The sequence below is a fragment of the Hydrogenophaga sp. genome (assembly GCF_048549895.1).
Classification (GTDB): Bacteria; Pseudomonadota; Gammaproteobacteria; order Burkholderiales; family Burkholderiaceae_C; genus Hydrogenophaga.
The window spans coordinates 1-55669 of the sequence record NZ_JBLYYB010000076.1; the positions used below are offsets into that span (position 1 = coordinate 1).

54 protein-coding genes and 1 riboswitch (1 of these 55 cut by a window edge) are annotated in these 55669 nt (G+C 66.1%); of the genes, 16 read left to right on the forward strand and 38 right to left on the reverse strand.

Going from position 1 to position 55669, the window contains the following annotated elements:
* The 3 genes from boxB to ACN4F8_RS07235 all read right to left on the reverse strand — a co-directional run.
* Window positions 1–1420, reverse strand: a 1420-nt coding sequence (boxB, locus tag ACN4F8_RS07225; protein ID WP_419472932.1) for a benzoyl-CoA 2,3-epoxidase subunit BoxB, incomplete at its 3' end; no start/stop codon positions are given.
* Window positions 1421–1562: 142 nt separating this feature from the next.
* Window positions 1563–3269 (reverse strand): 2,3-epoxybenzoyl-CoA dihydrolase, encoded by a 1707-nt coding sequence (gene boxC / locus ACN4F8_RS07230; RefSeq protein WP_419472933.1) that lies wholly within the window; start codon window positions 3267–3269, stop codon window positions 1563–1565.
* 119 nt (window positions 3270–3388) lie between these two features.
* Entirely contained in the window at window positions 3389–4318 is a 930-nt protein-coding gene (locus tag ACN4F8_RS07235; protein ID WP_419473007.1) for a helix-turn-helix transcriptional regulator, read from the reverse strand.
* 200 nt (window positions 4319–4518) lie between these two features.
* Here ACN4F8_RS07235 and ACN4F8_RS07240 point away from each other — a divergent pair, with 200 nt between their 5' ends.
* Both ACN4F8_RS07240 and ACN4F8_RS07245 read left to right on the forward strand, forming a co-directional pair.
* Complete coding sequence (locus ACN4F8_RS07240) at window positions 4519–6096, forward strand: 3,4-dehydroadipyl-CoA semialdehyde dehydrogenase (protein WP_419472934.1); 1578 nt, start codon at window positions 4519–4521, stop codon at window positions 6094–6096.
* 141 nt (window positions 6097–6237) lie between these two features.
* On the forward strand, window positions 6238–7803 hold the full coding sequence (locus ACN4F8_RS07245) for a benzoate-CoA ligase family protein (protein WP_419472935.1): 1566 nt from the start codon (window positions 6238–6240) through the stop codon (window positions 7801–7803).
* Between the two features lie 15 nt (window positions 7804–7818).
* Here ACN4F8_RS07245 and ACN4F8_RS07250 read toward each other — a convergent pair whose 3' ends face one another.
* Together ACN4F8_RS07250 and apbC are read right to left on the reverse strand one after the other, a co-directional pair.
* On the reverse strand, window positions 7819–8643 hold the full coding sequence (locus ACN4F8_RS07250) for a GNAT family N-acetyltransferase (protein WP_419472936.1): 825 nt from the start codon (window positions 8641–8643) through the stop codon (window positions 7819–7821).
* 172 nt (window positions 8644–8815) lie between these two features.
* A complete protein-coding gene (gene apbC, locus ACN4F8_RS07255; RefSeq protein ID WP_419472937.1) occupies window positions 8816–9907 on the reverse strand; it encodes an iron-sulfur cluster carrier protein ApbC in 1092 nt (363 codons plus the stop codon).
* 157 nt (window positions 9908–10064) lie between these two features.
* Between apbC and metG the strand changes: the two genes are divergently transcribed.
* A complete protein-coding gene (gene metG, locus ACN4F8_RS07260) occupies window positions 10065–12119 on the forward strand; it encodes a methionine--tRNA ligase (RefSeq protein ID WP_419472938.1) in 2055 nt (684 codons plus the stop codon).
* On the opposite strand, the gene bamE is transcribed toward metG, so the two are convergent.
* A complete protein-coding gene (bamE, locus tag ACN4F8_RS07265; protein WP_419472939.1) occupies window positions 12120–12638 on the reverse strand; it encodes an outer membrane protein assembly factor BamE domain-containing protein in 519 nt (172 codons plus the stop codon).
* Between the two features lie 101 nt (window positions 12639–12739).
* Here bamE and ACN4F8_RS07270 point away from each other — a divergent pair, with 101 nt between their 5' ends.
* The 4 genes from ACN4F8_RS07270 to nadB all read left to right on the forward strand — a co-directional run bounded on the left by ACN4F8_RS07270 (window position 12740) and on the right by nadB (window position 17163).
* Window positions 12740–14383, forward strand: coding sequence for a SulP family inorganic anion transporter (locus tag ACN4F8_RS07270; protein ID WP_419472940.1), 1644 nt, complete (start codon window positions 12740–12742; stop codon window positions 14381–14383).
* Window positions 14384–14454: 71 nt separating this feature from the next.
* Window positions 14455–14667, forward strand: coding sequence for a DUF3460 family protein (locus ACN4F8_RS07275; protein WP_419472941.1), 213 nt, complete (start codon window positions 14455–14457; stop codon window positions 14665–14667).
* Between the two features lie 26 nt (window positions 14668–14693).
* Window positions 14694–15545 (forward strand): segregation and condensation protein A, encoded by an 852-nt coding sequence (locus tag ACN4F8_RS07280; protein ID WP_419472942.1) that lies wholly within the window; start codon window positions 14694–14696, stop codon window positions 15543–15545.
* Between the two features lie 10 nt (window positions 15546–15555).
* Window positions 15556–17163, forward strand: a complete 1608-nt coding sequence (nadB, locus tag ACN4F8_RS07285) for an L-aspartate oxidase (protein ID WP_419472943.1) — start codon at window positions 15556–15558, stop codon at window positions 17161–17163.
* A gap of 87 nt (window positions 17164–17250) precedes the next feature.
* On the opposite strand, the gene nadA is transcribed toward nadB, so the two are convergent.
* Window positions 17251–18357, reverse strand: a complete 1107-nt coding sequence (gene nadA, locus ACN4F8_RS07290) for a quinolinate synthase NadA (RefSeq protein WP_419472944.1) — start codon at window positions 18355–18357, stop codon at window positions 17251–17253.
* A 19-nt stretch (window positions 18358–18376) separates the two neighbouring features.
* The gene (nadC, locus tag ACN4F8_RS07295; RefSeq protein WP_419472945.1) at window positions 18377–19240 is read right to left on the reverse strand and encodes a carboxylating nicotinate-nucleotide diphosphorylase; all 864 of its coding nucleotides are present in this window, start codon (window positions 19238–19240) and stop codon (window positions 18377–18379) included.
* Between the two features lie 72 nt (window positions 19241–19312).
* On the opposite strand from nadC, the gene panB reads away from it, so the two are divergent.
* The 3 genes from panB to ACN4F8_RS07310 are packed head-to-tail and all read left to right on the forward strand — an operon-like array spanning window position 19313 to window position 21315.
* The gene (gene panB / locus ACN4F8_RS07300) at window positions 19313–20200 is read left to right on the forward strand and encodes a 3-methyl-2-oxobutanoate hydroxymethyltransferase (protein ID WP_419472946.1); all 888 of its coding nucleotides are present in this window, start codon (window positions 19313–19315) and stop codon (window positions 20198–20200) included.
* A 2-nt stretch (window positions 20201–20202) separates the two neighbouring features.
* Window positions 20203–21054: a pantoate--beta-alanine ligase gene (gene panC / locus ACN4F8_RS07305; protein ID WP_419472947.1), complete on the forward strand. Its 852-nt coding sequence runs from the start codon at window positions 20203–20205 to the stop codon at window positions 21052–21054.
* A gap of 15 nt (window positions 21055–21069) precedes the next feature.
* Complete coding sequence (locus tag ACN4F8_RS07310; protein ID WP_419472948.1) at window positions 21070–21315, forward strand: DUF1272 domain-containing protein; 246 nt, start codon at window positions 21070–21072, stop codon at window positions 21313–21315.
* On the opposite strand, the gene ACN4F8_RS07315 is transcribed toward ACN4F8_RS07310, so the two are convergent.
* The 4 genes from ACN4F8_RS07315 to ACN4F8_RS07330 all read right to left on the reverse strand — a co-directional run bounded on the left by ACN4F8_RS07315 (window position 21316) and on the right by ACN4F8_RS07330 (window position 23627).
* Window positions 21316–22332 (reverse strand): NAD(P)H-dependent glycerol-3-phosphate dehydrogenase, encoded by a 1017-nt coding sequence (locus tag ACN4F8_RS07315; RefSeq protein WP_419472949.1) that lies wholly within the window; start codon window positions 22330–22332, stop codon window positions 21316–21318.
* A gap of 22 nt (window positions 22333–22354) precedes the next feature.
* Window positions 22355–22813: a protein-export chaperone SecB gene (gene secB, locus ACN4F8_RS07320; protein ID WP_322272480.1), complete on the reverse strand. Its 459-nt coding sequence runs from the start codon at window positions 22811–22813 to the stop codon at window positions 22355–22357.
* A 104-nt stretch (window positions 22814–22917) separates the two neighbouring features.
* The gene (gene grxC, locus ACN4F8_RS07325; RefSeq protein ID WP_300652888.1) at window positions 22918–23175 is read right to left on the reverse strand and encodes a glutaredoxin 3; all 258 of its coding nucleotides are present in this window, start codon (window positions 23173–23175) and stop codon (window positions 22918–22920) included.
* A 41-nt stretch (window positions 23176–23216) separates the two neighbouring features.
* On the reverse strand, window positions 23217–23627 hold the full coding sequence (locus ACN4F8_RS07330) for a rhodanese-like domain-containing protein (RefSeq protein WP_419472950.1): 411 nt from the start codon (window positions 23625–23627) through the stop codon (window positions 23217–23219).
* Window positions 23628–23744: 117 nt separating this feature from the next.
* On the opposite strand from ACN4F8_RS07330, the gene gpmA reads away from it, so the two are divergent.
* The 3 genes from gpmA to ACN4F8_RS07345 all read left to right on the forward strand — a co-directional run bounded on the left by gpmA (window position 23745) and on the right by ACN4F8_RS07345 (window position 26879).
* Window positions 23745–24488, forward strand: a complete 744-nt coding sequence (gene gpmA / locus ACN4F8_RS07335) for a 2,3-diphosphoglycerate-dependent phosphoglycerate mutase (protein WP_419472951.1) — start codon at window positions 23745–23747, stop codon at window positions 24486–24488.
* A gap of 122 nt (window positions 24489–24610) precedes the next feature.
* Window positions 24611–26092, forward strand: a complete 1482-nt coding sequence (locus ACN4F8_RS07340; protein WP_419472952.1) for a S41 family peptidase — start codon at window positions 24611–24613, stop codon at window positions 26090–26092.
* 34 nt (window positions 26093–26126) lie between these two features.
* A complete protein-coding gene (locus ACN4F8_RS07345; protein WP_419473008.1) occupies window positions 26127–26879 on the forward strand; it encodes a HesA/MoeB/ThiF family protein in 753 nt (250 codons plus the stop codon).
* A gap of 15 nt (window positions 26880–26894) precedes the next feature.
* On the opposite strand, the gene ACN4F8_RS07350 is transcribed toward ACN4F8_RS07345, so the two are convergent.
* The 26 genes from ACN4F8_RS07350 to ACN4F8_RS07475 form a co-directional block, all read right to left on the reverse strand.
* Complete coding sequence (locus ACN4F8_RS07350; RefSeq protein ID WP_419472953.1) at window positions 26895–27410, reverse strand: thermonuclease family protein; 516 nt, start codon at window positions 27408–27410, stop codon at window positions 26895–26897.
* Window positions 27407–29824 (reverse strand): ligase-associated DNA damage response DEXH box helicase, encoded by a 2418-nt coding sequence (locus ACN4F8_RS07355; RefSeq protein WP_419472954.1) that lies wholly within the window; start codon window positions 29822–29824, stop codon window positions 27407–27409. The genes ACN4F8_RS07350 and ACN4F8_RS07355 overlap by 4 nt, the downstream gene beginning before the upstream one ends.
* Window positions 29825–29895: 71 nt before the next feature.
* Window positions 29896–30117 carry a hypothetical protein gene (locus ACN4F8_RS07360; RefSeq protein ID WP_419472955.1) on the reverse strand — a complete coding sequence of 74 codons (222 nt, stop codon included), beginning with the start codon at window positions 30115–30117 and terminating at the stop codon, window positions 29896–29898.
* Between the two features lie 96 nt (window positions 30118–30213).
* Window positions 30214–30720, reverse strand: a complete 507-nt coding sequence (locus tag ACN4F8_RS07365; RefSeq protein ID WP_419472956.1) for a DM13 domain-containing protein — start codon at window positions 30718–30720, stop codon at window positions 30214–30216.
* A 69-nt stretch (window positions 30721–30789) separates the two neighbouring features.
* Window positions 30790–31287 carry a 6,7-dimethyl-8-ribityllumazine synthase gene (locus tag ACN4F8_RS07370; protein ID WP_419472957.1) on the reverse strand — a complete coding sequence of 166 codons (498 nt, stop codon included), beginning with the start codon at window positions 31285–31287 and terminating at the stop codon, window positions 30790–30792.
* A gap of 84 nt (window positions 31288–31371) precedes the next feature.
* Window positions 31372–31541: riboswitch (FMN riboswitch) on the reverse strand.
* Window positions 31542–31621: 80 nt separating this feature from the next.
* Window positions 31622–32467, reverse strand: a complete 846-nt coding sequence (locus ACN4F8_RS07375) for a DUF429 domain-containing protein (RefSeq protein WP_419472958.1) — start codon at window positions 32465–32467, stop codon at window positions 31622–31624.
* A gap of 7 nt (window positions 32468–32474) precedes the next feature.
* The gene (locus tag ACN4F8_RS07380) at window positions 32475–33356 is read right to left on the reverse strand and encodes an EamA family transporter (RefSeq protein WP_419472959.1); all 882 of its coding nucleotides are present in this window, start codon (window positions 33354–33356) and stop codon (window positions 32475–32477) included.
* Window positions 33357–33489: 133 nt separating this feature from the next.
* Window positions 33490–33915: a BLUF domain-containing protein gene (locus tag ACN4F8_RS07385; protein ID WP_419472960.1), complete on the reverse strand. Its 426-nt coding sequence runs from the start codon at window positions 33913–33915 to the stop codon at window positions 33490–33492.
* Window positions 33916–33944: 29 nt separating this feature from the next.
* The gene (gene folE / locus ACN4F8_RS07390) at window positions 33945–34670 is read right to left on the reverse strand and encodes a GTP cyclohydrolase I (RefSeq protein WP_419472961.1); all 726 of its coding nucleotides are present in this window, start codon (window positions 34668–34670) and stop codon (window positions 33945–33947) included.
* 37 nt (window positions 34671–34707) lie between these two features.
* Window positions 34708–36573: an ATP-dependent DNA ligase gene (locus tag ACN4F8_RS07395; RefSeq protein WP_419472962.1), complete on the reverse strand. Its 1866-nt coding sequence runs from the start codon at window positions 36571–36573 to the stop codon at window positions 34708–34710.
* The gene (locus tag ACN4F8_RS07400; RefSeq protein ID WP_419472963.1) at window positions 36570–37613 is read right to left on the reverse strand and encodes a ligase-associated DNA damage response exonuclease; all 1044 of its coding nucleotides are present in this window, start codon (window positions 37611–37613) and stop codon (window positions 36570–36572) included. The genes ACN4F8_RS07395 and ACN4F8_RS07400 overlap by 4 nt, the downstream gene beginning before the upstream one ends.
* 7 nt (window positions 37614–37620) lie before the next feature.
* Window positions 37621–38931 (reverse strand): cardiolipin synthase ClsB, encoded by a 1311-nt coding sequence (gene clsB, locus ACN4F8_RS07405; protein ID WP_419472964.1) that lies wholly within the window; start codon window positions 38929–38931, stop codon window positions 37621–37623.
* Window positions 38928–39656 carry an endonuclease/exonuclease/phosphatase family protein gene (locus ACN4F8_RS07410; protein ID WP_419472965.1) on the reverse strand — a complete coding sequence of 243 codons (729 nt, stop codon included), beginning with the start codon at window positions 39654–39656 and terminating at the stop codon, window positions 38928–38930. Before ACN4F8_RS07410 ends, clsB begins: the two co-directional genes overlap by 4 nt.
* Window positions 39657–39698: 42 nt before the next feature.
* Entirely contained in the window at window positions 39699–40157 is a 459-nt protein-coding gene (gene nudB / locus ACN4F8_RS07415) for a dihydroneopterin triphosphate diphosphatase (protein WP_419472966.1), read from the reverse strand.
* 10 nt (window positions 40158–40167) lie between these two features.
* Window positions 40168–40482, reverse strand: a complete 315-nt coding sequence (locus ACN4F8_RS07420; RefSeq protein ID WP_419472967.1) for a YqjK family protein — start codon at window positions 40480–40482, stop codon at window positions 40168–40170.
* Window positions 40479–40853 (reverse strand): phage holin family protein, encoded by a 375-nt coding sequence (locus ACN4F8_RS07425; protein WP_419472968.1) that lies wholly within the window; start codon window positions 40851–40853, stop codon window positions 40479–40481. Before ACN4F8_RS07425 ends, ACN4F8_RS07420 begins: the two co-directional genes overlap by 4 nt.
* Before the next feature lie 11 nt (window positions 40854–40864).
* Window positions 40865–41185 (reverse strand): DUF883 family protein, encoded by a 321-nt coding sequence (locus ACN4F8_RS07430; protein WP_419472969.1) that lies wholly within the window; start codon window positions 41183–41185, stop codon window positions 40865–40867.
* A 153-nt stretch (window positions 41186–41338) separates the two neighbouring features.
* A complete protein-coding gene (gene aspS / locus ACN4F8_RS07435) occupies window positions 41339–43141 on the reverse strand; it encodes an aspartate--tRNA ligase (RefSeq protein ID WP_419472970.1) in 1803 nt (600 codons plus the stop codon).
* A 48-nt stretch (window positions 43142–43189) separates the two neighbouring features.
* Window positions 43190–43870, reverse strand: coding sequence for a DUF502 domain-containing protein (locus ACN4F8_RS07440; RefSeq protein WP_419472971.1), 681 nt, complete (start codon window positions 43868–43870; stop codon window positions 43190–43192).
* A gap of 10 nt (window positions 43871–43880) precedes the next feature.
* Window positions 43881–44222 carry an FmdB family zinc ribbon protein gene (locus ACN4F8_RS07445; RefSeq protein ID WP_419472972.1) on the reverse strand — a complete coding sequence of 114 codons (342 nt, stop codon included), beginning with the start codon at window positions 44220–44222 and terminating at the stop codon, window positions 43881–43883.
* 166 nt (window positions 44223–44388) lie between these two features.
* A complete protein-coding gene (ubiB, locus tag ACN4F8_RS07450; RefSeq protein ID WP_419472973.1) occupies window positions 44389–45954 on the reverse strand; it encodes a ubiquinone biosynthesis regulatory protein kinase UbiB in 1566 nt (521 codons plus the stop codon).
* Window positions 45951–46583 carry a ubiquinone biosynthesis accessory factor UbiJ gene (locus tag ACN4F8_RS07455; RefSeq protein ID WP_419472974.1) on the reverse strand — a complete coding sequence of 211 codons (633 nt, stop codon included), beginning with the start codon at window positions 46581–46583 and terminating at the stop codon, window positions 45951–45953. The genes ubiB and ACN4F8_RS07455 overlap by 4 nt, the downstream gene beginning before the upstream one ends.
* A gap of 89 nt (window positions 46584–46672) precedes the next feature.
* On the reverse strand, window positions 46673–47677 hold the full coding sequence (locus ACN4F8_RS07460) for a Tim44 domain-containing protein (RefSeq protein ID WP_419472975.1): 1005 nt from the start codon (window positions 47675–47677) through the stop codon (window positions 46673–46675).
* A 36-nt stretch (window positions 47678–47713) separates the two neighbouring features.
* Window positions 47714–48445: a bifunctional demethylmenaquinone methyltransferase/2-methoxy-6-polyprenyl-1,4-benzoquinol methylase UbiE gene (gene ubiE, locus ACN4F8_RS07465; protein ID WP_419472976.1), complete on the reverse strand. Its 732-nt coding sequence runs from the start codon at window positions 48443–48445 to the stop codon at window positions 47714–47716.
* Between the two features lie 10 nt (window positions 48446–48455).
* Window positions 48456–48869 (reverse strand): DUF971 domain-containing protein, encoded by a 414-nt coding sequence (locus ACN4F8_RS07470; protein WP_300659101.1) that lies wholly within the window; start codon window positions 48867–48869, stop codon window positions 48456–48458.
* A 32-nt stretch (window positions 48870–48901) separates the two neighbouring features.
* Window positions 48902–52783: a DUF3683 domain-containing protein gene (locus tag ACN4F8_RS07475; RefSeq protein ID WP_419472977.1), complete on the reverse strand. Its 3882-nt coding sequence runs from the start codon at window positions 52781–52783 to the stop codon at window positions 48902–48904.
* A 177-nt stretch (window positions 52784–52960) separates the two neighbouring features.
* Between ACN4F8_RS07475 and ugpB the strand changes: the two genes are divergently transcribed.
* From ugpB to ugpE, 3 genes are all read left to right on the forward strand, one after another.
* Complete coding sequence (gene ugpB, locus ACN4F8_RS07480; protein WP_419472978.1) at window positions 52961–54277, forward strand: sn-glycerol-3-phosphate ABC transporter substrate-binding protein UgpB; 1317 nt, start codon at window positions 52961–52963, stop codon at window positions 54275–54277.
* Between the two features lie 109 nt (window positions 54278–54386).
* The gene (ugpA, locus tag ACN4F8_RS07485; protein ID WP_419472979.1) at window positions 54387–55268 is read left to right on the forward strand and encodes a sn-glycerol-3-phosphate ABC transporter permease UgpA; all 882 of its coding nucleotides are present in this window, start codon (window positions 54387–54389) and stop codon (window positions 55266–55268) included.
* A protein-coding gene (ugpE, locus tag ACN4F8_RS07490) for a sn-glycerol-3-phosphate ABC transporter permease UgpE (RefSeq protein WP_419472980.1) crosses the window boundary here: on the forward strand, window positions 55268–55669 show its 5' portion. It continues 453 nt past the right edge of the window; only the first 402 of its 855 coding nucleotides appear in the window; it begins with the start codon at window positions 55268–55270; the stop codon falls past the right edge of the window. Before ugpA ends, ugpE begins: the two co-directional genes overlap by 1 nt.

A 55669-nucleotide genomic window follows, 5' to 3' on the forward strand; every position in this document is an offset into this window, starting at 1 on the left:
AACGAACGTATTCGAAATCAACCGGCTGGCGGTTGATGCCCATGACGGGAGGTGCAATCCAGCCGGCGAACTTGCCTGGCTCGGTCACACGACCCATGAGCGAGGCAACGAACGCGAAGTCGCCCGGGGTCGGCAGCCACTCGTCTTTGCGCGCGGCCCATTCGGCGTCCGTGATCACCTTGCCTTCGGGCGTGGTCTTCACACCGGCCAGCGCGCCGATCTGGCGGTTGAACGCCTTGTGCGGCGCCACCAGGCGGTGCGCAATGCCGGCTTTTTCCAGCACGCGGTTCCAGCGGCCCACACCGGCCACCGAGTCGCGGATGTAGTCGTCGCGCAGCACTTCGTTGAGCGCGTTGAGCATCGGCACGTCTTTCTCGACGATCTGGCCGTTGTGCACTTCCAGCACCTTGTAGGTCTGGCCCTTGAGCACGTGGTCGTCAGCGCGTTTGCCTTCTTCAAAGCGGCCCTTGAGACCCGAGCTGTAGAAGATGGCGGCGTTGCTCGACTGGTCGGCGCCGAACAGGTCGATGGTCACGCTGTAGTGGAAGTTCAAATAGCGCTGGACGGTGCCGATGTCGATGCAACCAGCGGCGCGAATCAACGCCGGGTCGTCGGTCTTGAGCTCGTTCATCACCTGCGCGGTGCGGGTCAACACGCGCGAGATGCCGCTCTCGCCCACGAACATGTGGTGCGCCTCTTCGGTCAGCATGAACTTGGTCGTGCGCGCCAGCGGATCGAACGCGCTTTCAGCCAGAGCGGACAACTGGAACTTGCCGTCGCGGTCGGTGAAGTAGGTGAACATGAAGAAGGCCAGCCAGTCGGGCGTCTTCTCGTTGAACGCGCCCAGGATGCGTGGGTTGTCCGCGTCGCCCGAGGTGCGCTGCAAGAGCGCGTCGGCTTCTTCACGGCCGTCGCGACCAAAGTGTTTGTGCAGCAAATACACCATGGCCCACAGGTGGCGGCCTTCTTCCACGTTGATCTGGAACAGGTTGCGCAGGTCGTACATGCTGGGCGCGGTCAGGCCCAGGTGGCGCTGCTGCTCCACCGACGCCGGCTCGGTGTCGCCCTGGGTGACGATGATGCGGCGCAGGTTGGCGCGGTGTTCACCGGGCACGTCCTGCCAGGCTTTTTCGCCCTTGTGGTCGCCAAAGTGGATTTCGCGCTCGGCATCGCCCGGGTTCAAAAAGATGCCCCAGCGGTAGTCGCGCATCTTCACGTGGCCAAACTGCGCCCAGCCCTGTGGGTCCACGCTCACGGCGGTGCGCAGGTACACCTCGTGGTCGGTCGAACCCTCGGGGCCGACGTCGTCCCACCAGTTGATGAAGTTGGGCTGCCAGCCTTCGAGCGCGCGCTGCAGGGTGCGGTCTTCGCTCAGGTTGACGTTGTTCGGGATCTTGTCGCTGTAGTTGATGCTGGACATGCGGTTCTCCTGGAGCGTTTAAGAAAAAGTGATCGGGGACGGAGGTGTCAGGTCAAGGGGTGCCGTGGAACCGGCTTTGCCGGGCCACAGGCGCCGTCCCCCTGGGGGGAAGACGCCGCAGGCGGCGCAGGGGGGCTTCATGTCACACGCGATTGAAATCAAAAGCGGCCTTGTCGCCTTTTCCGTAGACCTTCAAGGCACCTTTTTCGCCCACGGCGTTGGGGCGGATGAAGATCCAGTTCTGCCAGGCGGTGAGCCGGCCGAAGATGCGCGTGGCCATGTTTTCTTTCTGCGCAAAACGCAGGTTGGCTTCCAGGCCGGTCAGCGCGTCGGGCGACATCGAGGCGCGCTCCTCCAGTGCCATGCGCACTTCGTCGTCCCAGTCGATGTCGTCCGGTGCGGCGGTGATCAGGCCGAGCGCGAGTGCGGCGTCGGCATCCAGCGCCTGGCCGATGGCGGCCTGTGCGGCGGCCATGGGGCCGGCTTCTTCGTAAAAGCGGCGCTGCAGGCGCGACTGGTCGTTGACCATGGGCAACACACCGAAGTTGAAACCGTCGAGCTGCAGCTTGGGCGCTTTCTCGGCGTCGTCGGGCAGGGCCAGCATGTAGGCGCGGTCGGCGCAGAAGGCCAGCTCGGCAAAACAACCCACGAAGCACGAGCCCGATTCGATGAGTGCGAACAGGCTGCGCGAGGACACGTCGAGCCGCGCAAAGGTGCGGCGCATCAGACCCAGCGTTTCACGCACCAGCCAGTGGTCCTTGTTCGCGAGCATCACGGCGTCGCTGGCCAACACGGCGGCGGCATCACCCTCGGTCTTGAGCAGCCACGTGCCGATGTCGAGTTCGTTGGTGCGCAGGCACAGGATGGCGTCGTCGAGTTCGCGCGTCATCTGCAGCGGCCACCAGGCGGCACCCGCGGCTTCAATGGCGGCGCTGTCTTTTGGCTGCGCGCCGGTGGGCGCTTTCAGCGTGATGGTGGCGCTGCGTTTGGCGCGGTCGATGGCCACGTTCACATAGGCGTAGCTCAGGCCGTTGGCGCTGTCGGTGCGGGTGATGCGCGGCAGGGCCACGCCTTTGCCTGTGGCAGGGCGGTCGCTCTGCGTGGCCAGCGCGGCTGCGCGCTCCTTCACGTGGTCGGCGAACTTCTGCGGCTTGGCAATCGAGTCCACCAGGCGCCAGTCGACCGCCTTCTGGCCACGCACGCCTTCGCTGGTGGTGCAGAAGATGTCGGCCAGGTCGTGGCGCACGTGGCGCTTGTCGGTCACGCGGGTCAGGCCGCCGGTGCCGGGCAGCACGCCGAGCAAAGGCACTTCCGGCAATGAGACAGCAGACGAGCGGTCGTCGACCAGCACGATCTCGTCGCAGGCCAGCGCCAGCTCGTAGCCGCCGCCGGCGCAGGCGCCGTTGAGCGCGGCCACAAATTTGAGGCCGCTGTGTTTGGAGGAGTCTTCGATGCCGTTACGCGTTTCGTTGGTGAACTTGCAGAAGTTCACTTTCCAGGCGTGGCTGGAAACACCGAGCATGAAGATGTTGGCGCCAGAGCAGAACACGCGGTCCTTGGCGCTGGTGACGACCACGGTGCGCACCTCGGGGTGCTCGAAGCGCACGCGGTTCAGCGCGTCGTGCAGTTCAATGTCCACACCCAGGTCGTAGCTGTTGAGCTTGAGCTTGTAGCCAGGGCGGATGCCGGCGTCTTCGTTGATGTCGATGGCCAGCGTGGCCACGGCACCGTCGAACGACAGCTTCCAGTGGCGGTACTGGCTGGGCTCGGTGCGGTAGTCGACCGTGGTGGGGGCGGTGGCGACGGGTGCGGCTGCAACGGGCGCGGTGGCGATGGCGGTATCACTCATGGGGTTGTCTCCTCGGGGCTGCTGGGCTGGATAGGGGCCCGACAAACCGGCATTCAACTGCCGGCGGGAGCCCAATGACGTGAATAATAATTCACAAAGTCAAAACGGTCAATGCACTTTCATGCATGTTTTGTAACGAGGCCCAGCTGCTCGCGAACCTGGATTCGCAACGCCTGGAAAGCGTCGTCCAGGCTGTAGGCGCTGGTGTTGAAGCTCATGTCGGCCTTGGAATAGAAGGCCGAGCGGCCGGCCAGGATGCGCTTCAGATCTTCCATGGCCTCGCGGCTGGCCGCCATGGGGCGCATGTCGCCCTGCGCGGCGACGCGGCCCATGTGGTCGGCCGGATCGGCCTGCAGCCACACGGTGGTGCAGTGCGAGAGCAGCAGGTTGAAGTTGGCCGCGTCCGACACGAGGCCGCCCGGGGTGGCAATGACCACCTCGGGGTAGATCTGGATCGCTTCTTCCAGCGCGCGGCGCTCATAGCGGCGGTAGGCCGGCGTGCCGTAGAGCGAGTGGATTTCGTTGATGCTGCAGCCAGCGAACTTTTCAATCTCGCGGCTGAGTTCGATGAACGCAAAACCCAGGTCGTCGGCCAGGCGCTGGCCCAGCGTGGACTTCCCCGCGCCGCGCAGGCCGATCAATGCGATGCGCGAGCTGCGGCCGGGGTCGCCACCAGGCAAGGCACCGCCGCCCAGCAGCCCGCCGATAGCCACGCGCACACGGCGCAAATCGGCCTCGCCACGGCCTTCGAGCAGCTCGCGGATCAGCAGCCATTCGGGTGAGCTTGTGCTCACATCACCCAGCAATTCGGCGAGCGAACAATGCAGCGCCTGCGCCACCTGCAGCAGCACCAGGATGGACGCGTTGCCGGTGCCGTATTCGAGGTTGGCGAGGTGCCGCTCGGACACATCGGCCGCCACGGCCACCGCCTTGCGCGTCATGCCGCGGCGCGAGCGCAGGGTGCGAACACGCTCGCCGAGCGCCACCAGAAAAGGGTTTCGGGCCTCCTCGTCCACGGGAGCGAGGTCAGCGGGCCGGGCGGCGGCCATCACGCCGGGATCGGCAGCGTCCATGGGGTGCCTGAACTTTCAAACGGTTTCATCGGGCTCGGGAAAAACCCGCCGGGGGCTTGCCAAGCGTCGCAACATGCACTTTAATGCACATCTCGGCGCACGCAAGATAGTGCATTTATAGCGCCATTCTCCACCCGCGAACAGCCCCGGCCGCTCGCCCACCCGAATTCACCCACATGACCACCTCTCCCCTGCTCCCCAACCACCTCGGCGGCCAATGGGTCACCGGCACCGGCGCGGGCACGCCGCTGTTCGACCCGGTGCTCGGTACCGAACTGGCGCGCGTGAGCAGCGCCGGGCTCGACCTGGCCGCCGGCTTCAACTTTGCCCGCGAACAAGGCGGCGCGGCCTTGCGCGCCCTGAGCTACGTTGAACGCGCCGGCCTGCTGGGCGCCATCGTGAAAGTGCTGCAAGCCAACCGCGACGCCTACTACGAAATCGCCACCGCCAACTGCGGCACCACCACCAAAGACTCGGCGGTCGATATCGACGGCGGCATCTTCACCCTGGGCTACTACGCCAAGCAAGGCGAGGCCCTGGGCAGCGCCCACGCGCTGCTCGACGGCGAGCGCATCCGCATGGGCAAGGACCCGGTGTTCCAGACCCAGCACATGCTCACCCCCACGCGCGGCGTGGCGCTGTTCATCAACGCCTTCAACTTCCCGAGCTGGGGCCTGTGGGAGAAGGCCGCGCCCGCGCTGCTCTCGGGCGTGCCGGTGATCGTGAAACCTGCCACCGCCACCGCCTGGCTCACGCAGCGCATGGTCAAGGACGTGATCGACGCGGGCATCCTGCCGCCGGGCGCGCTGTCGGTGGTCTGCGGCTCGTCGGCCGGGCTGATGGACCAGTTGCAACCGTTCGACGTGGTCTCGTTCACCGGCTCGGCCGAGACGGCGCGCATCATCCGCAGCCACCCCGCCGTGGCCGAGCGGTCGGTGCGCTGCAACATCGAGGCCGACAGCCTCAACAGCGCCTTGCTCGACCCGGCAGCCACGCCCGAGAGCGAAGCCTTCGGCCTGCTGGTGAGCGAGGTCGTGCGCGAGATGACGGTGAAGGCCGGCCAGAAGTGCACCGCGATCCGCCGCGTGTTCGTGCCGCGCGCGCTCTATGACGCGGTGGCCCAGGCGATTGGCGCCAAGCTCGCCAAGACCTCGGTGGGCAACCCGCGCAACGAGGCGGTGCGCATGGGCTCGCTGGTGAGCCAGGAACAGAAAGCCAGCGTGCTCGAAGGCATTGCCAAGTTGCGCGCCGAGGCCGAGGTGCTGTTTGACGGCAGCAGCGCCGCGCTGGTGGACGCGGACGCGTCGGTGGCCGCCTGCGTGGCACCTGTGCTGCTGGGTTCCCGCGAGCCAGCCAAAGCCAAGCTGCTGCACGCGATGGAAGTGTTCGGCCCGGTGGCCACGCTCATGGCTTACGACAGCGTCGAACAAGCGTATGAACTGATCCGCCGCGGCGAAGGCTCGCTGGTCTGCTCGGTCTACAGCGCCGACCCCACCTTCATCGCCGCCGCCGCGCTCGAACTCGGCTCGGCCCACGGCCGCGTGCACGCCATCTCACCCGACGTGGCGGCCAGCCAGAGCGGCCACGGCAACGTGATGCCCATGTCGCTGCACGGCGGCCCCGGCCGCGCCGGCGGTGGCGAAGAACTCGGCGGCCTGCGCGCACTGGGCTTCTACCACCGCCGCAGCGCCGTGCAGGCCAGCAGCGCCGCGCTCGATGTCCTTGGAGCTTCCGCAGTAGCGATGAAACTCTGAATTCGCTCCTTCCCCCGCTGGGGGAAGGTTGGGATGGGGGCGCGCACGCCGACAATGCCACTTCATGCGTGCCCCCACCCCAGCCCTCCCCCAGAGGGGGAGGGAGTCGGTCCCACAAACCCGCTAGAGGAGACAAGCCCCATGACCACCCCCCACGTCGCCGCCCCACCCGAACGCTTCAATTTCGCACGCCACCTGCTCGCGCTCAACGCTGGCCGAGCCGGGAAGACCGCCCTGATCGACGACCAGGGCACACTGACCTACGGCCAGCTCGCCGACCAGGTGCAGCGCTTTGCCGGTGCGCTCACCGCGCTGGGCCTGCGGCGCGAAGAGCGCGTGCTGCTGCTCATGCACGACTGCAGCGACTGGGTGGTGGCCTTTCTCGGCGCGCTGCACGCCGGTGTGGTGCCGGTGGCGGTGAACACCCTGCTCACTGCGCAGGACTACGCCTACATGCTGACCAACAGCCGCGCGCAGGCGGCCATCGTGTCCGCCGCGCTGCTGCCCACACTGCAGACCGCGCTGGCCTCACAAGCCACGGAGGTGAAGCACCTGATCGTCTCGCGCGCCACCGAGCCCCTGCCCGCCGGTGCGCACAGCTTCAACGCGCTCGTTGCCAGCATTCAGCCCGCAGCAGCGGCCGACACGCACGGCGATGAACCCGCCTTCTGGCTCTTTTCCAGCGGCTCCACCGGCGCGCCCAAGGGCACGGTGCACACCCAGGCCAACCTGTACTGGACGGCCGAGCTCTATGGCAAAGCCGTGCTGGATCTGCGCGAAGACGACGTGGTGTTCTCCGCCGCCAAATTGTTCTTCGCCTACGGCCTGGGCAACGCGCTGACATTCCCGCTGAGCGTGGGCGCCAGCGTGGTGCTGATGGCCGAGCGGCCCACGCCGCAGGCCTGCTTCAAACGCTTCACGGAACAAAAACCCACGGTGTTCTACGGCGCCCCCACCGGCTACGGCGGCATGCTCGCCAGCCCCGACCTGCCCAAAAAGAGCGACGTGGCGCTGCGCCTGTGCTCCTCGGCAGGCGAGGCGCTGCCGCAAGACATCGGCCAGCGCTGGACGAATCATTTCGGCGTGGAAATCATCGATGGCATCGGCTCCACCGAGATGCTGCACGTGTTCCTCTCCAACCGCCCGGGCGACGTGCGCTACGGCACCACCGGCAAGCCCGTGCCGGGTTACGAAATCGAGCTGCGCGGCGAAGACGGCCGACCCGTGCCCGACGGCGAGATCGGCGACCTCTACATCAAGGGCCCGAGTGCAGCGCTGATGTACTGGAACAACCGCACCAAAACGCGCGACACCTTCCAGGGCGGCTGGACCAAGGCCGGCGACAAATACACGCGCGATCTCGAGGGCTACTGCACCTACGCCGGGCGCAACGACGACATGCTCAAGGTCAGCGGCATCTACGTGAGCCCGTTCGAGGTGGAAGCCACACTGGTGCAGCACCCGGCGGTGCTGGAGGCTGCGGTGATCGGAAAGACGGACGCCGACGGCCTGACCAAGACCAAGGCCTTCGTGGTGCTCAAGAACGGTGTGCAGGCCACCGAGGCCGAGCTGCAGGCGTTTGTGAAAGAAAAACTCGCGCCCTACAAGTACCCGAGGTTCATCGAGTTTCTGCCCGAACTGCCGAAGACGGCCACGGGCAAGATCCAGCGCTTTCGGCTGCGCGAGCGCGAGACACCCCAGGGCTGATGCCCGACGCCTGGATCAACCGACTTCCAGTGTGGTCAGCCCATACAGGCGCGAGAGCGCCAACTGTGGAGCAGGGCCTCGGTACATGCGGGCGGTGGGAAAGGTGGCCTCCAGACCTCGCCGCTGCGCGAGCTGTGCAGCCGCTGAGTTGCACTGGGGCACGTCGATGAAAACGGGTTGTGTTGCAGGTACCCGGGAGCACAGGGCATCGAACAGGGCCTCGGCAATGGCCGGGGTGTCGGCGCACAGCGGCGCCAGTTTGTAGCCCTCCTGGCAGACCCGAACCACCCCATAGCCCCGCAGCTCGCCGCCTTCCCACCAGCCCAATGCGTGGCTCTGGGGCATCTGGATCCACGCCTGCAAAAACGCAGGTCGCGGCGCTGGAAGGAAAGCAGTGTCGTAAGCGGTCAGCCTGTCAAACGGCACGGCGGACAACGGCACCACCCGCCAGTCTGGCGCCACCGCCGCCTCGCGCCCCCAGCCTTTCAACCGGACGTTGTACCAAGCCAGTTCGAATCCGGACTTGCGGTAGTTGTCCTGCTGCGCGACCACACCGTCCAGCCCCACCACGCAGTCCTTGACGTGCTCCAGCGAGGCACACCAGATGGCCTTGCCCAGACCGTGTCCGCGCAACAGCGGATCGACGATGTAGAAGCCCAGAAATGCGTGGTTGCCGCCGACACGGACACAGGAAATCGACGCCACCGGCCCCTCGCCCAGCCAGCCCATGAAGAACCCCCGGGGATCGACGCTGTAGAGCGGGTCCAGGTCGTGCAGTCCGGGGTTCCAGCCTTCCCGAGCGGCCCAGCGCATGGCAGTGGACAGGTGGTCACGGGTCATGCGGCGAATCTGGTAGGTTGGAAGTGGCAAGGTCATCTCCAGGGGGTAGGCTGCATCACATCCCAAACCCCAGGGCCATGCCATACCGCACCGGCAGTAATTCGACACCCGCACGGACGCAAAAAAGCCGGCGCTGGGCCGGCTCTTGCAGAAAGCGTGACGGGATCGCGCCTCAGGTTTCCTTGGAAATCTTGATGCTCGGAAACTTGCTGGAGAAGTCCTTGGCCTTGGCCGCGATCTTGATCGCCAGCTGGCGTGCCACCGATTTGTAGAGCGCTGCGATCTCGCCATCGGGGTCGGCCACCACGCTGGGCATGCCGCTGTCGGCCTGCACGCGGATGCTCATGTTCAGCGGCAGCGCGCCCAGGTAGTCCATGCCGTACTCGGTCGCCATGTTCTTGCCGCCGTCCACACCGAAGATGTGTTCGGTGTGGCCGCACTTCTCGCACACGTGCACCGCCATGTTTTCCACGATGCCCAGGATGGGCACGCCCACCTTCTCGAACATCTTGATGCCCTTGCGCGCGTCAAGCAGCGCAATGTCCTGCGGCGTGGTCACGATCACCGCGCCGGTGAGCGGCACGCGCTGGGAGAGCGTGAGCTGGATGTCGCCGGTGCCCGGGGGCATGTCGACGATCAGATAGTCGAGGTCTTTCCAGTTGGTCTGGCGCAGCAACTGCTCCAGCGCCTGGGTGGCCATGGGGCCGCGCCAGATCATGGCTTCGTCGCGGTCGATCAGAAAGCCGATCGAGATCACCTGCACGCCGTAGTTTTCCAGCGGCTCCATGGTCTGGCCGTCCGCGCTCTCGGGCCGGCCTTCCACACCCATCATCATGGGCTGGCTCGGGCCGTAGATGTCGGCGTCCAGAATGCCGACCTTCGCGCCTTCGGCAGAGAGTGCCAGCGCCAGGTTGACCGCCGTGGTGCTCTTGCCCACGCCGCCCTTGCCCGAGGCCACAGCAATGATGTTCTTCACGTTGGGCATGACCTGCACGCCGCGCTGCACCGCGTGCGCGGTGATCTTCATGGTCATGTTGACCGACACGTTCTCCACGCCCGCGACCGACTTGGCGGCGGTGATGAGGGCCTTGCGAAACGCCGGCATCTGGCTCTTGGCCGGATAACCCAGCTCGACGTCGAAGGACACGTCACCGTCCTGGGTCTGCAGATTTTTCAGCGCCTTGCTGGTGACGAAGTCGCGTCCGGTGTTCGGATCGATGACGGCTTGCAGCGCGGTCAGCAGCGCCTGGGAATCAACGGACATGGGGAACTGTCTCCAGAGGGGGTGGGGGTATCGGGTTTTGCAAACGGGCTGAAGTCTAACGCCCCACCCTGACCGGGGTCATTCACACAATCGCCATGAGGACATCCATCACGCCTCCGGCCTAAAATCGCCGGTTACCCAGAAGAAAGCCCACCCCATGAGCCAGCGACGCCTGTTCGTCACCACCGCCCTGCCCTACGCCAACGGGCATTTCCACATCGGCCACATCATGGAATACATCCAGGCCGACATCTGGGTGCGGTTCCAGCGCATGCAGGGCAACGAGGTGCACTTTGTCTGCGCCGACGACGCGCACGGAGCGCCCATCATGATCGCCGCCGGCAAGGCAGGCAAGACGCCGCAGCAGTTCGTGGCCGACATCGCCTCCGGCCGCAAGCCCTACCTCGACGGTTTCCACATCGCATTCGACAACTGGCACAGCACCGACGCGCCCGAGAACCACGAACTCGCGCAGCAGATCTACCGCGACCTCAAGGCCAACAGCCTGATCGAGACGCGCACCATCGAACAGTTCTTCGATCCCGAGAAGAACATGTTCCTGCCCGACCGCTTCATCAAGGGCGAGTGCCCCAACTGCCACGCCAAGGACCAGTACGGTGACAACTGCGAGGTCTGCAGCAAGGTCTACAGCCCCACCGACCTGATCAACCCGTACTCCGCGCTCTCGGGTGCGAAGCCCGTGCTCAAGCAGTCGGAACACTTCTTCTTCAAGCTCTCCGACCCGCGCTGCCTGGCCTTCCTGGATCAGTGGACCCAAAGCGGCGCGGTGCAGCCCGAGGTGCTCAACAAGATCAGCGAGTGGATCGAACCCGGCGAGGACGGCAAACCCAAGATGGGCGACTGGGACATCAGCCGCGACGCGCCCTACTTCGGTATCGAGATTCCCGACGCACCGGGCAAGTATTTTTATGTGTGGCTGGACGCGCCGGTGGGCTACCTCGCGTCATTGAAAAACTGGTTCGGCAAAACCGGTCGCGATTTCGACGCTTTCATGGCCGACCCGACCACCGAGCAGTTCCATTTCATCGGCAAGGACATCATCACCTTCCACACGCTGTTCTGGCCAGCCATGCTGCACTTCAGCGGTCGCAAGGTGCCCAACGCGGTGTTCGTGCACGGCTTCCTCACGGTGAACAACGGCGAGAAGATGAGCAAGAGCCGCGGCACCGGGCTCGATCCACTCAAGTACCTGAGCCTGGGCATGAACCCGGAGTGGCTGCGCTACTACCTGGCGGCCAAGCTGTCGGCGCGCAACGAAGACATCGATTTCAACCCCGACGACTTCCTGGCACGGGTCAACAGCGACCTGATCGGCAAGTACATCAACATCGCCTCGCGCGCCGCCGGCTTCATCGCCAAACGCTTCGACGGCAAGCTCGGTGAAGTGTCCGCCGACGGCGACAACCTGATCGACCACCTGCAGACCGCCGCGCCCTCGATCACCGCGCTCTACGCCGAGCGCGAGTACGGACGGGCACTGCGCGAAGTGATGCTGCTGGCCGACCGCGTGAACGCCTATGTGGACCAGAACAAACCGTGGGAACTCGCCAAGCAGGACGGCATGGACGGCCGCCTGCACGACGTGTGCACCGCCTGCATTGAAGCCTTCCGCCTGCTCACGCTCTACCTCAAGCCGGTGCTGCCTGCGCTGGCTGTGAATGTGGAGGCCTTCCTGCAGGTCCAGCCCCTGCAGTTCAGCGACGCATCGCGCCTGCTGGGCGCCGGCCACGGCATCAACGCCTACCAGCACCTGATGCAGCGCGTGGACGTGAAGCAGCTCGATGCACTGTTTGCGTTGCCGCCAGCGCCTGCGGTGGAGGCGACCGTGCCCGGTGGCGAGCCCATCGCCGACACCATCACCATCGACGACTTCGGCAAGATCGACCTGCGCATCGCGCAGATCGTCAACTGCGAAGCGGTGGAAGGGTCCACCAAGCTGCTGCGCCTGACGCTGGATGTGGGTGAAGGCAGGACGCGCAATGTGTTCAGCGGCATTGCCAGCGCCTACGCACCCGAAGACCTGGTGGGCAAGCTCACCGTGATGGTGGCCAACCTGGCGCCGCGCAAGATGAAGTTCGGCGTGAGCGAAGGCATGGTGCTGGCCGCCAGCCATGCGGACGAAACGGCAGAACCAGGCATCCACATCCTGAACCCGTGGCCGGGTGCAAAACCTGGCATGCGAGTCAGGTAATCAACGATTCCTGTCCAGGTCTGGATCGCGCATCGACATCGTGCGGATCACCCGCAGGTCCGGGTCGAACACGGCGGTGAACACCTTGGCGTCGCTCTGGTTGTTGCCGTCCATGTAGCGCCAGTCGTAATGCGTCTCGCGCTTGAGATCGTAGGTGGTGATCTTCATCGGCTTGCCCAGCATGCGGCGAACCTCTTCCATGGCCATGCCGGGCGACACCCGCGCAAAGTTGCGTTCGGTGAGCACCTGGCGCAGCGCGGCCATGCGCCCGTCCGGCCCGATGGTGATCATGTAGTTCACATGGCCCTCGGGCTGGCGGTTGTATTCGTAGATCTGCGCGCCGTCCTCGCCCTCCCACACCGCCTCGGGGGCACCGAAGCGTTCGCGCACGTCGGCCTCGGTGGAGACGCCTTCTTCCAGTTCGCTGATGTTCTTCGCATCGCACGCCGCGAGCAGCGACGCCACAGCCAGCAGGGTGACCCAGAACCCTCGGCGAACAACGCCGTTCAAACCACGCATGCGAACCACCTTCTTCGGGGTGAAAAACTCAGTGTAAGTCCGCGCTGTTCGCGGTCTTTGGCTGTCAGCTTCGTGAACCGTTGCCAAAGGTAACATGCCCCATGTTTCAAGGACTGCCACCCCTCGCACCGTTCCGTCCGCGACTGCTTAAAGACATCAAAGGCTACAACCGGGACAAGCTGACGCGCGACATGGGTGCGGGTGCCACGGTCGGCATCGTGGCCTTGCCGCTGGCCATGGCCTTTGCGATCGCCAGCGGCCTGCAACCCGAAGCCGGGCTGTGGACAGCGATCATCGCGGGCTTCCTGATCTCGGCCCTGGGCGGCACATCGGTGCAGATCGGTGGCCCGGCAGGCGCCTTCATCGTCATCGTCTACGGCATCGTCGAGCGCTACGGCGTGGCCAACCTGCTGATCTCCACCGCCAGCGCCGGGGTGCTGCTGTTCCTGCTCGGTCTGTTTCGCCTGGGCACGCTGGTGCGTTATGTGCCGGTCACGGTGGTGATCGGTTTCACCAACGGCATCGCGGTGCTGATCGCACTCTCGCAGGTGCGCGACCTGCTGGGCCTGGACATCGAAAAAATGCCGGCCAGCTTCTTCGGCCAGATCGGCGCCATCACCGGCCACATCCACAGCCTCAACCCGTTCGCGCTCGGGCTCGGAGGCCTGTGCGTGTTGGGTCTGGTGGTGTGGCCGCGCCTGTGGGCGGTGGATTCGCAGTTACGCCGCCAGCTCGAATCCATCGAAACCGTGAGCGCGCTCAAGGCCACCTCGCGCATTCCGGGCCCGGTGATCGCACTTGTCTCGCTGTCGCTGCTGGCCTGGGCACTCAGCTTGCCGGTGGAGACGGTGGGCACGCGTTTTGGTGGCATTCCGCAAGGCCTGCCGGTGTTCGAGCTGCCCGATTTTTCGTGGGAGACCGTGCGCCTGCTGGTCACGCCCACGCTCACCATCGCGCTGCTGGGCGCCATTGAGTCGCTGCTGTGCGCGCGCGTGGCCGACCAGTTGGGTGACGCGCCCAAACACGACCCCAACCAGGAACTCATGGCCCAAGGCATAGCCAATGCCGTGGTGCCCTTCTTCGGCGGCATGCCAGCCACCGGCACCATCGCGCGCACAGTGACCAACATCCGCTCGGGCGCTGCCTCGCCGGTGGCGGGCATGGTGCATGCGCTCACGCTGGCCGCCGTGGTCTTGCTCGCGGCACCACTGGCGTACCACATCCCCTTGTCGGTGCTCGCGGGCGTGCTGCTGTTCGTGGCGTGGAACATGGGCGAATGGCGCGAGTTCGCGCGGCTCAAACACTTCAGCAACCACTACCGGTTGATGATGCTGTCCACCTTTTTCGTCACCATCGTCTTTGACCTGACCGTGGCGGTGGAGCTGGGTCTGGTACTCGCGGTGGTGCTGTTTGTGCGGCGCCAGAGCGAGATCTTCCGCGCCGAGCCGGTGGCACGCACCGAGCACCAGGCCACCTACAAACTCTATGGCTCGCTGTTCTTTGGCGCCGTGGCCAAGATCGACCCCATCGTGGCCGAGGTCGAACGCTCACCCACCCCCGTCAACGTGATGCTCGACGCCAGCCACATGATCTCGCTGGACACCACCGGGCTGGACGCGCTGGAGCAGCTGCACAAGGCGGTGCACAAGCGCGGCGGGCATCTGGGCATGGTGGGGCTGCACCCGCAGCCGCGTTCGCTGATCGAACGCTCCGGCTTCGCAGCGCGGCTGAACACCTGCGAGTGACCCAAGGCTCCCCGGCCCCAGGTGCGGGCCGGTAAAATCGCGCCTTTCCCTCGCACCAGGCTCCGAACACCATGTCCCTCTTCCGCCGCCCCGACTACAAGTCCGACGCCACGTTGTTCATCGAACAACTCAAGGCCGACAAGCCCGGGCTGGAGCAGTCGCAGCGCCAGGGCCGCTCGCTCTTGTGGGACAAGGCCATCGACCGCAGCTTCCAGGCAGAGGCCAAAACCGCCCGCGTGCCGCAGCAGCCCTACGTCTACCAGACCGGCTCCGACCACAGCTGATCCCACCGCGTTCACTCAACAGCGACATGGGCAACGAGGTCCACACACTCGACGCCGCGCCCCAGGGGCTGGACGCGGTGCTGCCCACCGTGGTGGACCACGTGGCGCTGGCGCGGCTGTATGGCGAACCGCTGTTCGCCATGCCGCGCGACCTCTACATCCCGCCGGACGCGCTGCAGATCTTTCTGGAAGCGTTTGAAGGTCCGCTGGACCTGCTGCTGTACCTGATCCGCAAGCAGAACTTCAACATCCTCGACATCCCGATGGCGGCGGTGACCCGCCAGTACCTCACCTACGTGGACGAGATCCGCAACAGCAACCTGGAGCTGGCGGCCGAGTACCTGCTGATGGCAGCGATGCTGATCGAGATCAAGTCGCGCATGCTGCTGCCGCCCAAGAAGACGGCCGAAGGCGAAGAGGCCGAAGACCCGCGCGCCGAGCTGGTGCGCCGCCTGCTCGAATACGAGCAGATGAAGCTGGCCGCCCAGCGCCTGACCGAAGCCCCCCAGTACGGCCGCGATTTTTTGCGCGCGCAGGTGTACGTGGAACAAGCGCTGGCGCCGCGTTTCCCCGACGTGAGCCCCATCGACCTGCAAAGCGCCTGGCGCGACATCCTGAAACGCGCCAAGCTCGTGCAACACCACAAGATCAGCCGCGAAGAGCTCTCGGTGCGCGAGCACATGAGCATCGTGCTGCGCCGCCTGCAAGGCCGCAAGTTCGTCGAGTTCGGCGAACTGTTCGACACTGAAAAAGGCTCGCCTGTGCTCGTGGTCACCTTCATTGCCATGCTGGAGCTGGCCAAAGAGACGCTCATCGAATTGACCCAGGCCGAGGCCTTCGCCCCCATCTACGTGCGCCTCGCCTACACCCCATCCTGAACTGTCCTGCATGACCGACCTTCACCGCTTCGACGTCCTCATCATCGGCAGCGGCCTGGCCGGGCTGACCGCTGCGCTGCACCTGTCCACCACCCACCGCGTGGCCGTGGTCACCAAACGCGCCCTGCTCGACGGATCGAGCAACTGGGCACAGGGCGGCATTGCGGCGGTGCTGGCCGAGGGCGACAGCGTGGCCTCGCATGTGGAAGACACGCTGGTGGCCGGTGCCGGCCTGTGCGACCTGGAGGCCACGCAGTTCACGGTGGAGAACGCGCCTGCGGCCATCACCTGGCTGCAGGAGCTGGGCGTGCCCTTTTCGCTGGAAGCGGGCGAGCTGCACCTCACGCGCGAGGGCGGCCACAGCCACCGGCGCATCGTGCACGCAGCCGACGCCACCGGCGCTGCGGTGCAGGCCACGCTGATCGAACGCGTGCGCAACACCCCCGCCATCCAGGTCTTCGAGCACCACATGCTGGTGGACTTGATCACCGACCGCAAACTGCCCGACCACAGCACCGCCAACAGCGTTGCCGAGCGCTGTTTTGGCGCCTACGTGCTGGACACCGTGCGCGACGAGGTCGTGACCTTCAGCGCCGCCCACACCGTGCTGGCCACGGGTGGTGCGGGCAAGGTCTACCTCTACACCACCAACCCCGACACCGCCACCGGCGACGGCATCGCCGCGGGCTGGCGCGCGGGCTGCCAGGTGGGCAACATGGAATTCATCCAGTTCCACCCGACCTGCCTCTACCACCCGCACGCCAAGAGCTACCTGATCACCGAGGCCGTGCGCGGCGAAGGCGGCCTGCTCAAGCTGCCGGCGCACCTGGGCAGCCACCGCTTCATGCCCGACCACGACCCCCGCGCCGAACTGGCACCGCGCGACGTGGTGGCGCGCGCGATCGACTTCGAGATGAAAAAACACGGCCTGGACTGCGTGTACCTCGACATCTCGCACCAGAGCCCCGCGTTTCTGCAGGAGCACTTTCCCAACATCCTGGCGCGCTGCGCCGAGCTGGGCATCGACATCACGAAAGAGCCGATTCCCGTGGTGCCGGCCGCGCACTACACCTGTGGCGGCATCGTGACCGACCTCGGTGGCCGCACCGACATCGCCGGTCTGTACGCGGTGGGTGAAACCACCTGCACCGGCCTGCACGGCGCCAACCGCCTGGCCAGCAATTCGCTGGTGGAGTGCATGGTGTTTGCGCAGGGCGCAGTGAACGCGATCCGCTCGGCGACCACCACCGATGCGCCGGTCATACCGTTGTGGGACGACAGTCGCGTGACCGACGCCGACGAGCAGGTGGTGATCTCGCACAACTGGGATGAACTGCGCCGCTTCATGTGGGACTACGTGGGCATCGTGCGCACCAACAAGCGCCTGGAGCGCGCAGCGCACCGCATCTCACTGCTGCAGGCTGAAATTCACGAGTTCTATTCGCAGTTCCACGTCACGCGCGATCTGCTGGAGTTGCGCAATCTGGTACAGGTGGCCGACCTGATCGTGATGTCGGCCATGCTGCGGCACGAGAGCCGCGGGCTGCACTTCAGCCGCGACTACCCGGACATGTTGCCGGTGGCCAAGCCAACGATCCTCGTGCCGCCGGCTCGCTGAGCCAACCATCCCGTTCGCCCTGCGCCTGTCGAAGGGCTCACCCAGGTGTGGGCGAGGGCTTCGACAAGCTCAGCCCGAACGGAAATGTCAGGCGGCGCCGATGTTCGGCACCAGCGCACCCGGGTTCTGGCCGATGCGCTGCGCACCGGTGAACGCCAACATGCGGTCGATGGGCAAACGAGCCCGGGGGATCAGCGATGGGTCCACATGGATTTCGTTCAGGCCCTTCTCCAGGATCTGAGCCACGCCGGCCAGCCCGTTCATGGCCATCCAGGGGCAATGCGCACAACTCTTGCAGGTGGCACTGTTGCCGGCCGTGGGCGCTTCGATGAACACCTTGCCCGGGTTCTGCTGGCGCAGCATGTGCATCATGCCGTTGTCGGTGGCCACGATGAACTCGGGCGCGTCCATCTCGCGCGCGGCGCGCAGGATGGCCGAGGTGGAGCCCACCAAGTCGGCCAGCGCGATCACGTCGGCCGGGCTCTCCGGGTGCACCAGCACCTTGGCTTGCGGGTGCTCCTTCATCAGTGCCCGCAGCTCGAAGGCCTTGAACTCGTCGTGCACGATGCAGGCCCCGCCCCACATCACCATGTCGGCACCGGTCTCGCGCTGGATGTAGCCGCCCAGGTGTTTGTCGGGCGCCCACAGGATCTTGTGGCCCTTGTCCTTGAGTGCGCTCACGATGTCCAGCGCGCAGCTGGACGTGACCAGCCAGTCCGAACGCGCCTTCACCGCCGCGCTGGTGTTGGCGTACACCACCACGGTGCGGTCGGGGTGGGCATCGCAGAAGGCGCTGAACTCGTCGATGGGACAGCCCAGGTCAAGCGAGCAGTTGGCGTCGAGATCGGGCATGAGCACGGTTTTCTCGGGGCTCAGGATCTTCGCGGTCTCACCCATGAAGCGCACGCCCGAAACAATCAGCGTTTGCGCCGCGTGGTCGCGGCCGAAACGCGCCATCTCCAGCGAGTCGCTCACGATGCCACCGGTTTCGATGGCCAGGTCCTGCAGGTCGGGGTGCACGTAATAGTGCGACACCATCACCGCGTTGCGCTCTTTCAGCAGGCGGCGAATCTTGTCCTTCAACTCCGCGCGTTGTTTGGGACCAGGTTCCACCGGCACACGCGCCCAGGCGTGCTGCGTGGGGCAGGCGGGTTGTTCGTATTCGACGTCGATGACAGTGGCTTCGGTGTTCATGGGTGTCCTTGTCGACGCGTCAAAGCGCCTCGAATCGCATGGAAAAATCGATCGCCTTCACGTCTTTGGTGAGGGCGCCGATGGAGATGCGGTCCACGCCGGTGTCGGCCAGCGCGCGCACGGTCTGCAGGTTCACGCCACCGGAAATCTCCAACACGGCGCGGCCCGCGTTGCGCTTCACCGCTTCCTGCAAGGTGGGGATGTCCATGTTGTCCAGCAAGACCATGGTGGCGCCGCAGGCCAGGGCCTCGTCGAGCTGGGCCAGGGTCTCCACTTCAATCTCGACAAACCGCGCCTGGGGAGCGGTCTCGCGCACGCGCTGAAGCACCTGGGCCACACCGCCCGCCGCGGCAATGTGGTTCTCCTTGATGAGCACCGCGTCATACAAGCCGATGCGGTGGTTCACACCACCACCGGTCTTCACCGCGTATTTCTGCGCCAGCCGCAAACCCGGCAAGGTCTTGCGCGTGTCCACGATCTGCGCGCGTGTGCCGGCCACCGCGTCCACGAATACCGCCGTTTTGGTGGCCACGGCCGAGAGCAGTTGCAGGAAGTTGAGTGCGGTGCGCTCGGCCGTGAGCAAGCGCTGGGCACGGCCTTCGATGGTGAGCACGGTCTGGTCGGCCGCGCAGCGCTGGCCCTCGGCCACGTGCCAGGTCAGCCGGGCCTGCGGATCGGTGGCAAGCACCGCCGCCTCAACCCACGGCGTGCCGCAGATCACCGCCGCCTCGCGCGCCAGGATGCGCGCCCGCGCGGGCCGCTCGGCGTCGATCAGCGCGGCGGTCAGGTCGCCTGCGCCCACGTCTTCGGCGAGGGCCAGCGACACGTCGCGCAAGGCCAGTTCTTGCAAGTCTTCCAGGGTGAAATCGGAGAGGTGTTTCATGGGCCGCAAGCATACCGGGATGGTCTATAGTCCCGCATTCTCACCCACCCCTGAAACACGCGGGACCCAAGAATGAGCACCCCCACCAACGCCCCGCCCATGGCCACACCCTACGGCACGCTGCCCACCGCCTCACCCCTGCCCCAGCGCAAACCTGTGAGCCTGCCGCGTCTGCATGAGATGCGCGAGCGCGGCGAGAAAATCACCATGCTCACCGCCTACGACGCGACCTTCGCCGCCGTGGCCGACGCCGCCGGTGTCGAATGCATCCTGGTGGGCGACTCACTCGGCATGGTGTGCCAGGGCCTGGCCAGCACCGCCGGCGTGACGCTGGAGACCATGGCTTACCACGTGGAGAGCGTGGCGCGTGGTCTGCGCCGCGTGCAGGCCACGGCCTGGTTGCTGGGCGACCTGCCGTTTGGCAGCTACCACGAGTCCAAAGAACAGGCCATGCGCAGCGCGGCCCAGCTGGTGCACGCGGGTGCGCACATGGTCAAGCTCGAAGGCGGCGGCTGGACGGCCGACACCGTGCGTTTTCTGGTCGAACGCGGCATCCCGGTGTGTGCCCACCTGGGCCTGACACCGCAGACGGTGCACGCGCTCGGCGGCTACCGCGTGCAAGGCCGTGGCGATGCGGCCGCGCTTGTCCTCAAGCGCCATGCGCTCGAACTGCAGGACGCCGGTGCCACCATGGTGGTGCTGGAAATGGTGCCCGCAGCCCTCTCGGCCGAGATCACCCGCCAACTCCCGACCTGCCACACCATCGGCATCGGCGCAGGCCAGGGCACGGCCGGCCAGGTGCTGGTGATGCACGACATGCTCGGCGTCAACCTGGGCAAGAACCCGAAGTTCGTGCGCAACTTCATGGAAGGCGCCGGCAGCGTGCGCGACGCCATGGCCGCTTATGTGGCGGCGGTGAAGGACGGCAGCTTTCCAGACGACGCGCTGCACGCCTGGTGACCATGAAACTCGTCCACACCATCGAAGATCTGCGCACCACGCTGCGACCCTTCAACAGCCCCGCCCTGGTGCCCACCATGGGCAACCTGCACGCCGGGCACCTTGATCTCGTGCGCACCGCCAAGCCGCTGGGCGATGTGACGGTGGCCAGCATCTTCGTCAACCGCCTGCAGTTCGCGCCCCACGAAGACTTCGACACCTACCCGCGCACCTTGCAGGCCGATTGCGACAAGCTCGCCGCTGCGGGTTGTGACGTGGTGTTCGCCCCGTCGGAAAAAGAGATGTACCCCGAGCCGCAGGGCTTCAAGGTGCAGCCGTCTGCCGAGCTGGCCGATATCCTGGAGGGCCACTTTCGCCCCGGCTTTTTCACCGGCGTGTGCACGGTGGTGATGAAGCTGTTCCAGAGCGTGTTGTCTGAGGCCAAGGGCGAACGTTTTGCCATCTTCGGGCAGAAAGACTACCAGCAGCAGATGGTGATCCGGCGCATGGTCAAGCAGTTTGCGCTGCCCATCACCATCGTCAGCGGCGACACCCAGCGTGCCCCCGACGGCCTGGCCTTGAGCTCGCGCAACGGTTATTTGAGCGAGGCCGAGCGCGCCGAGGCGGTGCAGCTCTCGCTCGCCCTGCGCGCGTTGGGCCGCGACGCGCTGGCCGCCGCCGACGGTCTGGTGCGCCAGCTCCCCGCGCTGGAAGAACGCGCCATGCAGGGCCTGGCCGCGCGCGGCTGGCAGCCCGACTATTTGACCGTGCGCCGCCGCGCCGACCTGCAGGCTCCCCAAGCGGGCGACCCCCTCGTGGTGCTGGGCGCCGCGCGGTTGGGCAAAACCCGGCTCATCGACAACTTCGAAATCTGACCCGGGAGGTTTGCCATGCTCCAGCTGCGCCCCAACTGCGAATGCTGCAACCGCGACCTGCCCAACGAATCGGTGGACGCGCGCATCTGTACGTTTGAATGCACCTTCTGCAGCGACTGCGCGGAAACGAAGCTGAACAACACCTGCCCGAACTGCAGCGGCGAGCTGGTGCGACGCCCGCGTCGGCCGGCCGCAGCGCTGGCGCGCAACCCGGCGTCGACCGAGCGCGTGTTCAACCCGGCGGGCTGCACGCCCGCTTGATCAGAGCAGTTCGTCCTTGGGGTCCCGGCCCATGAGCAGGGCCACCGCCTGCGCGGGCTGCAGGCGTCCGTCCAGCAGGGCCACCACCGCGTCGGTGATGGGCATGTCCACACCCAGTGAACGCGCACGCTGCGCCACCGTCCGCGCGCTGTAGACACCTTCGGCCACATGGCCAAGCGAATCCACCGCCTGCTGCAGGTTCATGCCCTGCGCGAGCAACTGGCCCACCTTGCGGTTGCGCGAGAGGTCGCCGGTGGCGGTGAGCACCAGGTCGCCCAAGCCCGAGAGGCCCATGAAGGTTTCGGCCTTGGCGCCCAGGGCCAGGCCCAGGCGGGTCATCTCGGCCAGGCCGCGGGTGATGAGCGCGGCGCGCGCGTTCATGCCCAGCCCCAGCCCATCACACAGGCCGGTGGCGATGGCCAGCACGTTTTTCACCGCACCGCCCACCTCCACGCCCACGATGTCGTCGTTGGCGTAAACGCGCAGCGTGGGGCTGTGAAAGGCGGCCACGAGCGTGTCGCGCACGCCAGCGTGCTCGCTGGCGGCCACCAGGGCGGTGGGTTGTCCAAGCGCCACCTCCAGCGCGAAGCTCGGGCCGCTCAACACCCCGGCCAGCAGGTCGGGCGCCACCTGGGCTCGCACCTCGTGACCCAGCAGGCCGGAGGCATGCGCGGCGGGTGCTTCAAAACCCTTGCACAGCCACGCCACGGGCGCACGCAGATCGGCCAGCAGGGTCAGCATGTCGCGCAGCCCCGCCATGGGCGTGGCGACGATCACGAGGTCGGCGTCGTTCAGCAGGGCCAAACCGCTGTGCAGCGACCCGGTGGCGATTTGCACCTCGGCCGGCACCGCCACCCCGTCCAGGTAGCGGCGATTCTCGCGGTGTTGTTGCAGGTCTGCTGCCTGCCGCGCATCGCGCGCCCACAAGGTGACGCTCCGGTTGGCGTCCGCGTGGCGGGCCGCACTGACGGCCAGCGCGGTGCCCCAGGCACCTGCGCCGAGCACGACGATGTTCATCGGGCCGGTGCCGGGCAAAGCCTTATTGCGTGACGATACGGGGCGCGTCGGCAGCGGCCTGGGCCTGCTGCTGGTCGTACATGGCCTGGAAGTTGATCTCGGCCAGGTGCACGGGCGGGAAACCGCCGCGCTGGATGATGTCGGCCACGTTGCTGCGCAGGTATGGGTAGACGATCTGCGGGCAGGCGATGCCCATGATCGGGCCCATCTGCTCTTGCGGCAGGTTGCGGATCTCGAAAATGCCGGCCTGTTTGGCTTCGACCAGGAACACGGTCTTGTCCTTGATCTTGGTCGTCACGGTGGCGGTCACGCAGACCTCAAACACACCATCGGCGGCCGGGCTGGCTTCCACGCCGAGCTGGATGTCCACCGTGGGCTGTTCCTGCTCCAGCAGGATGGCGGGCGAATTGGGCTGCTCGAGCGACGCTTCCTTGAGGTAGACGCGCTGGATCTGGAAGGTGGGTTCCTGGTTTTCTGCCATGGTGTTGTCTCGAAGAATGCGTTGAAAAAACAAGCCCGCCGGGGGAGCGTTCCCGCGGCGGGCACCAGTCGAATTATGTCAGCCCGGCGCAGCAGCCCGGTGACTCAAGCCTGCAGCATGGGCACCAACCCGCCGCGCCCGTCGAGGGCGTGCAGATCGTCGCAACCACCCACGTGCTGCTCGCCGATGAAGATCTGCGGCACGCTGGTGCGCCCGGTGATCGCCTTCATCTGCGCGCGCAACTCGGGCTGCCCGTCCACAAACACCTCCTCGAGGTCGGCCACGCCGTGGCTCTGCAGCAGTGCCTTGGCGGCGCTGCAATAAGGGCAGTAGGCGCTGGTGAACATCTTGACTTTGGCCATGCAAACTTCCTGTCGGTGCGAAAAAAACGAAGCCGAAATGATCAGGCTTTTTGCACCGGCAGGCTGGCGGCGCGCCAGGCGCCCATGCCACCCGTCAGGGATTGCGCGTTCTCGTAGCCCAGCTTTTTGGCCATGGCCACGGCACGGTTGGCCTTCGAGCCGTTGGCGCACACCAGGATCAGCTGGGTGGCCTTGTTCTTCACAGCGCCGGTGAGTTTGGCTTCGAGTTCGCCCAAGGGCACGTTTTTGGCACCGATCACGTGGCCGGCGGCAAATTCGGCCGGCTCGCTCACGTCCACCACCACCGCTTTGTCGCGGTTCATCAGTTGCACAACCTGCGTCGTGTTCAGCGAGCCGGCGCGCGCGCCGGCCGACACCATGGGCCACAACAGCATGGCGCCCGACGAGAACGCCACGGCCAGCAAAATCCAGTTATCGATGAAGAAACTCACGGGGACACCTTTCGAGTAAGCCCGCGATTTTAGAATGGTGAGCTTCGTTGTGCCGCACAAGCCGTGCAGTGCACCTGTTTTTCACCGCCCCGCCCCTCCAACTCCATCCCCCCGCCCATGTACAAACTCGTCCTGATTCGCCACGGCGAATCCACCTGGAACCTGGAAAACCGCTTCACCGGCTGGACCGATGTGGACCTCACCCCCACCGGCCTTGAACAAGCCAAGGCAGCGGGCCAATTGCTCAAGGCAGAGGGCTACGACTTCGACCTGGCCTACACCAGCGTGCTCAAGCGCGCCACGCGCACGCTGTGGCACGTGCTCGACGAGATGGACCGCACCTGGCTGCCGGTGGTGCACAGCTGGCGCCTGAACGAGCGCCACTACGGTGCCTTGCAAGGCCTGAACAAGGCCGACACCGCCAAAAAGTACGGTGATGACCAGGTGCTGGTCTGGCGCCGCAGCTACGACACCCCACCGCCGGCCCTGGAAGCGGGTGACCCGCGCAGCGAGCGCGGCGACCGCCGCTACGACCGCCTCAAGCCTGAGGAGATCCCGCTCACCGAATGCCTGAAAGACACCGTGGCCCGCGTGCTGCCGTTCTGGAACGAAGCCATGGCACCCGCCATCAAGGCCGGCAAACGCGTGGTTCTGGCCGCCCACGGGAACAGCATTCGTGCGCTCGTGAAGTACCTCGACGGCATCTCTGAAGCCGACATCGTGAACCTCAACATCCCCAACGGCATTCCGCTGGTCTATGAGCTCGATGCCGAGCTCAAACCGATCAAAAGTTACTACCTGGGCGACGCCGAGGCCGCTGCCCGCGCCGCCGCCGCTGTGGCCGCCCAGGGCAAGGCCTGAACACCGGGCTGGAGATTGGGGAACCGAACCGGCTCTCCATGCTCATAGGTGTATATTGATTTGCCATCGGGCCAGGCATCCTGGCCCGGGCGTTTTTACTGGGGATTTCAATGGCAAAACAGGTGAGTCACAAGCTGAAAATTGCAGGCTGGGTGGCCATTGGTGCGGTCGCCGGTGCGCTGACCACGGTGCAGCTGCAAGCGGTGGCCCGCGGCACGCTCGCGCCCCTGCCGCTTGAAGAATTGCAGCAGCTCGCCGCTGTTTTTGGCATGGTCAAGACCGACTATGTCGAGCCCGTGGATGAGAAAAAGCTGATCAACGAGGCCATCAGCGGCATGGTGGCCAGCCTGGATCCCCATTCCCAGTATTTCGACAAGAAGTCGTTCAAGGAATTTCGCGAAGGCACCAGCGGCCGCTTTGTCGGCGTGGGCATCGAGATCACGATGGAAGACGGCCTGGTCAAGGTGGTCTCGCCCATCGAAGACTCTCCCGCGTTTCGCGCCGGCCTCAAGACCAACGACCTGATCACCAAGATCGACGACACCAACGTCAAGGGCCTGACGATCAATGAAGCCGTCAAGCTCATGCGCGGCGAGCCCAGAACCAAGGTGCTGCTGACCATCTTCCGCAAGGACGAGGACCGCACCTTCCCGGTGACCATCACCCGCGAAGAGATCAAGACGCAGAGCGTGAAGTCGCGCGTGGTCGAGCCGGGTTACGCCTGGGTTCGTGTGTCGCAGTTCCAGGAACGCACCATCGAAGACTTCGCCCGCAAGGTGGAAGACCTCTACAAGACCGAGCCCAACCTCAAGGGCCTGGTGCTGGACCTGCGCAACGACCCGGGCGGCCTGCTGGATGCGGCCGTGGCGCTGTCGGCGGCCTTCCTGCCGGAGAACGTGACGGTGGTGTCCACCAACGGCCAGCTCGAAGACAGCAAGTTCATCTACAAGGCCGTGCCGCAGCATTACCTGCGTCGCGGTGGCAACGACCCCATCAAGCGCCTGACCGACAACACCAAGGGCGCGCTCAAGCGTGTGCCGCTGGTGGTGATCGTCAACGAAGGCTCGGCCTCGGCCAGCGAAATCGTTGCTGGCGCCCTGCAGGATCACAAGCGCGCCACGGTGCTGGGCAGCCAGACCTTCGGCAAAGGCTCTGTGCAGACGGTGCGCCCGCTGGGCCCGGACACCGGTCTGAAGCTGACGACGGCGCGCTACTACACGCCGCTGGGCACGTCCATCCAGGGCAAGGGCATCGTGCCCGATGTGCTGGTGGACGAAACGCTGGAAGGCAATGTGTTCTCTGCGCTGCGCACCCGCGAAGCCGATCTGCAGAACAGCCTGACCAACGGCAAGGACCCCAAGGCGGCTGCGGCGCCGATGACGGACGCCGCGCGCGCCGCCGAACAGGCGCGCAGCGAAGAACGTGAAGTGGCACGCAAGCGGCTCGAAGAAGAAGCCCGCAAGAACCCGGGCCAGCGCCTGGTGCCCGAGTTCGGCACCGAGAAGGACTTCCAGCTCACGCAGGCCATCAACCAGCTCAAGGGTCGCCCGGTCATGGTCAGCAAGAGCCAGACCGTGCGCACCGAAGAGAAAAAAGAAAACTGAGGACACAGCGGGCTGACAGCCCGCTGTGATGCTTTTGGACGACGCACAGCTCCTGCGCTACTCGCGCCACATCCTGCTCAACGAACTCGGCGTCGAAGGCCAGGAGGCCTTGCTGGCTTCTCACGCACTCATCATCGGCGCCGGTGGCCTGGGCTCACCGGTGGCGCTGTACCTGGGCAGCGCCGGTGTGGGCCGCATCACCGTGGTGGACCACGACGTGGTGGACGAGACCAACCTGCAGCGCCAGATCGCCCACAACCTCGCGCGGGTGGGCCACCCCAAGGCCGAATCCATCGTGGAGGCCATCGCCGCGATCAACCCCGACGTGCGGGTCACGCCCATCGTGCAGCGGGCCGACGAGGCCCTGCTCGGCGAACTCATCGCGCAGGCCGACGTGGTGCTGGACTGCACCGACAACTTTGCCACCCGCCACGCCATCAACCGGGCCTGCGTGAAACACCGCAAGCCACTCGTCTCGGGCGCGGCGATCCGCATGGATGGGCAATTGAGCGTGTTCGACGCGCGCACACCCGGCAACCCCTGCTACGCCTGCGTGTTCCCCGAATCGGCCGACCTCGAAGAAACCCGCTGCGCGACCATGGGCGTGTTTGCGCCGCTGGTGGGCATCGTGGGCACCATGCAGGCGGCCGAAGCACTCAAGCTGCTCACCGGCCTGGGCTCACGCCTCACGGGCAAGCTGCTCATGCTGGACGGGCGCGACCTGGCGTTCAACGAAATCGCCCTGCCGCAAAACCCGCAATGCGCGGTGTGCGGCACCCCACACTGATTCAAGCGCACGGATTCAGCCGCGCGGCGGCATCGGGCACGGTCCGTGCCGCTTGCGAAAGTCGCGCGGCGATTCGGCTGCAGCGTCCTTGAACACACCTCGCCTGCGTTCGCGCGCCAGGGCTTCCTCCGCCGCAAACGGCCCCAGGCTGCGCCGCCAGCGGTACGACCAGGCTTGCCCCGCCGACACCATCCAGGCCGCCACATCGTCACCCTGGTGATGGAGGCGCGCCACACCGCGCCCATAGTCGTCCTGCGCGCGAACATGCACCTCCACCACCTGGTTCAGCACGCGCCGCGCCAGCACATCGCGCGACGCCTCCCCACCGCTCTGGCAGATCTCGGGCGCGTCGATGCCCTCCAGACGCAGCTTGCGGTACTTGCCGCCGGCCAGCGGCTTCACCCACACGGTGTCGCCGTCGAACACGCGGCTGACGCGCGCGCTGTAGACCTCGTCCTGATGCGCGCTGTCTTGCGCCCCAGCGGCCAGCGCCACCAGCGCAATCCCCAGACCTATCCACCAGACCTTCATGCGTTTGCCTTGTCGATGTCGCGCAGCAGCTTGTCCAGCCTCGCCGAGAGTTGTTCGGTGCTCAGACGCTCGCGCAGCCGCTCCACCATCAGCGGCAGGCTCATGGGGCTCGGGCGCTCCAGCGCCACGCTGTGCAGGGTGTGGGTGGCCAGGCCTTGCAGGCAGCTGCGCAGCCGCTCGATCTCCAGCTCTTGCGACAGCACCTCGCGCTCGGCCTGCCCCAGCAGCAGGTTGCCCGGGTCGTACTTGCGAAACACCTCGAAGAACAGCCCGCTGGAGGCCTGCAGTTGTTTGAGGCTTTTGGGCGCACCCGGGTACCCGCTGAACACCAGCCCGGCCACCCGCGCGATCTCGCGAAAGCGCCGTTGCGCGAGTTCACCCGCGTTGAGCGACGCCATCACGTGCTCCAGCAAATCGTCGGCGGCAAACACCGAGCGGTCCAGCAGGCGCGTGAGGTCGGCGGGCTCGCTGCTCAGCAGCTCCAGGCCGTAGTCGTTGACCGACAGGCTGAAGGTGTTGGGCTGCTCGCGCGCCAGCCGCCAGGCCAGCAAACTGGCCAGCCCCAGGTGCACGTGGCGTCCCGCGAACGGATACAGATAGAGGTGGTGGCCTTCGCTCGATCGCATGTGCTCCAGCAGCAGTTCACCCGGCCGCGGCAAGCGCGAGACGCGCGCCTGGGTGTCGAGCATCGGGCGCGCGGCCTGCATCTCGGGCGATTCATAGCGGCCGTCGGCGGCCAGCGCCATCTGCGCCAGCACGGCGTCGGCCAGCTCGGTGGACAAAGGCATCTTGCCGCCCTGCCACGAGGGCACGGCGCCCTTGGATTTTTCTGCCTTTTTCACCCAGGCCGTCATCTCGTGCACGCGGATGAATTCGAGCAAACGACCGGCGAACACGAAGCAGTCGCCCTTGCGCAGGCGCGCGATGAAGCCTTCTTCGATCGAGCCGATGCGCCCGCCGTTCATGTACTTCACCTGCAAGGACGCGTCGCTGACGATGGTGCCCACGCCCAGCCGGTGGCGGCGCGCGGTGGCGCGGCCTTGCGGCGTGTCGGGCACGCGGTACACGCCGGCTTCATCGGGCTGGATGCGGTGGTAGTCGGGGTAGGCGTTCAGGCTATCGCCGCCGCGTTCACAAAAAGCCAGCGCCCAGTCAAACGATTCGCGCGAAAGCTCGCGGTACGCGAACGCGCTGCGCACCTCGTCAAACAAGTCGTCGGGACGGAAGCCCCCGCCCAGCGCCACGGTGACCAGGTGCTGCACCAGCACGTCCAGCGGCTGGTCGGGGCTGCGCCGGCTCTCCACACGGCCGGCCAGGGCGGCTTCGCGCACGGCGGCCGCTTCCACCAGCTCCAGCGTGTTGGTGGGCACCAGCGTGACGCGGCTGGGCCGCCCCGGTGCGTGGCCGCTGCGCCCGGCGCGCTGCAACAGGCGCGCCACCCCTTTGGCCGAGCCGATCTGCAGCACCCGCTCCACCGGCAAAAAATCGACGCCGAGGTCGAGCGAGGACGTGGCGACCACGGCCTTGAGCTGGCCGGTCTTCAAGCCCTGCTCCACCCACTCGCGCACTTCCCTGTCCAGGCTGCCGTGGTGCAGGGCCACCTGCCCGGCCCAGTCGGGCCGCAGGGCCAGCAGCATCTGGTACCAGATCTCGGCCTGGCTGCGCGTGTTGGTGAACACCAGCGCGGTGCTGGCGGTGTCCAGCTCGCTGGCCACCGGCTCCTGCATGCGCGCGCCGAGGTGGCCGGCCCACGAGTAGCGACCCGGCTCGGGCGGGATCAGCGTGTCGATGGCCAGCGCCTTGTCCACACGCCCGCGCACCAGTTGCGCGTTGCTCGGGCCGCAGAGCACGCGCAGGGCTTCGTCCAGGTTGCCCAGGGTCGCGCTCATGCCCCACACCAGCAGACCGGGCTGCCAGCGCCGCAGCCGGGCCAGCGCCAGCTGCACCTGCACGCCGCGTTTGCTGCCAATGAGTTCGTGCCATTCGTCCACCACCACCGCGCGTACACCAGCCAGCTCGGCGGGCGCGTGGGTGCGCGCAAGCAGCAGCGACAACGATTCGGGCGTGGTGACCAGCACCGTGGGCCAGCGCCGGTCTTGGCGGGCGCGCTCCGCGCTCGGCGTGTCACCGGTGCGCAAGCCCAGCGTCCAGCCGGGCGCCAGGTCGGTCAGCGGCGCGCGCAGGGCTGCTGCGCTGTCGGCCGCGAGCGCGCGCATGGGGGTGATCCACAGCACAGTGAGTGGTGCGGGCTTGTGCGCAGGCAGCGACTGAAGCAGGTGTTCGATCAGGCCGAGCCACACCGCGTAGGTCTTGCCCGAGCCGGTGGTGGCGTGCAGCAGACCACTCTGGCCGGCGCCGATGGCGGACCAGACCTCGCGCTGAAATTCAAAAGGCGTCCACAAACGCGAAACCATCCAGTCCGCCGCGCAAGCCGGCGGCGGGGTGGATGGTTCCGGGTTCGGTGTGACGATCTGCTTGCGCGGCATCAGCCCTTTTTGCCACCCATGACGAGCAGCAGACCACCGATGACGATGGCGCCCACGCCGGCCCACACCGGCACGTTGACGGTTTCCTTTTCTTTCACGGTCAACTCCAACGGGCCCAGCTTCACGGCCGAGGTGTCCTTGGTGTAGCTGAAGCTGCCGTACACGAGGGCAAGGGCACCCGCGGCAATGAGGATGATGCCGACCAGTTTGGCTGAGTTCATGGTTGTTCCGTTCTGTGAAGAGGCGCTGCCGCCGACGGACCACGAGCGGCCACGACTCAACGCTGGAAGCGATGATGCATCAATTGCGCACCCTGCTCAGGTCGGATCGCGGTACTGCGCGGCGGTGATGAACTGGCTGAAGGTTTCGCACCAGACGATGACGCTGGTGTAGCGCGCAGGGTCGGCGCCCGCGGGCAGGGGCACGATGAAATTCTCGAAGGTCTTCACATCGCCCACACGCAGCATGCCCGGCTTGAGGCGCTTGAAATCGGCCTCGGTCTCCACGAATTCGGGCGAGAGGTAGAGCTTGTAGTCGGGTCCGGGCGCCAGCCGCCCGGTGAACACGATCTGCTGCGGGCTCACCGACACCGTGCCTTCGCCCCAGTGCAGGGGATCGCTGTCTTTCAGGTCGCGGCGGAATTCACCGCGGTACATGCCGCCCACCGCGGCCTGAGCCACCTGCTCGGCACTCGGCCCGGTGGGTGCGGTGAGGATGGGCAGCGCGTAGATGCCGGCGCCAAAGCCCACCAGCAAGGTCAGCGCGTGCGATGCCAGCAGCAGCACCGTGCGGCGACGCGGAGGGGTGGGGGCAGAAGCAGTCATGGGCGGTTTCCTTGCAGTTGACCCGGGTTCGTCTGCGCAGAGGCAAAAGCCTTACACGCAAACGCCCACTCAAGACGGCAGCATGCTCTCCAAGCGCAGCAGCCCGGCCACCGTCTGCAAGCAGGCCTGCGCGGCCTCGGTGCCCTTGACGGCGAAGTGGCGCATGAAGTACTTGCGGTGTTCAACGTGTTCGTGGAAATGGTGCGGGGTGAGCACGGCGGAGATCATGGGCACGCCGGTGTCGAGCTGCACGTCCATGAGCGCCTGCACCACGGTCTGCGCCACAAAGTCGTGGCGGTAAATGCCGCCATCCACCACCAGCGCGCTGCCCACCACCGCGGCGTAGCGGCCCGAGCGCGCCAGGCGTTGCGCGTGCAGCGGGATTTCGAACGCACCGGGCACGTCGAACACGTCGATGGCCTCCGCGCCGACACCGGCCAGCGCCATCTCGGCAAAAAACGCATCCCGCGCCTGGTGAACGATGTCGGCATGCCACGAGGCTTCGACGAATGCGAAGCGCAGCCCGGCCGGCAGTTGGAGGGAGGGGGAAGATTCGGTCTGATTCATGGTGTCCTTGAAACAGGAGGGGCCAACAAATCAGGGCGCACAAGCGCACGCGCACCGCTGCGCGCAACGCAACGGACGCCTGGCTCACGCTCTCTAACATCCGGACTGTGACCGTCGGTCCCGGGATCTCACCGGGTCTGCTGACCCCATGCCATGGACAGACCAGGGCATGGGCGCTCGCGGCACTCGTGCGGTCGTGTCGCCACGCCGCCATCACCGCCGGTGGGGAATTTCACCCCGCCCTGAGAACGCTTGTGTTCGGCATGACACCGAACCCAATGGATTCTAGGCACAGCGCGTTCTCCGCACTGTCGCGCGGGTTGATGCGCGCGGCTCAGGCGCTGACGATCCAGCCCTCCAGCGGGTCGAACGCGGGCAAGCCCCATTGCGGGTGGCCCGCGCCATGTTGTGCCTGCGCCCAGGCGGCCTGCAGCAGGCAGAGCACGGCGTCCAGGCTGTCGCCACTGGCGTCGTCGGCCAGCGCGTCGCGCTGCGCGTGGGTGAGCTTCAATCGCAGGCCACAGACCTGCAGCAGTGGCGCCTGGCCGTTTTCCAGCGCGTTGATCAGTGTCTTGCGCGCGATCAGGCGATCGGGTGTTTGTTTGGCCTTGTCGTCGCTCTTGTACGAGGTGGTGCCCAGCACGCTGCGCGCGAGCAGGCCGGGGTAAGCCTCCAGGCCCACACGCGAACCATCACCGGGCAGCAGGCCGGGCAAGGTGATGCCGGCGGCCATCAGCCGCGGCACACCGGCGTGCAACATGAAAGCCACCGGCGGGTTGACCCACTTCATGCTCGGGCTGGAGCCGGCGGGTCCGTCGGTGGCGCGGTGGGCAAATTTGCCCCCCACCGGGCGGGCATTGCAGAACCCGGCGAAGGCCTCGCGGATGGTTTCGCGGCTGAGGCTCGCGTAGTGGGCCATGCAGGCGGCCCAGTCGGTGGGCCAGCCGAGTGTGGTGACGAGTTCGCGCGGCAAGCCAAACGGCAGATCAAAGCCGCCCACCCAGTGACCGGGCTGGGCCATGCGCGCCGCCCAGGCATCCAGCGTGTCGAAGCGCTCCATGCCGTTCAGGATGACGCGATGGCGGTCGGTTCGGCCCACGGCCAGCGTGATCGGTTTGCGGCGGCTCGGGGCGCTGGTGAAATCGCATCCCAGCAAGGCCAGCGAAGGTGAAGTCGTCATGGCGCGATCATCCCAGCGCCAGCGCCATCACGCCGGCGGCGATCAACATGGCCCCGAGCAGGCGGGCGAGCCGGTCGCCCTCGCCCAGCAACTGGCCGCCAATCAGCGCGGCAAACAACATCGACACCTCGCGCGCGGGCGCCACGTGCGACAACGGTGCCTGCTGCATGGCAAACAGCACCAGCACATAGGCCACCGGGCTCACCACCGCCACCAGCAAGGCGTAGCGCCACTGCAGGTGCCACAGGCGGCGGGCGGTGGGCAGGTCGCGCAGCACGCTGGGCGCGAGCAGCGCCACGCGCACGAAGTTGCCCATGTAGTCCACCAGGATGGGCGACATCAGCACCACCTTGACCGCGTAACCGTCGACCACGGTGTAGGACGCGATGAACACGCCCGTGACCACACCGTAGACCATGCCCTTGTGCACGCGCTTGCGCGCCACCGGGTCGTGCGCTGCGCGCAGCAGTCCCGGCCCGCCGGCAATCAGGAACACCCCACCCACCACACCGGCGATGCCAGCCACACCCAGCGCGGAGATCTGTTCACCCAGCAGCACGATGGCCACCAGCGAGGACAACAACGGCCCGGTGCCGCGCGCCATGGGGTAGACCACGGTGAGGTCGGACTTGCGGTAACCGCGCAGCAGGATCACGTAGTAGAAGACGTGCAGCACGCCGCTGGCGAGCACCAGCAGCCATTCAACGCGGCCCCAGCCGGGCACCACATCGCGCCCCACCCACCAGCCCAGCGGCGCCCACACCAGCATCATGAGAAAGGCGTTGAAGAAGGCGAAGCGCGCGTCGGCCCCGACCTTTTTGACGGCAAGGTTCCAGCCGGCGTGGATCAGGCCCGCGAGAACGATCAGACCCAGGGCTGTCAGGGACATGCCGCGTGAGGGGAGGTCTGGTCCAGGGGCAACCAGGGTTCGGCTCCGCCGGCCCGAGGTACCGTCCCCCTTCCCAGCGCCGCAGGCGCGCCAGAGAGGGGGGAAGCCGCGCAGCGGCGCAGGGGGGAGACCGTCAAGCTCTGCCGATGATGCTCGCAGTGGCCATCAATTCTTCGAGCAAAGCCAGGGAGACTTTGCCCGACACCGCGTACGGATCGAACTCGGGCTTCTCCGAATACTTCAGCACGATGGACGTGTTGAGCTTGGACAGGTTGACCTGGCCCATGGTCCACCCACCAAAACGGCGCTCGGTGATTTCTTCGTAGTGCAGCAGCTCCACGCCGGTGTGGCGATCGTCGGCCACGATGTGGTTGTAGAGCGTGTTGACCGCGCTGCGACCGCCTTCGATGGCCTGCAAAAACACACCGCCGCCGTAACACAGCACGCCCGTGATGCCGTAGCCCATGTTGTGCGAACGCGCAGATTCCAGAATGGACTCGATGACGCGGGGAGAGTCTTTGTCGACAGCGCGGCTGACGTAGAGGAGGCGAACGAGCATGGTGTTCTTCTTCTGGGTGATCGTTGAGTTCAGCGCGGGATGAGCGAGAGAAACTCGCGCCGCAGGTTGGGGTCTTTGAGGAACACGCCGCGCATGACCGAGTTGATCATCTTGCTGTCCATGTCCTTCACGCCGCGCCAGGCCATGCAGTAGTGGCTGGCCTCCATCACGAGTGCCAGGCCGTCGGGCTGGGTCTTCTCTTGAATCAGGTCGGCCAGTTGCACCACGGCCTCTTCCTGGATCTGCGGGCGGCCCATGATCCACTCGGCCAGCCGCGCGTACTTGGACAGGCCGATCACGTTGGTGTGTTCGTTGGGCATGACGCCGATCCAGATGCGGCCGATGACCGGGCAGAAGTGGTGGCTGCAGGCGCTGCGCACGGTGATGGGCCCCACGATCATCAGTTCGTTGAGGTGCTCGGCGTTCGGGAATTCGGTGATGCTGGGCGCCTTGACGTAGCGCCCGTTGAACACTTCCTTGAGGTACATCTTGGCCACGCGGCGCGCGGTGTCGCCGGTGTTGTGGTCGTTGTCGAGGTCGATGACCATGCTGTCGAGCACGCCCTTCATCTTTTCGGCCACTTCGTCGAGCAACAGCTCCAGCTCACCCGGCTGGATGAATTCGGCGATGTTGTCGTTGGAATGGAAGCGCTGGCGCGCCGCTTTCACACGCTCGCGGATCTTGACGGACACGGGCGTGCCGATGTCGTCGTCGGGTGCGGGAGGGGTCGTGGGGGGGTCGGTCTTCAACAGCATGGGCGCATGCTATCACCCGACTTCTCGCAGACCGTTCTCAGTGGTCTTGACCGATTTTCGCTGGGGTTTTCGCCAGCAGTTGCTCCAGATCCTGCAGGGTGCTGGCCTCGTGCAGCGGTTTGTCGTGCCGGATGCGCTGCATGCGCGGAAAGCGCAGCGCCACGCCGCTTTTGTGGCGCGTGCTGCGCGCAATGCCTTCAAAGGCGAGCTCAAACACCATCGTGGGCCGCACGCTGCGCACCGGTCCGAACTTCTCCAGCGTGTGCTGGCGGATCACCGCGTCCACCGACTTGAACTCGTCGTCGGTGAGGCCGGAATAGGCCTTGGTGAAGGCCACCAGTTGCAATGCGCCGGGCACGGCGGGTTCGCGCCGGGCGATGGCGTCCACCACGGCCTGGGCTTCGGCGGCGCTGGCGGGCGCGCGGTTCCACACAGCAAAGGTGTAGTCGGTGTAGACCGAGGCGCGGCGGCCGTGGCCGGCCTGGGCGTAGATGAGCACACCGTCGATGTTCAGCGGGTCGATCTTCCATTTCCACCAGGCCAGCACACCGTCTTCGCTGGCGGTGCCCGGGCCGGCCCAGCGCTTCTGCCGCCCGGTGCCGTAAACGCTGTCGCGGTGTTTGAGCATGAGCCCTTCCACGCCGAGTTCGCGTGCCTTCGATCGCTGCTCGGCGAGCGCGGACCAGTCGCCGCCTTCGATGCGCGGCGACAGCCACAGGCGCATGCCGGTCGCTGCGTTCAGATCGTCAGCCAAGTTCTCCAGGCGGTCGCGGCGCTCGGTCTGCGGCAGCGCGCGCAGGTCTTGTGCGCCGGCTTCCAGCAGGTCGTAGGCCATGAAGCTCACGGGCGCGTCGGCCAGCACCTTGGCGTTGAGCGTCTTGCGGCCGATGCGTTGCTGCAGCAGCGCGAACGGCGCGGGCCGACCGGGCCGGTCGCTGCCGGGCAAAGCCCGTTCGCCCTCCTCGTGCCAGACCAGGATCTCGCCGTCGACCACCGTGCCGTCGGGCCAGCGCTGCGCGAGCGCCTGCAGTTCGGGAAACCGATCGCTCATGAGCTCTTCGCCGCGCGACCACACCCACACCTGCCCGGCGCGTTTGACGATCTGCCCGCGGATGCCGTCGAACTTCCACTCGGCCAGCCAGTCGCTGGCCGGGCCCAGGCGAGCCTGCATGGCCTGCGCGACGCCGGTGCTGGCCACCTCCATGTCCAGCAGGTCGTCGCTGGCGTCCATGCCCAGCGGGCTGGCGAGAAAAAACGGATACGGCTGGCTGGGCTCGCGCGCGGCGTGTTCATCGCCCGGTGCCTCGGCAGGTGCCAGCAGCGCGCGGTACTGCGCGGCGGTGGGCAGGCGTTTTCCGTCGGTGAAACCCATCATGCGCGCCGCCACCTGTTTGGCGTCCAGCCCCGCGTGTTGGGCGATGGCGCGCTGCACCAGCAGCTTGCTCACGCCCACGCGAAAACCGCCACCGACCAACTTGACCAGCAGGAAACGCCCGGTCGCATCGAGCTCGCGCCACCAGGCGCGCAGCGCCACGGCCACCGCCTCGTCACCCTGCCCGCGCAGGGGCAGCAGGCGCTGTTCCATCCAGTCGCTCAGGCTCACCGCCAGGCCGTCTGCGCTCGCGGGTGCGGGCAGCACCAGCGCGATGGTTTCGGCCAGATCGCCCACGGCCTGGTAACTCGCGTCGAACAGCCACGCGGGCAGGCCGGCCGCTTCTTCGGCCAGCGCGCGCAGCTGCGCGGTCTTGATCAGCTGGCGCGGTTTGCCGCCCGAAAGGAAGTACACCGCCCAGGCCGCATCGGCGTCGTCCACGGCGCTCAGGTAGCGCTGCAGTGCGGTGACCTTGGCGCTGGTGGAGGTGGTCGCGTCGAGTTCGGCGAACAGGTCGGCGAAGCGTTTCATGCGGCGGGCGCGGGCACGGTCTCGGCCCGGGTTTCGTGCTCGTCGCCGTACTCGGTGTCAAAGCCCTCGGCCTGCAGGCCTTGCTCTTGCAGGTAGCGCACCAGCACCGGGATGCTGCCGTGCGTGACGATCACGCGCCCGGCACCGCTGGCACCGATGGCGCCCAGCAGCCCGGGCCAGTCGGCGTGGTCGCTGAGCACAAAGCCACGGTCGTGGCCACCGCGCCGGCGCTGGCCGCGCACCTGCATCCAGCCACTGGCGAACGCGTCGGAAAAATCGCCGAAGCGTTTGATCCACGGTGTGCCCAGGGCGCTGCCGGGACAGAGCACCAGCGCGCGCTGCAAGCTGGCCTTGTCGGTCACGTCGCTCACCATCAGCGTGTCGGGCAGTGCCACGCCGACCGCGCGGTAGGCGCGGTTGAGCGGCTCGACCGCACCATGGCAGACGATGGGGCCGATGGAAGCGTCCACCCCGCCCAGGATGCGCTGGGCCTTGCCCAGGCTGTAGCACACCAGCACGCTGGCGCGCCCGGCGGCCGCGTTGTCGGCCCACCACTGGTTGATCTGGGCGAAGATCTCCGCGTCCGGCCGCCAGCGGTAGATGGGCAGGCCAAAGGTGGACTCGGTGATGAAGGTGTCGCAGCGCACGGATTCGAACGGTGTGCAGGTGCGGTCGGGTGCGGCGCCGGCCGGTGTGGTGCGGTAGTCACCACTGGCCACCCACACGCGCCCGCCGTGTTCCACCCGCACCTGGGCCGAGCCCAACACATGGCCGGCCGGGTGCAGCGAAATGCGCACGCCGTTGTGCTCCACCGCCTCGCCGTAGGCCAAGCCTTGCAAGGTGATGCCCTGCCCCAGCCGCGAGCGCAACAGACCTTCGGACACGGCCGTGGCGAGGTAGTGCGCGTGGCCGGGGCGCGCGTGGTCGGCGTGCGCGTGGGTGATCACCGCGCGCTCGACCTTGCGCCAGGGGTCGATGTAGAAATCGCCGGGTGGGCAGTACAGGCCTTGCGGGCGCTGGACGATCAGGTCGTCTTGCATGGCCAGATCAATACCTGTGGCCCGTCACGAACAAAGTCGCACGCATGATGCCGAACGCGACTCTGTCGAGCACCCGTTGCGTCCAGTGCCGGCTGCTCAAGGCCTGCACATCGACCATGTCGCCTGCGTTCTGCACCAGGCCATCGAGGTGGCTGCGCAGCAGGCTGGCAAAACGCTGGTCGGTGGTCATCACGTTGGCTTCGCGCGCCAGCAGCAACGAAAGCGGGTCGAGGTTGGTGGAGCCCACGGTGGACCAGCGCTCGTCCACCACCGCCACCTTGGCGTGCAGCGCACTCGGTGCGTACTCGTGGATCTCGATGCCGGCGTTGACCAGGTGCTGGTACACCGGGCGCGCGGCGCGGTACTGGAAGAAGTTTTCGTACTTGCCTTGCGAGAGCAGGCGCACGCGCACACCGCGCGCCGCCGCCATGATCAGCGCGCGGCGCAGCTTGCGCCCGGGAATGAAATACGCGTTGGCGATCACGATCTCGCGCCGCGCAGCACCAATGGCCTTGAGGTAGGCGCGTTCGATGTCGTGGCGGTGGCTCACGTTGTCGCGCAGCAGCAGCGTGGCGCGCGCGCTGTCCACGCCCAGGGGCGCGGCGCCGCTGTCGCCAAACGCGCTGTCGCCGCCCTGCACGCTGGTGCGGTCCGTCTCCAGCTTTTGCAGCAGGTTGGAAAAATCGCCCACCGGGCGCGACTCGCGCAACGCCTCCCATGCCGCCTTGAACTCCCGCCTGCGCACCTTGCGCGCGGCCTGCAGGCGCCACCAGAGTTGCTCCATGGTCTCGGTCATGTCGTTCACCAGCGGGCCGGCCACGCGCAATGAAAAGTCCAGCCGTGGTGCGTCGAGCTTGCCCAGCGCCACGTCGTCCTGGTCGTCGATGATGTTGATGCCGCCGCAAAAACCCACCGTGCCGTCAACCACACACAGCTTGCGGTGCAGGCGCCGCCAGCGGCTGGGCAGCAGCAGGCCGAAGCGGCCCAGCGGCGCGTAGATGTGCCAGTGCACGCCTGCGGCGTCGAACCGGTCTCGCCACGCCTGCGGGATCGAGGGCGTGCCCACACCGTCGATCACCAGCCGCACCACCACGCCGCGCTGCGCAGCGCGCTCCAGCGCTTCGGCCACGCTGAGCGCAGAGCCGGCAAACTCGAAGATGTAGGTTTCCAGGTGCACCACGCGGCACGCGGCGTCCATGGCCTCCACCATGGCCGGAAAAAACTCGGCACCACCCTGCAACAACAGCAACTGATGCCCGCCCCGCAAGACGCCGTGCACGGCACGCGAGCGGCGCGAAGTCAGGGTTTTGGCTTTCACAGCTCCAGCTCGGCGATCAGCGGCAGGTGGTCCGACATGCGCGCCCAGGCGCGCCCGTGGGGCACTTGCGCCGACACCGGCCGCAGCCCGCGCACGAAGATGCGGTCCAGGTGCAGCAGCGGCAGGCGCGAGGGGTAGGTCGGCAAGCGAATGCCTTCAAAGGTGCGCAGGTCCAGGTCGGCCATGGGTTTGAGCAGTTGTGCACCCCAGTCGTTGAAATCGCCCGCCACGATCAGCGGCGCGGCCTCAGGCACGCCGGTGGCGATGTACTCGCCCAGCCGCTGCACCTGACGCGCCCGGCTGGCGTGGATCAGGCCCAGGTGCACCACCACCACATGCACCTCGATGCCGTCGATCAACAGCTGCACATGCAGCAGCCCTCGCTGCTCGAAGCGGTGGTCGGACACGTCGGAGTGCTGGCTGCCGATCACCGGCCAGCGAGACAGCAGCGCGTTGCCGTGTTCGCCGTGGCGCGTGGTGGCGTTGGTGCGGTAGACGGCCTCGTAGCCATCGGGTGTGAGGTAACTGGCCTGGTCCAGGTCGGGCCAGCGGGTGAAGTGTTTTTCCAGCTTGCGGTTGTGTTGCCGCACTTCCTGCAAGCAGACGATGTCGGCATCGAACTGCTCGACCGCGTGCGCCAGGTTGTGGATCTCCAGCCGCCTCGCAGGGCCCAGGCCTTGCACGCCTTTGTGGATGTTGTAGGTGGCGACGCGAAGAATGCTCATGGGGCAAATCATGCCACCAAGACCCCGTCTGACAGGCGCTGATCAGTTCAACCTTGAAACCATTCTGGGCAGCCATGAAATCGCCTCGGCATTCGACGGCGAGAAGCAGCGCTCGGCCGCCTGCGCCCAGGGCAGCCACACCTGGTCGCGGTGCTCGCGCGGGCTCAGCACCACCGGCACCGCGTGCGGAATGCACAGGCCGAACAGGTGCTCGGTGTTGTGGGTCACGCCCTCGGCATAACGGTGGCGCCACTGCGGGTAGATCTCGTACACGTTCTCCAGCGCCCAGTCGGTGAGCGTGTGGCCGGGTGCTTGCACATCAAGTCCGGTTTCTTCCGCCACCTCGCGCGCGGCGGTCAGTTCGAAGGATTCATCCAGGGTGTCTTTGGAGCCGGTCACCGACTGCCAGAAACCCGGCGCATCCGCGCGTTCGATCAGCAGCACATCGAGCGCCGGTGTGTGAATCACCACCAGCACCGACTGCGGAATTTTTGGCGGCATGAACGCTGGGTCAGAGCAGGCGCGATGCGGTGCTGCCCACCGATCGGGCGCGTTGCAGCAGCTTCCAGCCCGACCACAGCCGCAGCGCCAGCCCCAACGAGCGGCGCGGGCGCCACACGGCCACAGCCAGCACGCCGCCCACCACCGCCAGCGGGTTGGCGCGCAGCCAGATCCAGACATCCTGCAGCCGGTCGGCCCACGCAAGAGCGGGCTGCACCACCTGCAACTGGTCGGCGACCTGACCGCGCAATTGCGCTGACCGCAGCACCAGCAGCTCGCGTCGGCGGGCCAGCTGTTCAGCGCGACCGGGTTCGTGCGCGCTCATGAGCGCAGTCCTTCCCGGTCCTGCTTGAGTTCGTCAACCGTGGCCGAAAACAGCCGGGTACCGCTGCGAACCCGCTCGCGAGCGAGCCAGGCGGCCACGCCACCCAGGCCAAGGAACAAACCAGCGAACACCGCCAGAGGCAGCAGGCGGTGGCTGTCCCACAGCGCCACGGTGATCAGCATGGCCAGAAAGCCCAGGCCGAGGCTGAGAAAAGCCACGGCCACGGCGCCATAGACCAACAGGCCTCCGACGCGCAACACCTCTTCTTGCGCCTCCACGCTGAGCAACTCCAGCCGCAGCTGGAGCAACTCGAGCACGGTGGCAGTCAGCCCCTTGAGCGAGGCTGACAGACGGGTCGGTGGCACAGACATGCCGCGATCGTTCAACGCCGGCTGATCAGCAGGCCGATCACCAGGCCAATGCCGGCGGCGGTGCCCACGGCGCGCCAGGGATGCTCGTGCACGTAATCGTCGGTGGCGCGCGCCATCTCGCGGGTCTTTTCCTTGATCGCGTCTTCCGCGTCCAGCAGCTTGTGGCGGGCCAGGCGCAGGTTTTCGTTGATGCGTTCGCGCAGTTCCACCACCTTGCCTTCGGTCTGGTGGGCGGTGGCGGTCATCAGCTCTTCGGCGTCGGCAATGACGCGCTGCAGATCGGCCACCAGTTTCTCTTTGTTGGCCAGGGTCTCTTGGGCGTTCTTGGTCATGGGTAGGCTCCTTTCAAAAAGCCATCCTAACAAACCCTCACCCGTACCGAGCCCTACGTTTCGTTACCGCACCGTCCCGGTGCGGCACCTCGTCGAGCGCCCACAAAAAAGGGCGGCATGTGCCGCCCCCTCATGTGTGGCCAAGCCCCTGGGTCAGGCGGTCTTGGCCAGCTCCGTGTTGCGCAGGCGGATGTGCAATTCACGCAACTGCTTCTCGTCCACCAGGCTGGGCGCCTGGGTCAGCAGGCACTGGGCGCGCTGGGTCTTGGGGAAGGCGATCACGTCGCGGATCGATTCGGCACCGGTCATCAGCGTGACGATGCGGTCCAGGCCGAAGGCCAGGCCGCCATGGGGCGGCGCGCCGTACTGCAGTGCGTCGAGCAGGAAGCCGAACTTGACCTGGGCCTCTTCGGGCGTGATCTTCAAAGCATCAAACACCTTCTGCTGCACGGCGGCGGTGTGGATACGCACCGAACCACCACCGATTTCCCAGCCATTGAGCACCATGTCGTAGCCCTTGGCGATGCACTTCTCGGGCGCGGTGACCATCCAGTCTTCGTGGCCGTCTTTCGGCGCGGTGAAGGGGTGGTGCACGGCCGTCCAGCGGTCGGCTTCCTCGTCGTGTTCGAACATGGGGAAGTCCACCACCCACATCGGCGCCCAGCGGCTTTCGAACAGGCCGTTTTTCTTGCCCAGCTCGCTGTGGCCGATCTTCAGGCGCAACGCACCGATGGCGTCGTTGACCACCTTGGCCTTGTCGGCGCCGAAGAAGATGATGTCGCCGTTCTGCGCCTTGGTGCGAGAGAGGATGTCTTCAACAGCCTTGTCGTGCAGGTTCTTGACGATCGGGCTCTGCAGGCCGTCGCGGCCCTTGGTGACGTCGTTGACCTTGATCCAGGCCAGGCCCTTGGCGCCGTAGATCTTGACGAACTCGGTGTAGGCGTCGATCTCGCTGCGGCTCATGTCGGCACCACCACGCACGCACAGGGCGACCACGCGGCCACCCTTCATGGTGGCGGGCGCGGAGAACACCTTGAAGTCCACATCGCCCATCACGTCGGTGAGCTCGGTGAATTCGAGCATCACGCGCAGGTCGGGCTTGTCGGAGCCGAAGCGGTGCATGGCCTCGCTGTAAGCCATCACCGGGAACTCGCCCAGGTCCACGCCCAGCGTGTTCTGGAACACCGTTTTGATCATGCCCTGGAACATGTCGCGGATGTCTTCCTCGGTGAGGAACGAGGTCTCGATATCGATCTGCGTGAACTCGGGCTGACGATCAGCGCGCAGGTCTTCGTCGCGGAAGCACTTGGTGATCTGGTAGTAGCGGTCGAAGCCGGCGACCATGAGCAACTGCTTGAAGAGCTGCGGGCTTTGCGGCAGCGCGAAGAAGTGGCCGTCGTGCACGCGGCTGGGCACGAGGTAGTCGCGCGCGCCTTCGGGCGTGCTCTTGGTGAGCATGGGCGTTTCGATGTCGATGAAGCCGTTGGCGTCCAGAAACTTGCGCACTTCCATGGCCACGCGGTAGCGCAGCATCAGGTTGTTCTGCATGTAGGGGCGGCGCAGATCGAGCACGCGGTGCGTCAGGCGCGTGGTCTCGGAGAGGTTCTCGTCGTCGAGCTGGAACGGCGGCGTGACCGAGGGGTTGAGCACCTTCAACTCATGGCACAACACCTCGATCTGACCGCTTTTGAGCTTGTCGTTGGTGGTGCCGGCGGGACGCGCGCGCACCAGGCCAGTGACCTGCACGCAGAACTCGTTGCGCACGTTTTCGGCGGTGCCGAACATCTCGGCGCGGTCGGGGTCGCAGACCACCTGCACATAGCCTTCGCGGTCGCGCAGGTCGATGAAGATCACGCCACCGTGGTCGCGGCGGCGGTTCACCCAGCCACACAGCTTCACGGTTTCGCCCAGTTGGGCCTCGGTCACCAGACCGCAGTAGTGGGTACGCATCGCCATTTCGCTTCTTCTTTCAACAGGTTCGCAGGCCGGGCCTGCGGGGGAACATCAGGAGGTCTTCTCGAGGGCGCCGTCAGCGCCCACCTTGAGGTGCGGATTTTTGGGTCCACCGGGCACGATCACGCCCATGGACACGATGTAGGTCAGCGCTTCGTCCACGCTCATCTGCAGCTCCACGCAGGCGCTCTTGCGCACCATCACGAAGTAACCGCCGGTGGGGTTGGGGGTGGTGGGCACGTACACGCTGTGAAACTCGTCAAGTTCACCCGAGCGACCGGGCTGGGCCTGCAGGTGGTGCAGCACGTCACCAGCGGGCGCACCGGTCAGGAAACCGATGGTCCACATGCCCTCGTGCGGCCACTCGATCAGCAAGGCCTTGCGAAACGCGTTGCCCTTCTCGGAAAACAGCGTGTCCGACACCTGCTTCACGCCCGAATAGATCGAGCGCACCACCGGAATGCGGTGCAGCAGCGCGTGCCACCAGCTCACCAGCTTGTTGCCGATGATGTTGGACGCCAGCGCGCCGATGGAAAGCACCACCACCAGCGCGAACACCACGCCCAGCCCGGGGATGTGCATGCCGAGCAGCTGGTCGGGCTGCCAGCTGGTGGGCAGGATGCGCAAGGTCTGGTCGAGCGTGCTGACCACCCACTCCAGCACCCAGAGCGTGATGATCAGGGGCACCAGCACCAGCAGGCCCGAGAACAACCATTTGCGCAAAGACGGCATGGGAAGGGGCTCAGGAGCCCGACGGTGTGGTCGGGGTGGCGGGCGCTGGCGCGGCTGCAGGGGCCGCAGCCGGTGCGGGCGCCGGTGCGGCAGCGGCATCACTCGCCGACTTGGCCGGCGCAACGGCGGCGGGAGCGCCTTCCGTGGCCGGTGTGGCGGCGGGCTTGCTGCCCTCGCGGAAATCGGTAACGTACCAGCCCGAACCCTTGAGCTGGAAACCGGCGGCGGTCAGCTGCTTCTTGAAGCTGGCCTGGCCGCACGACGGACACACGGTGAGCGGGTCGTCGGACATTTTCTGCAGCACGTCCTTGGCATGACCGCAGGACTCGCACTTGTAGGCATAGATGGGCATGGCGTGAACCTGATGAAGAGGGGAGTGTCCCGCCGAGGCAGCCGCCCGGCGGGCGCGCCGCGTTCCCTCGCGGGAAGTGGAACAAAACCCGTCATTATAAATTGAGGGGGGTATCCAGCTGCCGGCCGGCCGGGCGTCGGCCACGGCCAGGCGCAGCCGCCCCGCATCACCAGAGGCGCACGCGCACCAGCACCTGCATCACGATGAGGCCCAGCAGAAAGCCCAGTCCGCCGTACAGGATGGCCTGCAAGAGGCGGTTGGTGCGGCGCTGCTCGGCCAGCAGGCTGTCGAGTTCGCGCCGCAGTTCGTGCGGTTTGTGTTGCAGGTAGTCGTTGAGCAGGCGGGGCAACGCGGGCAGCAGCTTGGCGTACTGCGGCGCCTCGGCCTTGAGCTGCTGCAGCAGTTTCTTCGGCCCGACCTGCTCGACCATCCAGGTTTCCAGGAACGGTTTGGCGGTGTTCCACAGGTCCAACTCGGGATCGAGGTCGCGCCCCAGACCTTCGATGTTGAGCAGGGTTTTCTGCAGCAACACCAGCTGCGGCTGGATCTCCACCTGGAAGCGGCGCGAGGTCTGGAAGAGGCGCATCAGCACCATGCCGAGCGAAATTTCCTTCAGCGGACGGTCGAAGTAGGGTTCGCACACCGCGCGGATCGCCGATTCCAGTTCGTCCACCCGCGTTTCGGCGGGCACCCAGCCCGACTCGATGTGCAGCTCGGCCACGCGTTTGTAGTCGCGGCGGAAGAACGCCGTGAAGTTCTGCGCAAGGTATTCCTTGTCGAACTCGGTGAGCGTGCCCACGATGCCGAAATCCAGCGAGATGTATCGCCCAAAGGTGGCCGGTGCCGTGCTGACCTGGATGTTGCCCGGGTGCATGTCGGCGTGAAAGAAGCCGTCGCGGAACACCTGGGTGAAGAACAGCGTCACGCCGTCGCGCGCGAGCTTGGGAATGTCCACGCCCAGGGCGCGCAACTCGTCGACGCGGTTGATCGGAAGCCCATACATGCGCTCCATCACCATCACCTCGGTGTGGCAGTAGTCCCAGAGCATCTCGGGGATCAGCACCAGATCGAGGCCCTGCATGTTGCGACGCAGCTGGGCGGCGTTGGACGCCTCGCGCAGCAGATCGAGCTCGTCGTGCAGGTACTTGTCGAACTCGCCCACCACCTCGCGCGGTTTGAGGCGCTTGCCGTCGGCCGAGAGCCGCTCGACCCAGCCCGCCATCATGCGCATGAGGCTGAGGTCCTTGTCGATCACGGCCGCCATGTTGGGCCGCAGCACTTTGACCGCCACCTCGCGCCCGCCGTGGCGGCCGTCGCGCAGGGTCGCAAAGTGCACCTGGGCGATGGACGCGCTGGCCACCGGCACCTGCTCGAAATGGCTGAACACCTCGGTCAGCGGTTTGCCGAACGCGCGTTCGATGCTGGCCACCGCGACTTCGCTGGGAAACGGCGGCACCCGGTCTTGCAGGCGGGCGAGTTCGTCGGCTATGTCGGGCGGCAGCAGGTCGCGCCGGGTCGATAGCACCTGGCCGAACTTGACGAAGATGGGGCCCAGGCGCTCCAGCGCCTCGCGCAACCGCTCACCGCGCGGCGCATCGAGGTTGCGACCGATGGAGACGATGCGCGTGAGCAGGCGGATGCCGCGACCGCGAAAGCTGGAGAGCACCAGCTCGTCCAGCCCGTAGCGCAACACCACCCAGACGATGAAGGCGCCGCGAAAAAGCCGCGTCATGCGCTGGGTCCGCCGTCGCGCGGCGGCACGCCGGCATCGGACGCGGGCGCAGAAGCAAAGGGCGGCCGCGGCGGAAATCCGCCGGGCATGCGGTCCACAAACGACTTGATGGCTTGTGAGGCCGAGCGAGCGAAGCGCGCGATGGTGTGCGCGGTGGCATCACCCACCACACGGGACAGGTCTTCCTCCACGTCCCAGCGCACGTTGTCCACCAGCCAGGCCACTTCGGCCGCGAGTTGCACGTCGCCCTGGATGTCCACACCCGGCTTCTGACCGGCCAGCACGCTCTGCGCGAGTTCCAGCGGCGAGGTCTGGGTGAGCGTGACGCTGAGTTCGGGCTTGGCGCCGGGCTCACAACGCTCCAGCAAACCGGCCGCGGTGGGCGCCAGCGTGAGGTTGAAATCACCCCACTGCACGCGCACTGGCTTGCCCTTCTGGCGCTTCAGACGGTCTTGCGCCGCGGGCTCCTGCATCAACACGTGGTTGAGGAACAGCACGAGCCGGTTCTGCAGCTCGTCCACCACCCACTCGGGCGGTCGGATCGAGCCCAGCAGGGACTGCAGGAAGTTCAGGGGCGAAGCGCTGGAAGCGTCGGGGCCTGACGAAAAAACGGGTGGTTCATTTTTCATGACCACCCGATTTTGACGGATAAAGCCCGGGAGACGCCGCCTTCGGCCATTGCCCCGACGGGGCCGGGTCTTGCGCCCGGCCGCAGCACTTACTGCAGGGCCTGCACGCCGGCCACCAGCCAGCCGCCCGAGCCGGTTTTGGGTCGCGTGATGTTCCAGACTTCGCGGAACGGATTCGGGCCGGAGGAGACATCTTCGCGGATCATTCCTGAGAACTCCACGCTGGCCATGTATTCGCCGTCCAGCTCTTCAATGCCCAACAGCTGGGCGTCGAGCATCACGACCTCGGTCTTGTTGACGTTGGCACCGCTGGTGGCTTCGCGCTCGGCCAGCTGGCTGCGGATCTGCTCCAGCATGCCGTCGGTCATCATGGCGCGCAGGCTCGGGATGTCGGAGCGGTCCCAGGCATCCTGCAAGCTCACGAAGTTGGTCTTGGAAGCCTTGAGGAAACCTTCGACGTCAAAGCCGGCCGGCACACCCCAGCTCTGGTTGCCGCTCAGGGCTGAACCGATCAGCGAGCCGCCGGTGGCGTGGGCATGGGCGGTGTCGAGCGAGGCGGGGCCGCTGCGCTCCCAGGGCCGGGCCGAGGCATCGTTGCCGACGTTCTGTGGTGAATAGCTGCGCGGCGTGGCGGGGTCGAACTGGGAGTTGCCCGACTGGGTGAGCGGGCCACCCGCACTTTGGTAGGCCATGTTGCCGGCGCCGTTGGCCGCCGCGCGGCGGCGCATCACCATGCCGATGACGGCCATGAGCACCGCGGCCAGCAAGGCGAACATCAGGAACTGCGCAAAGCCTTCGCCAAAACCCAGGGCAGACGCCAGCCAGGCCAGGCCCAGACCGGCGGCCACGCCGCCCAGCATGGCGCCCCATGGGCGCTTGGGCGCAGCAGCGGCCGCCGGGCTGGCGGTGGCTGGGCGGGCAGCGGCGTTTTGCGTGGGAGCGGGCGTGGCCTGCTGCGTGGGCGCGGTGCTGCGCTGCGTCACGTTGCCCGACTGTTTGCCAACCGACATGCCGCCACCCAGGCGCTTGGCCCAGACATCCTGCGAGCCCAGCGCCATCGCACAGACCAACACCACCGACCACAGCTTGTTCATGTCCCGCTCTCCTTCAATCAGAAAACAAAAATCCGATCAGCACTTGATGCCCACGTGCAGCGCCACCACACCGGCGCTGAGGTTGTGCACATCCACGTGGCCAAAACCCACACCGCGAATCATCTGCCGCAACGCCTCCTGCCCTGGGTGCATGCGGATGGACTCGGCGAGATAGCGGTAACTGTCCTCGTCGTTGGCCACCAGCTTGCCCAGTTTGGGCAGCACGTTGAACGAGTACCAGTCATAAGCTTTTTCAAGCGGTTTCGCCACCCGGGAAAACTCCAGCACCAGCAGCTTGCCGCCCGGTTTGAGCGTGCGGTGCATCTCGGTCAGCGCACTTTCCTTGCTCGTCATGTTCCGCAAACCAAAGGCCACGGACACGAAATCGAACGATTCGCTGGCGAACGGCAGCTTCTCGGCATCACACACCAGGGTCGGCAACACCACGCCCTGGTCGAGCAGGCGCGTGCGGCCTTCGCGCAACATCGCCTCGTTGATGTCGGTGTGCACCACGCGCCCGGTGGGGCCGACCTTCTTTGCAAAGGCGAGCGACAAGTCGCCGGTGCCGCCCGCGATGTCCAGCACCTGCTGGCCCGGCTGCGGGTTGGCCACGGTGAGGGTGTAGCGTTTCCAGAGGCGGTGCAGACCGGCCGACATGAGGTCGTTCATCACGTCGTACTTGGGCGCAACCGAGTCGAACACGCTGCGCACGCGCGACGCTTTTTCGCGCTCGTCAACCGTCTTGAAGCCGAAGTGGGTGTCTGCCATGGCAGTGTCTTCAGTGGCTGCCGCAGGCGTGGCCGCCCTGCTCGATCATGGGCGCGTCGCGCTCCATGCCGGCAGCGGCCAGCCGCTCGGTGTACTCAGCCCACAAAGCGGCCTGTTTGGAGCCGAGGAAATACAGCAGGTCCCAGGAAAAGATGCCCGAGCTGTGGCCGTCCGAAAACGTGGGCTGCACCGCGTAGTTGCCCACCGGCTCCAGCGCCACGATGCCGACCTCGCGCTTGCCGGTCTGCAGCACTTCCTGACCTGGGCCATGGCCCTGCACCTCGGCCGACGGCGAGTACACGCGCATCAGCTCGAAGGGAATCTTGAATTCCTGGCCATCGGAGAAGCCGATCTCCAACACGCGCGACTGCTGGTGCAGCGTGATGGATTGCGGCGATGGGGTGTTCTTGTCGAGTCCGGCCATGGAGTGTGTCTCGTTGTTTGGGTGTTGTGATGTCAGACCAGCACGCGTTCGATGCCGCCTTCGTTGGCTTGGGCCACGTAGGTGGGCAGCCAGTCTTCTCCGAGGATCTGGCGCGCCATTTCGACCACGATGTAGTCGGCTGCGAGCAGGCCGTTGTTGAGGTCGTCGCCATAGCGCGAGAGGCCTTGCAGGCAGCTCGGGCACGAGGTGAGGATCTTCACGTTGTCTTTGGCGCCGACGGTGCCGGCGGCGCGCAGCGTGGCTTCGCCCTTGAGCAGCTCTTCTTCCTTGCGGAAACGGATCTGGGTGGAGATGTCGGGCCGGGTCACGCCCAACGTGCCCGATTCACCGCAGCAGCGTTTGCTCTCCAGCACGTTGTCGCCCACCAGCGCCTTCACCGTCTTCATCGGTTCCTGCAGCTTCATGGGGCTGTGGCAGGGGTCGTGGTAGAGGTATCCGCCCTGCCCGGCGGGCAAGGTGATGCCTTTCTCGAGCAGGTATTCGTGGATGTCGATGATGCGGCAGCCCGGGAAAATCTTGTCGAATTCGTAGCCCTGGAGCTGGTGGTAGCAGGTGCCGCAGCTCACCACCACGGTCTTGATGTCCAGGTAGTTCAGCGTGTTGGCCACGCGGTGGAACAGCACGCGGTTGTCGGTGATGATCTTCTCGGCCTTGTCGAACTGACCACTGCCGCGCTGCGGGTAGCCGCAGCACAAGTAGCCCGGCGGCAGCACGGTCTGCACACCCGCATGCCACAGCATGGCCTGCGTGGCCAGGCCCACCTGGCTGAACAGGCGCTCGGAGCCGCAGCCGGGGAAATAAAACACCGCCTCGGTCTCGGCCGTGGTGCCCACCGGGTTGCGGATGATGGGCACGTAGTCCTTGTCTTCAATGTCCAGCAAGGCGCGCGCGGTCTTTTTGGGCAGGCCACCCGGCATCTTCTTGTTGATGAAGTGGATCACCTGCTCCTTGATGGGAGCCGGCCCCAGCGTGGCGGGCGGCGCGCTGGTTTGTTTGCGGGCCAGGCGTTTGAACAGGTCGTTGGCCAGGCGCTGCGCCTTGAAACCCACGCCCACCATGGCGCCGCGCATGAACTTGATGGTCTCGGGGTTGGTGGCGTTCAGGAAGAACATGGCCGCGGCATTGCCCGGGCGAAAGCTCTTCTGCCCCATCTTGCGCAACAGATTGCGCATGTTCATGGTCACGTCACCAAAGTCGATCTTGACCGGGCACGGGCTCAGGCACTTGTGGCACACCGTGCAGTGGTCGGCCACGTCCTCGAACTCTTCCCAGTGCTTGATGCTGATGCCGCGGCGCGTCTGCTCTTCGTACAAAAACGCCTCCACCAGCAGCGAGGTGGCCAGGATCTTGTTGCGCGGGCTGTACAGCAGGTTGGCGCGTGGCACGTGCGTGGCGCAGACCGGTTTGCATTTGCCGCAGCGCAGGCAGTCCTTGACCGAATCGGCGATGGCGCCGATGTCGCTCTGCTGCATGATCAGCGACTCGTGACCCATCAGCCCGAAGCTGGGTGTGTAGGCGTGCGCGAGGTCGGCGCTGCGCAGGTTGGCATCACCGCCCACGCCCTGACGCAGCAGCTTGCCCTTGTTGAAGCGGCCCTCGGGGTCGACGCGGTCCTTGTACTCGGCGAAGGGGCGCAGCTCTTCGTCGGTGAGGAACTCCAGCTTGGTGATGCCGATGCCGTGCTCGCCCGAGATCACACCGTCCAGGCTGCGCGCCAGCACCATGATGCGCGCCACGGCTTCATGCGCCGTCTGCAGCATCTCGTAATCGTCGCTGTTGACCGGCAGGTTGGTGTGCACGTTGCCGTCACCGGCGTGCATGTGCAGCGCAGCCCACACGCGGCCCTTCAGCACGCGTTTGTGGATGGCGGTGCACTCTTCGAGCACGGCACCGAATGCGGCCCCGGTGAAGATCTGCTGCAACGGCGCGCGCAGCTGGGTTTTCCAGCTGGCGCGCAGGCGGTGGTCCTGCAGTTGCGGGAACAGGGTCTCCACATCGCGCAGCCAGCCGGCCCACAGCGCGCGCACCTCGCGCACCAGCGCAAGGGCCTGTTGCACGCGGTCTTCGAGCAGCTCGGCGCTGGGAATGTCGTTGGCGTCGTCGGTCTTGCCCAGGGGCAACTGGCCCTTGGCAAAAAACGCCTCCAGCGCATCGGCCAGCTTGATCTTGTTGCGCAACGAAAGCTCGATGTTGATGCGCTCGATGCCCTCGGTGTACTCGCCCATGCGCGGCAGCGGGATCACGACGTCTTCGTTGATCTTGAAGGCGTTGGTGTGTTTGCTGATGGCCGCGGTGCGCTTGCGATCCAACCAGAACTTCTTGCGCGCCTCGGCGCTGATGGCCACAAAGCCTTCGCCGCTGCGCGAGTTGGCGATGCGGATCACCTCGCTGGTGGCGCGCGCAACGTCGTCGGCGTCGTCGCCCACGATGTCGCCGATCAGCACCATCTTGGGCAGGCTGCCGTTGCCTTTTTTGCTCTTGGTGGCGTAGCCCACGGCCTTCAGGTAACGGTCGTCCAGGTGCTCCAGGCCGGCCAGCAACACGCTGGAGCGCTTCTGCTCGGCGAACATGAAGTCCTTGATCTCCACGATCGAGGGCACACAGTCGCGCGGATTGCCAAAGAACTCCAGGCACACGGTGCGCACGTGCTCGGGCATGCGGTGCACCACCCAGCGCGCGCTGGTGATCAGGCCGTCGCAGCCTTCTTTCTGGATGCCGGGCAGACCGCTCAGGAACTTGTCGGTCACATCCTTGCCCAGGCCTTCCTTGCGGAAGGTCTTGCCGGGGATCACGAGTTGTTCGGTGCGCACCGGCGTCTTGCCGTCGGCCTCGAAATACTTGAGCTCGAAGCTGGCCACCTCGGCGTCGTGGATCTTGCCCAGGTTGTGGTCCAGGCGCGTGACTTCGAGCCACTGGGCTTGCGGCGTCACCATGCGCCAGCTCAGCAGGTTGTCCAGCGCCGTGCCCCAGAGCACCGCTTTTTTGCCACCGGCGTTCATGGCGATGTTGCCGCCGATGCACGAGGCTTCGGCCGAGGTCGGGTCCACCGCAAACACGTGGCCCGCGCGCTCGGCCGCATCGGCCACGCGCTGCGTGACCACACCGGCTTCCGTCCAGATGGTGGGCAGGGGTTTGTCGTGGCCCGGTGCCTTCACCCACTCCACCTCGGTCATGGCTTCGAGTTTTTCGGTGTTGATCACCGCGCTCTTCCAGGTCAGCGGGATCGCGCCGCCGGTGTAACCGGTGCCGCCGCCGCGCGGAATGATGGTCAGGCCCAGCTCGTAGCAGCCCTTGACCAGCAAGGCCATCTCGGTTTCGGTGTCGGGTGTGAGCACCACAAACGGGTATTCCACACGCCAGTCGGTCGCGTCGGTCACGTGCGACACCCGCGAGAGGCCGTCGAACTTGATGTTGTCGTGGGCGGTGAGCTTTCGCAGCGCCTTGGTGGCGCGCTGGCGCAGCGCGGCCATGGCTTCAAAGGAGTGGGAAAACGCGTCCACCGCGCCCCTGGCAGCTTGCAGCAGTTCGGCCACCAGCTGGTCGCGCCCGGCGTCGTCTTGCGGCGTGCGGCGCTTCTGCACCTCGGCCAGGCGGTGGTGCAGGGCATCCACCAGCTGTTTGCGGCGTTTCGGGGTGTCGAGCAGGTCGTCCTGCAGGTAGGGGTTGCGCTGCACCACCCAGATGTCGCCCAGCACCTCGTACAGCATGCGCGCCGAGCGGCCGGTGCGGCGTTCGCCGCGCAGTTCGTTCAGCAGCGTCCAGGCCCGCTCGCCCAGCAAACGCTGGACGATTTCGCGGTCGGAAAAGGAGGTGTAGTTGTACGGGATCTCGCGCAGGCGCGGAGCTTCGTCGGTGGCCACGGCGAAGAGCGAGAGCGGTGTGGGAGCGTTCATGGGTGTGGCAGACGCCAACGTGACAGTGAGTAGCCCAAGATGGTACCGCAGGCCCCATTCACCCACCCCCCTTATGGAAACCCCGGTTGTCATGGGTGGGAAACGCCGTTGCAATGGTTTCGTCACAAAAGATCCATACCCTACGGCGTTTCCACAGCCCGCCTTTCAGGAGCATCCATGCACAAACGTCTTCTTCCCTTGACCGGCGCCCTGGCGCTCGCCGCACTGATGAGCGGACCGGCCCACGCCCAGACCGAGATCCAGTGGTGGCACTCCATGGGCGGGGCCCTGGGGGAGTGGGTCAACGACCTGGCGAAGGACTACAACGCCAGCCAGACGCAATACAAGATCGTGCCCACGTTCAAGGGCAGCTACGACGAGTCCATGACGGCGGCCATCGCGGCCTTCCGCTCCGGCAACGCGCCCCACATCCTGCAGGTATTTGAAGTAGGCACCGCCACCATGATGGCCAGCAAGGGCGCGATCGTGCCGGTGGGCAAGGTCATGAGCGACGCCGGCGTGGCGTTCAACCCGGCAGCCTACGTGCCGGCGGTGGCGGGCTACTACACAGCCCCCAACGGCCAGATGCTGAGCTTCCCGTTCAACAGCTCCACCCCGGTGTTCCACTACAACAAGGACGCGTTCAAGGCCGCCGGCATGGACCCCGAGAACCCGCCCAAAACCTGGCCTGAAGTGGCGCTGGCCGCCGGCAAGCTCAAGGCCGCCGGGCACAAGTGCCCCTTCACCACCAGCTGGGTGAGCTGGACGCAGCTGGAGAGCTTCTCGGCCTGGCACAACACCGAGTTCGCCACCCTGGGCAACGGCATGCGCGGCATCGACGCCCGCCTGAACTTCAACACGCCACTGCACGTGCGCCACATCGAGAACCTGGCCAACATGGCCAAAACCGGCCTGTTCGTCTACAAGGGCCGGGGCAATGCGGCCGACGCCACCTTCGTCTCCGGCGAGTGCGCCATGACCACAGGATCGTCTGCGCTCTACGGCAACATCAAGCGCAACAGCAAATTTGCCAGCGGTATCGGCACCCTGCCCTATTACCCCGACGTGGCCGGCGCGCCGCAAAACACGGTGATCGGTGGTGCGAGCCTGTGGGTGATGTCGGGCAAGAAGGCCGACGAGTACAAGGGCGTGGCCCAGTTCTTCGCCCACCTGTCCAAGCCGGCCGAAGCCGCCAAGAGCCACCAGCGCACCGGCTACCTGCCGGTGACCCTGGAGTCGTTCAAACTGACCGACACCAGCGGCTTCTACAAACAAAACCCCGGCACCGACGTGTCGGTCACGCAGATGATTCGCAAGACCACCGACAAATCGCGCGGCATCCGCCTGGGCAACTTCGTGCAGATCCGCACCATCAACGACGAAGAGCTGGAGCAGGTCTGGGCGGGCAAGAAGTCGGCCAAGGAAGCCCTGGACACGGCGGTGAAGCGCGGCAACGAACAGCTGGAGCGCTTCCAGAAAGCCAACAAGTCCTGATCGTCTGGCCGGGCACTTCACGGTGTCCTACCCGCCCCACCGTCGGCACCACCGGCCGGGGCGGGTTTTTCGTTGAATGTCCTCTTCTTTTCTTTGAACTGAAAGTCCCATGGAAAAACGTGTTCGGTTCAAGTCGTCGTGGTTGCCCTGGGCGCTGATCGCGCCGCAGATGACCATCGTGCTGGTGTTCTTTTTCTGGCCCGCCGCGCAGGCGCTGTACCAGAGCTTGCTGACCCAGGACCCGTTTGGCCTGACCACCGAGTTTGTGGGTCTGGAGAACTTCCGGCGCCTGTGGGCCGACGACACCTACCTTGCTTCGTTCACCACCACCGCTGTCTTTTCGTTGCTGGTGGCGGTGATCGGCCTGTCCATCGCGCTGCTGCTGGCCGTGTACGCCGACCGGGTGCTCAAGGGTTCGGGGGTCTACAAGACGCTGCTGATCTGGCCCTACGCGGTGGCGCCCGTGGTGGCCGGTGTGTTGTGGCTCTTCATGTTCGCCTCGCCCATGGGCGTGGTGGCGTACTACCTGCGCGCCGTGGGCATCGAGTGGAACCACCTGCTGGACGCCGACCACGCCATGACCTTGATCGTGGCCGCGGCGGTGTGGAAACAGATCTCCTACAACTTCCTGTTTTTTCTGGCGGGTCTGCAGTCGATTCCCAAGTCGCTGATTGAAGCCGCGGCCATCGACGGCGCGGGCCCGTGGCGCCGCTTCTGGTCCATCGTGTTCCCGCTGCTCTCGCCCACCACCTTCTTCCTGCTGGTGATCAACATCGTCTACGCCTTCTTCGACACCTTCGGCATCGTCGACGCGACCACGCAAGGCGGCCCGGGCAAGGACACGGCCATCCTGGTCTACAAGGTGTATTACGACGGTTTCAAGGCGCTCGACATGGGCGGCTCGGCCGCGCAGTCGGTGGTGCTCATGGTGGTGGTCATCACGCTCACGGTGATCCAGTTTCGTTTTGTCGAGAAGAAGGTGCAGTACTGATGATCGAAAAACGCCCCGGCCTCACGGTCCTGTCCCACGTCGTGCTCATCCTGGGCGTGCTCATCGTCGGCTTTCCGCTCTACATCACCCTGGTCGGCTCCACGCAGACCTCGGAGCAGATCGCGCAGTCCTTCCCCATGTCGCTGGTGCCCGGCAACAACATGCTGGAGACCTACCGCACGGCGCTCTTTGGTGGTGAAACCGAAGCCGGCAGCCGCATTCCGGCGGCCGCACCCATGATGTGGGTGAGCCTGATCAGCGCGCTGGTGATCACCATCGGCAAGATCGCCATCTCGCTGCTGTCGGCCTTTGCCATCGTGTATTTCCGCTTCCCGATGCGCAATCTCGTGTTCTGGATGATCTTCGTCACCCTGATGCTGCCGGTGGAGGTGCGCATCGGC

Excerpts from the sequence above, each read along its gene's own strand:
- boxC (WP_419472933.1), bottom strand. The coding sequence starts at position 3,269 with ATGAGTGATACCGCCATCGCCACCGCGCCCGTTGCAGCCGCACCCGTC.
- ACN4F8_RS07235 (WP_419473007.1), bottom strand. The coding sequence starts at position 4,318 with ATGGCCGCCGCCCGGCCCGCTGACCTCGCTCCCGTGGACGAGGAGGCC.
- ACN4F8_RS07240 (WP_419472934.1), top strand. The coding sequence starts at position 4,519 with ATGACCACCTCTCCCCTGCTCCCCAACCACCTCGGCGGCCAATGGGTC.
- ACN4F8_RS07245 (WP_419472935.1), top strand. The coding sequence starts at position 6,238 with ATGACCACCCCCCACGTCGCCGCCCCACCCGAACGCTTCAATTTCGCA.
- ACN4F8_RS07250 (WP_419472936.1), bottom strand. The coding sequence starts at position 8,643 with ATGACCCGTGACCACCTGTCCACTGCCATGCGCTGGGCCGCTCGGGAA.
- apbC (WP_419472937.1), bottom strand. The coding sequence starts at position 9,907 with ATGTCCGTTGATTCCCAGGCGCTGCTGACCGCGCTGCAAGCCGTCATC.
- metG (WP_419472938.1), top strand. The coding sequence starts at position 10,065 with ATGAGCCAGCGACGCCTGTTCGTCACCACCGCCCTGCCCTACGCCAAC.
- bamE (WP_419472939.1), bottom strand. The coding sequence starts at position 12,638 with ATGCGTGGTTTGAACGGCGTTGTTCGCCGAGGGTTCTGGGTCACCCTG.
- ACN4F8_RS07270 (WP_419472940.1), top strand. The coding sequence starts at position 12,740 with ATGTTTCAAGGACTGCCACCCCTCGCACCGTTCCGTCCGCGACTGCTT.
- ACN4F8_RS07275 (WP_419472941.1), top strand. The coding sequence starts at position 14,455 with ATGTCCCTCTTCCGCCGCCCCGACTACAAGTCCGACGCCACGTTGTTC.
- ACN4F8_RS07280 (WP_419472942.1), top strand. The coding sequence starts at position 14,694 with ATGGGCAACGAGGTCCACACACTCGACGCCGCGCCCCAGGGGCTGGAC.
- nadB (WP_419472943.1), top strand. The coding sequence starts at position 15,556 with ATGACCGACCTTCACCGCTTCGACGTCCTCATCATCGGCAGCGGCCTG.
- nadA (WP_419472944.1), bottom strand. The coding sequence starts at position 18,357 with ATGAACACCGAAGCCACTGTCATCGACGTCGAATACGAACAACCCGCC.
- nadC (WP_419472945.1), bottom strand. The coding sequence starts at position 19,240 with ATGAAACACCTCTCCGATTTCACCCTGGAAGACTTGCAAGAACTGGCC.
- panB (WP_419472946.1), top strand. The coding sequence starts at position 19,313 with ATGAGCACCCCCACCAACGCCCCGCCCATGGCCACACCCTACGGCACG.
- panC (WP_419472947.1), top strand. The coding sequence starts at position 20,203 with ATGAAACTCGTCCACACCATCGAAGATCTGCGCACCACGCTGCGACCC.
- ACN4F8_RS07310 (WP_419472948.1), top strand. The coding sequence starts at position 21,070 with ATGCTCCAGCTGCGCCCCAACTGCGAATGCTGCAACCGCGACCTGCCC.
- ACN4F8_RS07315 (WP_419472949.1), bottom strand. The coding sequence starts at position 22,332 with ATGAACATCGTCGTGCTCGGCGCAGGTGCCTGGGGCACCGCGCTGGCC.
- secB (WP_322272480.1), bottom strand. The coding sequence starts at position 22,813 with ATGGCAGAAAACCAGGAACCCACCTTCCAGATCCAGCGCGTCTACCTC.
- grxC (WP_300652888.1), bottom strand. The coding sequence starts at position 23,175 with ATGGCCAAAGTCAAGATGTTCACCAGCGCCTACTGCCCTTATTGCAGC.
- gpmA (WP_419472951.1), top strand. The coding sequence starts at position 23,745 with ATGTACAAACTCGTCCTGATTCGCCACGGCGAATCCACCTGGAACCTG.
- ACN4F8_RS07350 (WP_419472953.1), bottom strand. The coding sequence starts at position 27,410 with ATGAAGGTCTGGTGGATAGGTCTGGGGATTGCGCTGGTGGCGCTGGCC.
- ACN4F8_RS07355 (WP_419472954.1), bottom strand. The coding sequence starts at position 29,824 with ATGGTTTCGCGTTTGTGGACGCCTTTTGAATTTCAGCGCGAGGTCTGG.
- ACN4F8_RS07360 (WP_419472955.1), bottom strand. The coding sequence starts at position 30,117 with ATGAACTCAGCCAAACTGGTCGGCATCATCCTCATTGCCGCGGGTGCC.
- ACN4F8_RS07365 (WP_419472956.1), bottom strand. The coding sequence starts at position 30,720 with ATGACTGCTTCTGCCCCCACCCCTCCGCGTCGCCGCACGGTGCTGCTG.
- ACN4F8_RS07370 (WP_419472957.1), bottom strand. The coding sequence starts at position 31,287 with ATGAATCAGACCGAATCTTCCCCCTCCCTCCAACTGCCGGCCGGGCTG.
- ACN4F8_RS07375 (WP_419472958.1), bottom strand. The coding sequence starts at position 32,467 with ATGACGACTTCACCTTCGCTGGCCTTGCTGGGATGCGATTTCACCAGC.
- ACN4F8_RS07380 (WP_419472959.1), bottom strand. The coding sequence starts at position 33,356 with ATGTCCCTGACAGCCCTGGGTCTGATCGTTCTCGCGGGCCTGATCCAC.
- ACN4F8_RS07385 (WP_419472960.1), bottom strand. The coding sequence starts at position 33,915 with ATGCTCGTTCGCCTCCTCTACGTCAGCCGCGCTGTCGACAAAGACTCT.
- folE (WP_419472961.1), bottom strand. The coding sequence starts at position 34,670 with ATGCTGTTGAAGACCGACCCCCCCACGACCCCTCCCGCACCCGACGAC.
- ACN4F8_RS07395 (WP_419472962.1), bottom strand. The coding sequence starts at position 36,573 with ATGAAACGCTTCGCCGACCTGTTCGCCGAACTCGACGCGACCACCTCC.
- ACN4F8_RS07400 (WP_419472963.1), bottom strand. The coding sequence starts at position 37,613 with ATGCAAGACGACCTGATCGTCCAGCGCCCGCAAGGCCTGTACTGCCCA.
- ACN4F8_RS07410 (WP_419472965.1), bottom strand. The coding sequence starts at position 39,656 with ATGAGCATTCTTCGCGTCGCCACCTACAACATCCACAAAGGCGTGCAA.
- nudB (WP_419472966.1), bottom strand. The coding sequence starts at position 40,157 with ATGCCGCCAAAAATTCCGCAGTCGGTGCTGGTGGTGATTCACACACCG.
- ACN4F8_RS07420 (WP_419472967.1), bottom strand. The coding sequence starts at position 40,482 with ATGAGCGCGCACGAACCCGGTCGCGCTGAACAGCTGGCCCGCCGACGC.
- ACN4F8_RS07425 (WP_419472968.1), bottom strand. The coding sequence starts at position 40,853 with ATGTCTGTGCCACCGACCCGTCTGTCAGCCTCGCTCAAGGGGCTGACT.
- ACN4F8_RS07430 (WP_419472969.1), bottom strand. The coding sequence starts at position 41,185 with ATGACCAAGAACGCCCAAGAGACCCTGGCCAACAAAGAGAAACTGGTG.
- aspS (WP_419472970.1), bottom strand. The coding sequence starts at position 43,141 with ATGGCGATGCGTACCCACTACTGCGGTCTGGTGACCGAGGCCCAACTG.
- ACN4F8_RS07440 (WP_419472971.1), bottom strand. The coding sequence starts at position 43,870 with ATGCCGTCTTTGCGCAAATGGTTGTTCTCGGGCCTGCTGGTGCTGGTG.
- ACN4F8_RS07445 (WP_419472972.1), bottom strand. The coding sequence starts at position 44,222 with ATGCCCATCTATGCCTACAAGTGCGAGTCCTGCGGTCATGCCAAGGAC.
- ubiB (WP_419472973.1), bottom strand. The coding sequence starts at position 45,954 with ATGACGCGGCTTTTTCGCGGCGCCTTCATCGTCTGGGTGGTGTTGCGC.
- ACN4F8_RS07455 (WP_419472974.1), bottom strand. The coding sequence starts at position 46,583 with ATGAAAAATGAACCACCCGTTTTTTCGTCAGGCCCCGACGCTTCCAGC.
- ACN4F8_RS07460 (WP_419472975.1), bottom strand. The coding sequence starts at position 47,677 with ATGAACAAGCTGTGGTCGGTGGTGTTGGTCTGTGCGATGGCGCTGGGC.
- ubiE (WP_419472976.1), bottom strand. The coding sequence starts at position 48,445 with ATGGCAGACACCCACTTCGGCTTCAAGACGGTTGACGAGCGCGAAAAA.
- ACN4F8_RS07470 (WP_300659101.1), bottom strand. The coding sequence starts at position 48,869 with ATGGCCGGACTCGACAAGAACACCCCATCGCCGCAATCCATCACGCTG.
- ACN4F8_RS07475 (WP_419472977.1), bottom strand. The coding sequence starts at position 52,783 with ATGAACGCTCCCACACCGCTCTCGCTCTTCGCCGTGGCCACCGACGAA.
- ugpB (WP_419472978.1), top strand. The coding sequence starts at position 52,961 with ATGCACAAACGTCTTCTTCCCTTGACCGGCGCCCTGGCGCTCGCCGCA.
- ugpA (WP_419472979.1), top strand. The coding sequence starts at position 54,387 with ATGGAAAAACGTGTTCGGTTCAAGTCGTCGTGGTTGCCCTGGGCGCTG.